This is a genomic window from Streptomyces sp. NPDC005402, assembly GCF_040606575.1.
Taxonomy (GTDB): domain Bacteria; phylum Actinomycetota; class Actinomycetes; order Streptomycetales; family Streptomycetaceae; genus Streptomyces.
The window spans coordinates 319659-376488 of record NZ_JBEXFB010000005.1; the positions used below are offsets into that span (position 1 = coordinate 319659).

General features: G+C 71.2%; 51 protein-coding genes (2 of these 51 only partly in view). 20 read left to right on the top strand and 31 right to left on the bottom strand.

Annotated features, from left to right (window positions below; translation table 11 throughout):
- Positions 1-885: the 3' portion of a RecQ family ATP-dependent DNA helicase gene (locus tag ABZT02_RS12190; RefSeq protein ID WP_356016828.1), read on the top strand. Its footprint begins 825 nt before the window's first position; only the last 885 of its 1710 coding nucleotides appear in the window; its start codon lies off the left edge, out of view; it ends in the stop codon at positions 883-885.
- On the opposite strand, the gene ABZT02_RS12195 is transcribed toward ABZT02_RS12190, so the two are convergent.
- The 10 genes from ABZT02_RS12195 to ABZT02_RS12240 all read right to left on the bottom strand — a co-directional run bounded on the left by ABZT02_RS12195 (position 854) and on the right by ABZT02_RS12240 (position 10014).
- Entirely contained in the window at positions 854-982 is a 129-nt protein-coding gene (locus ABZT02_RS12195) for a hypothetical protein (protein ID WP_356016830.1), read from the bottom strand. The two genes, ABZT02_RS12190 and ABZT02_RS12195, sit on opposite strands and share 32 nt — an antisense overlap.
- Before the next feature lie 8 nt (positions 983-990).
- Positions 991-3108 (bottom strand): prolyl oligopeptidase family serine peptidase, encoded by a 2118-nt coding sequence (locus ABZT02_RS12200; RefSeq protein WP_356016832.1) that lies wholly within the window; start codon positions 3106-3108, stop codon positions 991-993.
- Complete coding sequence (locus ABZT02_RS12205; protein WP_356016834.1) at positions 3081-4865, bottom strand: N-acetylglutaminylglutamine amidotransferase; 1785 nt, start codon at positions 4863-4865, stop codon at positions 3081-3083. Before ABZT02_RS12205 ends, ABZT02_RS12200 begins: the two co-directional genes overlap by 28 nt.
- A gap of 178 nt (positions 4866-5043) precedes the next feature.
- Positions 5044-6216, bottom strand: a complete 1173-nt coding sequence (locus ABZT02_RS12210) for a glutamate--cysteine ligase (protein ID WP_356016836.1) — start codon at positions 6214-6216, stop codon at positions 5044-5046.
- A 139-nt stretch (positions 6217-6355) separates the two neighbouring features.
- Positions 6356-6898, bottom strand: coding sequence for a DUF1360 domain-containing protein (locus tag ABZT02_RS12215; RefSeq protein WP_356016838.1), 543 nt, complete (start codon positions 6896-6898; stop codon positions 6356-6358).
- Positions 6882-7865 (bottom strand): Rieske 2Fe-2S domain-containing protein, encoded by a 984-nt coding sequence (locus tag ABZT02_RS12220; RefSeq protein WP_356016840.1) that lies wholly within the window; start codon positions 7863-7865, stop codon positions 6882-6884. The genes ABZT02_RS12215 and ABZT02_RS12220 overlap by 17 nt, the downstream gene beginning before the upstream one ends.
- Before the next feature lie 49 nt (positions 7866-7914).
- Entirely contained in the window at positions 7915-8103 is a 189-nt protein-coding gene (locus ABZT02_RS12225; protein WP_356016842.1) for a hypothetical protein, read from the bottom strand.
- A 79-nt stretch (positions 8104-8182) separates the two neighbouring features.
- Positions 8183-8476 (bottom strand): hypothetical protein, encoded by a 294-nt coding sequence (locus ABZT02_RS12230; protein ID WP_356016844.1) that lies wholly within the window; start codon positions 8474-8476, stop codon positions 8183-8185.
- 64 nt (positions 8477-8540) lie between these two features.
- Positions 8541-9077 carry an AAA family ATPase gene (locus tag ABZT02_RS12235; protein WP_356016846.1) on the bottom strand — a complete coding sequence of 179 codons (537 nt, stop codon included), beginning with the start codon at positions 9075-9077 and terminating at the stop codon, positions 8541-8543.
- Positions 9078-9123: 46 nt separating this feature from the next.
- Positions 9124-10014 (bottom strand): hypothetical protein, encoded by an 891-nt coding sequence (locus ABZT02_RS12240; RefSeq protein ID WP_356016847.1) that lies wholly within the window; start codon positions 10012-10014, stop codon positions 9124-9126.
- A gap of 256 nt (positions 10015-10270) precedes the next feature.
- Between ABZT02_RS12240 and ABZT02_RS12245 the strand changes: the two genes are divergently transcribed.
- Positions 10271-10885, top strand: a complete 615-nt coding sequence (locus tag ABZT02_RS12245; protein WP_356016849.1) for a hypothetical protein — start codon at positions 10271-10273, stop codon at positions 10883-10885.
- 23 nt (positions 10886-10908) lie between these two features.
- On the opposite strand, the gene ABZT02_RS12250 is transcribed toward ABZT02_RS12245, so the two are convergent.
- The 7 genes from ABZT02_RS12250 to ABZT02_RS12280 all read right to left on the bottom strand — a co-directional run bounded on the left by ABZT02_RS12250 (position 10909) and on the right by ABZT02_RS12280 (position 19007).
- On the bottom strand, positions 10909-11514 hold the full coding sequence (locus tag ABZT02_RS12250; RefSeq protein WP_356016851.1) for a phosphatase PAP2 family protein: 606 nt from the start codon (positions 11512-11514) through the stop codon (positions 10909-10911).
- Entirely contained in the window at positions 11507-12856 is a 1350-nt protein-coding gene (locus ABZT02_RS12255) for a diacylglycerol kinase family protein (RefSeq protein WP_356016853.1), read from the bottom strand. Before ABZT02_RS12255 ends, ABZT02_RS12250 begins: the two co-directional genes overlap by 8 nt.
- Positions 12857-12940: 84 nt before the next feature.
- Complete coding sequence (locus tag ABZT02_RS12260) at positions 12941-14599, bottom strand: catalase (RefSeq protein WP_356016855.1); 1659 nt, start codon at positions 14597-14599, stop codon at positions 12941-12943.
- Positions 14600-14718: 119 nt separating this feature from the next.
- Entirely contained in the window at positions 14719-14949 is a 231-nt protein-coding gene (locus ABZT02_RS12265) for a DUF5133 domain-containing protein (protein ID WP_356016857.1), read from the bottom strand.
- A gap of 231 nt (positions 14950-15180) precedes the next feature.
- The gene (locus tag ABZT02_RS12270; RefSeq protein WP_356017127.1) at positions 15181-15945 is read right to left on the bottom strand and encodes a DUF4097 family beta strand repeat-containing protein; all 765 of its coding nucleotides are present in this window, start codon (positions 15943-15945) and stop codon (positions 15181-15183) included.
- Positions 15946-16012: 67 nt separating this feature from the next.
- Positions 16013-17134 (bottom strand): DUF475 domain-containing protein, encoded by a 1122-nt coding sequence (locus ABZT02_RS12275; protein WP_356016859.1) that lies wholly within the window; start codon positions 17132-17134, stop codon positions 16013-16015.
- Between the two features lie 154 nt (positions 17135-17288).
- Positions 17289-19007 carry a SpoIIE family protein phosphatase gene (locus ABZT02_RS12280; RefSeq protein WP_356016860.1) on the bottom strand — a complete coding sequence of 573 codons (1719 nt, stop codon included), beginning with the start codon at positions 19005-19007 and terminating at the stop codon, positions 17289-17291.
- Between the two features lie 332 nt (positions 19008-19339).
- On the opposite strand from ABZT02_RS12280, the gene ABZT02_RS12285 reads away from it, so the two are divergent.
- A complete protein-coding gene (locus ABZT02_RS12285) occupies positions 19340-20014 on the top strand; it encodes a hypothetical protein (RefSeq protein ID WP_356016862.1) in 675 nt (224 codons plus the stop codon).
- A gap of 57 nt (positions 20015-20071) precedes the next feature.
- Here ABZT02_RS12285 and ABZT02_RS12290 read toward each other — a convergent pair whose 3' ends face one another.
- The 3 genes from ABZT02_RS12290 to ABZT02_RS12300 all read right to left on the bottom strand — a co-directional run bounded on the left by ABZT02_RS12290 (position 20072) and on the right by ABZT02_RS12300 (position 22843).
- On the bottom strand, positions 20072-20506 hold the full coding sequence (locus tag ABZT02_RS12290; RefSeq protein ID WP_356016864.1) for a hypothetical protein: 435 nt from the start codon (positions 20504-20506) through the stop codon (positions 20072-20074).
- A 130-nt stretch (positions 20507-20636) separates the two neighbouring features.
- Positions 20637-21410, bottom strand: coding sequence for a chitosanase (locus ABZT02_RS12295; RefSeq protein WP_356017129.1), 774 nt, complete (start codon positions 21408-21410; stop codon positions 20637-20639).
- 230 nt (positions 21411-21640) lie between these two features.
- Complete coding sequence (locus tag ABZT02_RS12300) at positions 21641-22843, bottom strand: erythromycin esterase family protein (RefSeq protein ID WP_356016866.1); 1203 nt, start codon at positions 22841-22843, stop codon at positions 21641-21643.
- A 58-nt stretch (positions 22844-22901) separates the two neighbouring features.
- Between ABZT02_RS12300 and ABZT02_RS12305 the strand changes: the two genes are divergently transcribed.
- Positions 22902-23651 (top strand): TioE family transcriptional regulator, encoded by a 750-nt coding sequence (locus tag ABZT02_RS12305; protein WP_356016868.1) that lies wholly within the window; start codon positions 22902-22904, stop codon positions 23649-23651.
- Positions 23652-23928: 277 nt separating this feature from the next.
- Here the strand turns inward: ABZT02_RS12305 and ABZT02_RS12310 are convergent, their stop codons facing one another.
- The 3 genes from ABZT02_RS12310 to ABZT02_RS12320 are packed head-to-tail and all read right to left on the bottom strand — an operon-like array spanning position 23929 to position 27218.
- Positions 23929-24375, bottom strand: a complete 447-nt coding sequence (locus tag ABZT02_RS12310; RefSeq protein ID WP_037708963.1) for a response regulator — start codon at positions 24373-24375, stop codon at positions 23929-23931.
- Positions 24372-25982, bottom strand: a complete 1611-nt coding sequence (locus ABZT02_RS12315) for an ATP-binding protein (RefSeq protein WP_356017131.1) — start codon at positions 25980-25982, stop codon at positions 24372-24374. Before ABZT02_RS12315 ends, ABZT02_RS12310 begins: the two co-directional genes overlap by 4 nt.
- Positions 25983-26024: 42 nt before the next feature.
- Positions 26025-27218: a fused response regulator/phosphatase gene (locus tag ABZT02_RS12320; RefSeq protein WP_356017133.1), complete on the bottom strand. Its 1194-nt coding sequence runs from the start codon at positions 27216-27218 to the stop codon at positions 26025-26027.
- 559 nt (positions 27219-27777) lie between these two features.
- Here ABZT02_RS12320 and ABZT02_RS12325 point away from each other — a divergent pair.
- Both ABZT02_RS12325 and ABZT02_RS12330 read left to right on the top strand, forming a co-directional pair.
- A complete protein-coding gene (locus ABZT02_RS12325; RefSeq protein ID WP_356016870.1) occupies positions 27778-28095 on the top strand; it encodes a hypothetical protein in 318 nt (105 codons plus the stop codon).
- Between the two features lie 176 nt (positions 28096-28271).
- The gene (locus ABZT02_RS12330; RefSeq protein WP_356016872.1) at positions 28272-29180 is read left to right on the top strand and encodes a glycoside hydrolase family 16 protein; all 909 of its coding nucleotides are present in this window, start codon (positions 28272-28274) and stop codon (positions 29178-29180) included.
- Here ABZT02_RS12330 and ABZT02_RS12335 read toward each other — a convergent pair.
- From ABZT02_RS12335 to ABZT02_RS12345, 3 genes are all read right to left on the bottom strand, one after another.
- Positions 29143-30060: an LLM class flavin-dependent oxidoreductase gene (locus ABZT02_RS12335; RefSeq protein ID WP_356016873.1), complete on the bottom strand. Its 918-nt coding sequence runs from the start codon at positions 30058-30060 to the stop codon at positions 29143-29145. The genes ABZT02_RS12330 and ABZT02_RS12335 overlap by 38 nt on opposite strands.
- 39 nt (positions 30061-30099) lie before the next feature.
- The gene (locus ABZT02_RS12340) at positions 30100-31119 is read right to left on the bottom strand and encodes an aldo/keto reductase (protein WP_356016874.1); all 1020 of its coding nucleotides are present in this window, start codon (positions 31117-31119) and stop codon (positions 30100-30102) included.
- Positions 31120-31392: 273 nt separating this feature from the next.
- Positions 31393-33873: a tetratricopeptide repeat protein gene (locus tag ABZT02_RS12345; protein ID WP_356016876.1), complete on the bottom strand. Its 2481-nt coding sequence runs from the start codon at positions 33871-33873 to the stop codon at positions 31393-31395.
- 181 nt (positions 33874-34054) lie between these two features.
- On the opposite strand from ABZT02_RS12345, the gene ABZT02_RS12350 reads away from it, so the two are divergent.
- From ABZT02_RS12350 to ABZT02_RS12365, 4 genes are all read left to right on the top strand, one after another.
- Complete coding sequence (locus ABZT02_RS12350; protein WP_356016878.1) at positions 34055-34510, top strand: carboxymuconolactone decarboxylase family protein; 456 nt, start codon at positions 34055-34057, stop codon at positions 34508-34510.
- 121 nt (positions 34511-34631) lie between these two features.
- Positions 34632-35090, top strand: a complete 459-nt coding sequence (locus ABZT02_RS12355; RefSeq protein WP_356016880.1) for a DUF1801 domain-containing protein — start codon at positions 34632-34634, stop codon at positions 35088-35090.
- 36 nt (positions 35091-35126) lie between these two features.
- Entirely contained in the window at positions 35127-36023 is an 897-nt protein-coding gene (locus ABZT02_RS12360) for a PfkB family carbohydrate kinase (RefSeq protein ID WP_356016882.1), read from the top strand.
- A gap of 112 nt (positions 36024-36135) precedes the next feature.
- Positions 36136-38466 carry a glycoside hydrolase family 95-like protein gene (locus tag ABZT02_RS12365; RefSeq protein WP_356016884.1) on the top strand — a complete coding sequence of 777 codons (2331 nt, stop codon included), beginning with the start codon at positions 36136-36138 and terminating at the stop codon, positions 38464-38466.
- A gap of 6 nt (positions 38467-38472) precedes the next feature.
- Here the strand turns inward: ABZT02_RS12365 and ABZT02_RS12370 are convergent, their stop codons facing one another.
- Positions 38473-38649: a hypothetical protein gene (locus tag ABZT02_RS12370; protein WP_086723861.1), complete on the bottom strand. Its 177-nt coding sequence runs from the start codon at positions 38647-38649 to the stop codon at positions 38473-38475.
- A 244-nt stretch (positions 38650-38893) separates the two neighbouring features.
- Here ABZT02_RS12370 and ABZT02_RS12375 point away from each other — a divergent pair, with 244 nt between their 5' ends.
- The 3 genes from ABZT02_RS12375 to ABZT02_RS12385 all read left to right on the top strand — a co-directional run bounded on the left by ABZT02_RS12375 (position 38894) and on the right by ABZT02_RS12385 (position 47201).
- Positions 38894-44095: a family 43 glycosylhydrolase gene (locus ABZT02_RS12375; RefSeq protein WP_356016886.1), complete on the top strand. Its 5202-nt coding sequence runs from the start codon at positions 38894-38896 to the stop codon at positions 44093-44095.
- Positions 44096-44301: 206 nt separating this feature from the next.
- On the top strand, positions 44302-45945 hold the full coding sequence (locus ABZT02_RS12380) for a glycosyl hydrolase family 28-related protein (protein ID WP_356016888.1): 1644 nt from the start codon (positions 44302-44304) through the stop codon (positions 45943-45945).
- Positions 45942-47201, top strand: a complete 1260-nt coding sequence (locus ABZT02_RS12385; RefSeq protein ID WP_356016890.1) for an alginate lyase family protein — start codon at positions 45942-45944, stop codon at positions 47199-47201. Before ABZT02_RS12380 ends, ABZT02_RS12385 begins: the two co-directional genes overlap by 4 nt.
- Before the next feature lie 152 nt (positions 47202-47353).
- Here ABZT02_RS12385 and ABZT02_RS12390 read toward each other — a convergent pair whose 3' ends face one another.
- Complete coding sequence (locus tag ABZT02_RS12390) at positions 47354-48166, bottom strand: SAM-dependent methyltransferase (protein WP_356016892.1); 813 nt, start codon at positions 48164-48166, stop codon at positions 47354-47356.
- Positions 48167-48331: 165 nt separating this feature from the next.
- Here ABZT02_RS12390 and ABZT02_RS12395 point away from each other — a divergent pair, with 165 nt between their 5' ends.
- Positions 48332-49639 (top strand): GAF domain-containing SpoIIE family protein phosphatase, encoded by a 1308-nt coding sequence (locus ABZT02_RS12395; RefSeq protein WP_356016894.1) that lies wholly within the window; start codon positions 48332-48334, stop codon positions 49637-49639.
- A gap of 1 nt (position 49640) precedes the next feature.
- Here the strand turns inward: ABZT02_RS12395 and ABZT02_RS12400 are convergent, their stop codons facing one another.
- Positions 49641-50069, bottom strand: a complete 429-nt coding sequence (locus ABZT02_RS12400; RefSeq protein ID WP_356016896.1) for an ATP-binding protein — start codon at positions 50067-50069, stop codon at positions 49641-49643.
- A gap of 276 nt (positions 50070-50345) precedes the next feature.
- On the opposite strand from ABZT02_RS12400, the gene ABZT02_RS12405 reads away from it, so the two are divergent.
- The 3 genes from ABZT02_RS12405 (at position 50346) to ABZT02_RS12415 (ending at position 52364) form a co-directional block, all read left to right on the top strand.
- Positions 50346-51221 carry a helix-turn-helix transcriptional regulator gene (locus ABZT02_RS12405; RefSeq protein ID WP_356016898.1) on the top strand — a complete coding sequence of 292 codons (876 nt, stop codon included), beginning with the start codon at positions 50346-50348 and terminating at the stop codon, positions 51219-51221.
- Positions 51218-51469, top strand: coding sequence for a DUF397 domain-containing protein (locus tag ABZT02_RS12410; RefSeq protein WP_356016900.1), 252 nt, complete (start codon positions 51218-51220; stop codon positions 51467-51469). Before ABZT02_RS12405 ends, ABZT02_RS12410 begins: the two co-directional genes overlap by 4 nt.
- A gap of 76 nt (positions 51470-51545) precedes the next feature.
- Complete coding sequence (locus tag ABZT02_RS12415; RefSeq protein WP_356016902.1) at positions 51546-52364, top strand: SAM-dependent methyltransferase; 819 nt, start codon at positions 51546-51548, stop codon at positions 52362-52364.
- Between the two features lie 65 nt (positions 52365-52429).
- On the opposite strand, the gene ABZT02_RS12420 is transcribed toward ABZT02_RS12415, so the two are convergent.
- Positions 52430-53311, bottom strand: a complete 882-nt coding sequence (locus ABZT02_RS12420; protein ID WP_356016903.1) for an NAD(P)-binding domain-containing protein — start codon at positions 53309-53311, stop codon at positions 52430-52432.
- Between the two features lie 96 nt (positions 53312-53407).
- Between ABZT02_RS12420 and ABZT02_RS12425 the strand changes: the two genes are divergently transcribed.
- Positions 53408-53770, top strand: coding sequence for a helix-turn-helix domain-containing protein (locus tag ABZT02_RS12425; RefSeq protein ID WP_356016905.1), 363 nt, complete (start codon positions 53408-53410; stop codon positions 53768-53770).
- Between the two features lie 49 nt (positions 53771-53819).
- Positions 53820-54560 carry an SDR family oxidoreductase gene (locus ABZT02_RS12430; protein WP_356016907.1) on the top strand — a complete coding sequence of 247 codons (741 nt, stop codon included), beginning with the start codon at positions 53820-53822 and terminating at the stop codon, positions 54558-54560.
- Positions 54561-54638: 78 nt separating this feature from the next.
- Here the strand turns inward: ABZT02_RS12430 and ABZT02_RS12435 are convergent, their stop codons facing one another.
- Positions 54639-55877: an ROK family transcriptional regulator gene (locus tag ABZT02_RS12435; RefSeq protein WP_356017135.1), complete on the bottom strand. Its 1239-nt coding sequence runs from the start codon at positions 55875-55877 to the stop codon at positions 54639-54641.
- Between the two features lie 238 nt (positions 55878-56115).
- Here ABZT02_RS12435 and ABZT02_RS12440 point away from each other — a divergent pair, with 238 nt between their 5' ends.
- On the top strand, positions 56116-56830 hold the 5' portion of the coding sequence (locus tag ABZT02_RS12440; RefSeq protein WP_356016909.1) for an extracellular solute-binding protein. The gene runs 665 nt beyond the window's last position; only the first 715 of its 1380 coding nucleotides appear in the window; it begins with the start codon at positions 56116-56118; its stop codon lies off the right edge, out of view.

The following is a 56830-nucleotide window of genomic DNA, read 5'->3' on the forward strand; positions in this document are numbered from 1 at the left end:
GCCGCTGAGCGCTCCCGGGCGCACGATGCCTTCCTGGCCGGCGAGACCGACGTCGTGGTCGCCACCTCCGCCTTCGGCATGGGCATCGACAAGGAGGACGTACGGTTCGTGCTGCACGCGTCGGTACCCGGCTCGCTCGACGCCTACTACCAGGAGATCGGCCGTGCGGGCCGCGACGGCGGTCCCGCGGTCGCCGTCCTGCACTACCGGACCGAGGACAGCGGCCTCCAGCGCCTCTTCGCCACGCGCGCGCCGGACGAGGACACCCTCGGCGCGGTCGCGGAACGCATCCACGAACGCGACGCTCCCGCCGAGCCGGACGACATCGTCAAGGACACGGGACTCACGCGCCGACGCGTGACGGCGGCTGTCAACCTCCTGGAGCAGGCAGGAGCCGTGCGCACCGAGGACGACGGGCGGGTGCGGGCCGTCGCCGGGACGACGGCCGACGAAGCGGCCGCGCGTGCGGCCGAGGAGGCCCGCTCACGCAGACGGCTGGAGCAGTCGAGGCTGGCGATGATGCTGGGGTACGCCGAGACCACGGGCTGCCGACGCCGCTTCCTGCTCGGTTACTTCGGTGAGCCGTACGACGCCCCGTGCGGGGCCTGCGACGTGTGCGCGACCCCCGAGTCCGAGCCCGAGTCCGGGAACAGCGTCGTCGACGGGGTGGGGGGCACGGGCGAGGAACCCCCTTCGCCTGCGGCGGCCTCCTATGCGGCAGGCACGCGCGTGCGGCACACGGAGTGGGGGGAGGGCACAGTGATGAGCGAGGAGGGCGACCGTGTCACCGTGCTGTTCGAATCCATGGGATACCGGACGCTGTCCCTGGCCGCGATCGCCGGCAAGGGCCTCCTCAGTGCCGCGCCACCACCCGCAACGTCCTGACCGAGGGGTCGGCGGCGTCCGGGATCAGGACGCCGTGCTCGACTCCGCTGCGCAGGTAGTCGAGGACCTCGTCGGTGAAAATGCGCGGGACGGCCACCCGGGGGCTCAGGAGGGGTGCAGGTGCCGCTCCATCCAGTCCGCGGCGGCCCGGCGGAACAGGCGCCGGTTGTCGGCGCGCAGGAAGTCGTGCCCCTCGTCGCGCAGGACGAGGAGTTCGGCGGGGACACCGCGCTCCCGTGCGGCCCGCACGAACTGTTCCGACTCCCCCGGCGGCACGTTGGTGTCGTGCTCGCCGTGGACGGCGAGCAGCGGGGCACGCAGCGCGTCGATGCGGCTCATCGGTGACAGGGCGTGCAGCAGTTCGCGGTCGCGCTCCGGGTGGCCGTACTTGTGCGCCGCCGATTCCGCGATCCAGGGCTCGGTGCCGGCGAAGAAGGTCAGCAGGTCGGACATGCCGCAGACGGCGACGCCGGTGCGGAAGAGGTCCGGGTGCCACACGAGGGAGGCGAAGGTCAGGTAGCCGCCGTACGAGCGTCCCATCACCGCCAGCCGGGTCGGGTCCGCGGGGCCCGCCGTGACCGCGTGCGCCGCGCAGTCCGCGACGTCGTCGAGTGCGGCGAAGCGGCCGGTGCCCAGGTCGGCGTCGACGAAGCTCCGACCGTGTCCGCCGGAACCGCGGACGTCGGGGGCGAAGACGTCCAGTCCGCGCCCCAGCAGCTCGTGGTACAGCGGGTCGAACACCGGGCGCTCCTGGTCCTCGGGGCCGCCGTGGAGGTGGATCACGCAGGGCGCCGGCTCGTACGGGGCGCGTCCCGGGGCCCGGTAGTACCAACCGCTGAGGGACAGGCCGTCCCGGGCGGTGAGGCGGGTGAGGACAGGGCGTACCGGGGGGCGGCCCGGCGGGACGGCGTCCTCGTCCCGGGAGGACCACGGGGTGCGCAGCAGGGACACGCCTTCGTGGGCCCACCACACGCCGGGGCGGCGCTGCGAACCGGACAGCGCCAGCAGCAGTCGCCCCGTCCCGGCCGCCGCGACCCGGGTGACGACCTCGTGGGGCAGCGGTACCGGATGCGCCGGTCCGGTGGTGTCCGCGGTGCCGTGCCCCGGGGAGGTTTCGACGACGTCGAGTTCGCTGGCGCCGCGCACGTTCCACGCGAGCACGGCCGTGCGGCCGTCGTGGGCCATCGTCAGCAGTTCGAGGTCGCAGTCCTCGCGCTCCGCGACGACGGTTCTGCCGTCCGGCGTGCCGTCGGGGCCGAGAGCGACGGCGAACAGCGCCGCGTACTCCCGGTCGGCGTCGCTGCGCAGCCACAGCGTCCGCCCGTCGGGTGAGAACCGGCCGATCCACTGGTCGCCGTCGGCGACGGGCAGGGTGAAGGTCGTCACCGCGTCGGAGACGCGCCGGACGACCGCCTCCCGCCGTCCGCGCGGCCCCCGGCGCAGCAGCGCGAGCCGGCCGTCGGGGCTGAGGTCGCACACGCGGAGGGTGGGGGCGTCCGGTTCCGTGGCGAGGAGGACGGGAGAGGCCAGACCGTCGGGGTCGATCAGGTAGGCGGACAGGCCTCCACCCGGCCGGGTCGCCGCCGTCCCGTCCGGCCCCACGGCGTACGCGGTGGTGCCCAGGAGGGTCGCCCGGCCGTCCCGAGCCGTCCAGTGGGCGGGGGCGGTGTCCGCCGGCTGCCACAGACCGTCCGCCTGGGAGGGGGTGGTGGCCGGTGCGGCAAGGGTGACGGCGACGGCCGAGCCGTCGTGGGCCCAGCAGCCCAGGTAGGCGGAGGTGTCCGGGTCGGCACCGGCCAGCAGGCGGCGACCGGTGCCGTCGGGCCGCACGCACAGCACGCGTGAGTGCTCACCGCCGCCCGGTGCGGTGGTATAGGCGATCCAGCGGCCGTCGGGTGACCAGGACACCTCCTTCACGGGATCCGGGGAGGCGTCGAGCAGCCGGATGCCCTCCCCGTCCACGGGCCCGGCCCACAGCTGCGGGACACCGCCCCGGTCGCAGATGAAGGCCACCTGGGTGCCCTCGGGATCGGCGGAGGGGTACCAGCAGCCATGCGCGTGCAGCCGGGTCACGGCATCCCGCGGGCCCTCCGCCTCGGGCAGCGGCATCGGGGCGGGGGCCGCGGCACGGACAGGCCCCTGCGCCGGCACGGGTGCCGCGGCGTGCGGGAGCCGGGTGGTGCCGAGCTCGCCGGTCACGTGACTCCGTGTGTCTGCAGCCATATCTCCAGCAGTGCCACCTGCCACAGGGCGTTGGCGCCGCGTTTGGTCCGGTGCTCGTCGGGGGCCGCCAGGAGTTCGGCGACGTACGACTCCTGGAAGATTCCCCGCTTCTTCGCCTCGGGTGCCGCGAGGGCCTCGCGCACCCGGTCCAGGACGGGACCGGCCATGTGCCGGATGGCCGGCACCGGGAAGTAGCCCTTGGGCCGGTCGACGATCTCCCGAGGCAGCAGCTTGCGGCCGACTTCCTTCAGCACGCCCTTGCCGCCGTCGGCGAGCTTGAGTTCCGGCGGACAGGCCGCGGCCAGCTCCACCAGCTCGTGGTCGAGGAAGGGCACGCGGGCCTCCAGTCCCCAGGCCATGGTCATGTTGTCGACCCGCTTCACCGGGTCGTCGACGAGCATGACGTGCGTGTCCAGTCGCAGCGCCGCGTCCAGGGCGGTCTGGGCGCCGGGAAGGGCCATGTGCTCCCTGACGAAGCGGCCCGAGACGTCGTCCTGGGGCAGCATGTGCGGCTGGAGGATCCCCGTGAGGTCGGCGTGGGGGCGGTCGAAGTACGTCTCGGCGTACCTCTGCGGCTCCTCCTCGCGCGCGACCGCTGCCAGCTCCGGGTACCAGTGGTACCCGGCGAACACCTCGTCGGCGCCCTGCCCGCTCTGGACGACCTTCACCTCCTTGGAGACCTGCTCGGACAGCAGGTGGAAGGCGACCACGTCGTGGCTGATCATCGGCTCGCTCATGGCGGCGACGGCGTCGTCCAGGGCGGTCGAGACCCGGTCCGAGGGCACCATCATCCGGCGGTGGTCGGTGTCGAACTCCCGGGCGACCAGGTCCGAGTAGCGGAACTCGTCGCCCTCCTCACCGCCCTCGGCCTCGAAGCCCACGCTGAACGTCTTCAGGTCCCGCTGGCCCTCGTCGGCGAGCAGCGCGACGATCAGGCTGGAGTCCAGGCCGCCGGAGAGCAGGACGCCGACCGGCACGTCGGAGACCATCCGGCGCCGTACGGCGGTGCGCAGCGCCTCCAGCACCGCGTCACGCCACTCGTCGGGCTCCATGTCCGCGTACTCGGCCCGCCGCGTGTAGGACGGCTGCCAGTAGCGGTGGTCGCGGTGGCTGCCGTCCGGTTCGACCACCCGGACGGTGGCCGGCGGCAGTTTGCGCACGCCGTTGAGGACGGTGCGCGGCGGGGCGACCGTGGCGTGCCAGCTCAGGTACTGGTGGACGGCGACGGGATCGACGGAGGTGTCCACGTCCCCGGCGGCGAGCAGTGCGGGCAGGGAGGAGGCGAACCGCAGGCGGCCCGGCGCGGGCGCCAGATACAGGGGCTTGATCCCCAGCCGGTCGCGAGCCAGCACGACACGGCCGGTGCGGTGCTCGACGAGCGCGAAGGCGAACATGCCGTAGAAGCGCTCCACGCAGGCGGTTCCCCACTGCCGGTAGGCGTGGAGGACGACCTCCGTGTCGGACGTCGACTCGAAGCGGTGCCCGAGGCGCCCGAGCTCCTCGCGCAGCTCCTGGTAGTTGTAGACACAGCCGTTGAAGACGCCGGTGATCTCGCCGTCGGCGTCGGTCATCGGCTGGGCGCCGAGGTCGGACAGGTCGATGATCTTCAGTCGCCGGTGCCCCAGCGCCACCGCGCCCCGTGTCCAGATGCCCCGGCCGTCGGGTCCGCGGGCGGCCATTCGGTCGGTCATGCGCTCGACGGCCGCGAGGTCGGGTCGCCTGCCGTCGAAGCGGATCTCACCGCTCAGACCGCACATGACACGCCGCCCCCTTCCCAGGAGCAGGCGGTCACGAGCCGGAGCGGAAGCCCCGGATCGCGCCTGCCGGTCGCGACCCGGGCGGAATTGCTGGACATGAACAAAACCTTTCCTCGGAGCTTGTCAAGTGAAACGGCGGACGGGCGGGGCCGCCGGATGCGCGTCGCGCGGAGCCGGATCAGCTGCCCAGGACCTCCGGTGCGCCGGAACCCGCCCGGCCCGCGACGGAGCGCGGGACCTGCCTGCGGGTGACGGGAGCGGGCCTGCGGCGTCGCCGTTCGCCGCGGGTCTGCGCGATCAGCAGGTCGGTGCAGGCCAGCAGATCCTCTTCCCGTGCCGTGCGGCGCATGCGCTCGGCGGCACTGCCGTCCGCCAGGGCCGCCTCGGCCAGGTCGCTGACGGTCTGCCAGTCGCCGTGGGCCTCGAGCGCGGGACGCAACCGGGCGACCAGCCCGCGTACGACGTCGGCGGCGGGCGCCTCCCGGTGGGTCCGGGGATCCACCAGGGCGCCCTCCAGGCCGGACCGGGCAGCCCGCCAGGAGGCGCCGCGCAGCCATTCGTGGCGGCCGTCGCACACCGCCGCACCCGCCGCGCGCACCTCCAAGGCCTCGGTCACCAGGGCACGGAACAGGCCGGCCACGAGCACGACGGTCTCCGCCCGCGGGCAGGCGTCGCAGATGCGCAGTTCCAGTGTCCGCAGGTGCGCGGAGGGGCGGACGTCGTAGTAGATCATCCCCGGGTCGCTGATGACCCCGGCCCGGACGAGGTCGCCGACCGCGGCGTCGTAGTCGGCCGCGCTCGGGAAGCAGCCGACGGGTCCCGCGGTGGGCCAGCGCTGCCAGAGCAGCGTGCGCCAGCTGGCGTAGCCGGTGTCGGCCCCCTGCCAGAACGGCGAGCTGGCGGACAGCGCCAGCAGCACGGGCAGCCAGGGAGAGATCGTGCACATCACCCCTACGGCGGTGTCGCGGTCGGGTATGTCCACGTGGACCTGGGCGCCGCAGATGAGCTGCTCGTCGGCCACCTGGCGGTACTCCTCGACCATGTGGCGATAGCGTGCGCCGGCGGTGGGGTGCCCGGAGGCGGCGGGGGCGAGTGGTGCCGTGCCCGCGGCCACCACCGCGAGCCCCAGCGAGGAGGCGGCCGCGTCGAGCCGCCGTCTGGTTCTGGAGAGGTCGGCGTACAGGCCGCCCAGGGATGCGTGCACCCCGCTGTTCGACTCCACGGTGGACTGATGCAGTTCCGTGGTGAAGGTGCCCCGGGGAAGCCTGCGCAGAACCGCGTCGGCACGTGGCACGAGCAGTCCGCTTTCCACTTCCAGGATGTGGAACTCCTCCTCTACACCGATGCGCATGGCCACAGTCGCTCCTTGATGTGTTGCCGACGGTCCCGCCTGTCTCAGGCGTGACCCCCAAGTGCCCAGGAGATCGACAAATAAGCGCGGCCATGCGCACGTCTGAAGCAGGTACTCCACAGATGAGCGGTATCCCTGGTCAGCTGTCGGTGGTCCTGTCGACCAGCGCCCCGTACGCCAGTTGCAGCGCGTCCGCCCCGGCCAGCGCCGACAGCGCGCCCATCGCGGTGCGGGTGGCACGAGGCCACAGGAGCTGCCCCGCGGTCAGGGTCGACGCCACCCAGACGCTCATGCAGAACGGGCAGGTCATCAGCTCGCCCACGGTGTCCTTGCCGGTCTCGGGCTGCGCCTCCTCGTGCAGTTCGGCGGGCCCCTGCGGGCCCACGTACTTGGTGAAGGGGGCGCGCAGCGGGCTGGTCACCGATGCCTTGCTGATCAGCCGGCTGAGCCGGAACGTGGCCACCGAGGTCAGGAGCACGTCCCAGGGATCCGGCCGGTCGGGCAGGGGGCGCCCGCGAAGCCGTACCGCCGTGGCCCAGCTCGCCGTGTACGCGCTGAACGCCGCCATGGCGGCGAGGTAGCCGCGCAGGGGCCGGTCGTGCGTGCCCGCGTAGTCGCGGCCGGTGCGGCGGAGGAACGCCTGGGCCCGTCGTCCGATGCGGTGGTCAGTGGGTGTGGCCATGGGCGGATCCCCGTCCTGCGTCGTTCCGATTCCGATCCGGTTCCAAGCTGTCCCCGTCTCGCTGGTCTCGTCCGTCTTCCCCCTCGTGGCGAACCAGTCGCACCTCGACCTGGTCCTCGGTGACACGGGTGTCGAAGGCCGGCTGGGGGGCTGTGGCCGGGCCGCGGACGTTCAGGCCGTCCGAGAGCCGGAAGACGCTGCCGTGCCAGGGGCACCGTACGCATCCGTCGGACACCGTGCCCTCGGACAGCGGCCCCGCCAGGTGGCTGCACCGGTCGGCCAGCGCGTGGATGGTCCCGTCGGTCTGGCGCAGCACCATCACCGGCACGTCGTCCACGCTGCGCCGCACCGGCAGGCCGGGCGGGAAGTCGTCCACCGCGCCGATCCGATGCCAGCCTTCGGTGACGATGTGGGGTACGGCCTCGGCGTGGTTGGCGCCGGCTGCCTGCCGGTAGGCCAGGTGGCCGCCCAGCATGCCGCCGGTTCCCACGGCCATGAGTCCCAGGAAGCCGAGGGCACGGCCCGCACGCGTGCGCCCGGTGACGCGGCAGGCGAGCGACGCCGTGTACAGGCCGACGGCCGCCGTGTTGGACACCGCGTGCACCAGGCCGACACGCATCTGCGGGCGCTGCAGTTCCGCCCAGTCCACGGCGCCCGTCAGCGCGGCGGGGACGGCGGCGGCCAGGCCGACGCCCACCAGCAGGCCCGCCTCACGAGGGCGGCCCTTGCGCAGGTCCAGGACGGCGGCGGACAGCCAGCTGCCGATCGGCACCTGCACCAGCAGCGGATGGACGGGATGCCCCAGCCACTTGCCGTGCAGCACGTCCCGGCCGCGCCCCAGCGGCAGGGACTGGATCCCCGTCCGCAGTGCGTCGATCACGGGGTCCTGCCGCGGATTCCGCTCCAGCCGGACGAGCAGCCGCAGGACCCGGTTCTCTCGTGTACGTGGATGTCGTCGCGCGCTCATGGGCAGCCGGGTCTCCCTCTGCACGTGCGGCAAACGAACAACGAGGGACTCAGCCTCCCGGCCGGATGACCGCGCGGACGCAGCCGTCCGCCTCCTGCTTGACCATGTCGTACGCGCGGGGCGCCTCGTCCAGGGACACGGTGGGGGTCGCCAGGTGCCCGGTGCTCGGTTCCCCGGCGGCCAGTCGTTCCAGCAGCACGGGAATGTCCCGCTGGCCGCGCTGCTGGGCACCCCGCACGGTCAGCCCCTTGTTGATGACGGCGCCGAGCGGGAACGTGTCGACGGTTCCGGTGCGGCCCCCAGGACGAACACCGTGATCAGGGCTTGGACACCGCGTGGCGCCCGGCCCTTGTGGAGAACGCGGCGTGGTGAGAGGGCCGGGCCGCACCGGTGGGCTCGAGGTGCCGCAGCCAGCGGGAGGCCATTGCCAGCAGGCCGGTGAAGACGACCAGGAGCAGCAAGGAGGTCCACATGGGCCGGCTGCCGGGGGCATCCCACATCGTCCAGGCCGACGACGCCGTCCACAGGACGACGCCGGCCGCGTAGAAGGCCCGTATACGGCGCAGTTGCCTCGCGGCCCGGGCCGCCGTGGGGTCGTCAGTGTGTGTCATGCCGACCCGTGTACCCCGATCGAGGCGGTCCACCGGATGCGAGGCAGGTGAGAGGGCAGAGCGTTCAGCGATCGAGCGGAGGGAGTTCGGCCAGGCCGGTTTCGAGCATGACGCGGTCGACCGTGTCGGCCAGGGAGCTGTCGGCACCGATGACCGTCTCGGTGCCGCCGGGCAGCAGATCGAACTCCCGGTACCAGTCCCGCAGTTGTGGTTCGCCCACCTCGTGGGCGATCGGCTTGGTGGCGTGGCGGGCGAGGGTCTGATCGAACGGCACGTGCAGGTAGTAGCCGTGGGTCCGGCCACGATGGTCGGCCCGTAGCCGGGCGAGCATCTCGCCGTAGTGGTCGGCGTACAGGATGCCCTCCACCACCACGTGGAACCCCGCGTCCAGCGCATGGCGTGCGGTCAGTTCGATCAGACCGATGTTCGCCGCGCCGGGCCGGTCGCGCTCGCGGAGCACGATCCGGCGCAGGTTGTCCTGGCCCACCAGGGCCAGGCCACGGCCGAAGCGGTCACGCAGCCCCTCGGCGACGCTTGACTTCCCCGAGGCGGAGCTGCCGCGCAGGACGATCAGCCGGGTCTCTTCCGTGCCCACCACCATGACGGCCAACCTACCGGTACTCCTCGGCGCCACCCGGCTCGGACGGTCAGCCGGTCCGGGAGCTCGTTCCGCTCTGCCGGGACACCTTGTCGGTCACGTCGACGGTGTCGGAGCGTGGAGGCGCGGCCACGTCGACGTCGGTGCCGAAGCCGCTGAAGTCCATGACGACCTTCGCCTGGGCCTGCCGGGCGGACGCGCCGGCCCCGCCGCTCTGCGCCGTGTCCTTGACGGTCATCCGTATCTGCTGACGGCGGGTGAGTCCGTCCTCGTCGATCCAGAGATCGACGGGCACGCTGTCGCCCAACTGCGCGCGGAGCTTCCGCTCTTGGGCCGAGTCGCCCCCGGCCAGCTTCGACAGGTCGAGATCGACCCGGTAGTGCGTGGTGGACACGCCGTTCACGGACTCGTCGCCCACCTTGCGCACGTCCTTCTCGGACAGGGACTTGGTGTAGGCGAAGGAGCTCGCCGGGTCGCTCATCGCGGGGCCACCGGTGCCCTGCGAGGCGTTCAGCCGCTGGAGGTCGATCTTCATCCAGGTCTTGCCCGCGGGCAGTTGGCCGCTTGCCTCCGGGGGCTTCTGGTACAGCACCTGGTTCACGATCCGCTGTTCGAGCTGCCGGCCGCCCTGGCCCATCCGCATACGGCTCGTGCCGTCCTGCAGGTCCAGCACGCCGGAACCGGTGATCGTCTCGCTGTCGCCACCCGCGGCGACGGTGGTCGCCAGCTTGATGCGGGCCGTCCTGGCCTGCGTGGTCTTCTTGTTGGTCGCCTGCACGACCTGGGCCGGGGAGCGCTGCTGCTGTCCCGGTGAGGCCGACGCATCCGCGTTGCCGGTCCCTCCTGTCCCGTCGTCGCCGCATCCCGTCAGCAGGGCGACGGACACGACGCCGCCGGCGCCCAGCGCGGCGAAGCGAGAGGTACGTAAGGACGGTTTCATCACGCCTGACATCCCTTCATCACTGTCTGGTGCCAAAAGTGCTGTGCACCACCGGATGCCCCACTGCCTGCCCTGTACACGCGCCGCGCGATGGTCACGAGCGGCACCGGCAGACCGACCGCTGTGGCACAAGCACAGAACAAGACACGTGTCCTGCGTAGTATCACTACGACATAGGCGTGCGGCAGAAGCTGCCATCGCACATCCCGAAGCAGGCGGCACAGCACGCCCGGGCCCCAGGAAGAGGTGTGAGCCCATGTCCGAATCCGCCCCCAGCACCACCGAGTTGACCTCGCAGTACAGCAGCCAGGTGGCCGGCGACCTAGAGCGCAACCTCAAGGAACAACAGCGTCTCAGCGGGGAGATCGAAGCGCTCCAAGGTCAGTTGGCCGCCCTGCAGCACGACCACAGCGTCCTGCTGAACATCCAGCAGGTGCTGGGCATCTCACCGAGCGCCGTTGCGTCCGTCACCCCTCCCACCGTGGCGGTGCCCGCTCCCCGCAAGAGGGCCGCCGCCCCGGACGAGCGGCCGGCCACCCGGAAATCCGCCGCACCGGCCGGAAAGAAGACCACGGGGAAGCCGGCCGCCAAAGCGTCGGCCGCTGGGTCGGGGCCCACCCTCGTGGAGCTTGTCCGAAAGCATCTGGCGGAGCAGAAGGAGCCCCGTTCAGCGGCCGAGGTCTCCACAGCGCTCGGTCGGCAGCACCCCGAGCGCACGATCAAGACGACCGTCGTACGCACCACGCTCGAGGGACTCGTGGCGAGGAACCAGGCCCAGCGCACCAAGCAGGGGAGCTCGGTCTTCTACACGTCGCCCGACGCGAGCGAACCTGCCGCGGACCCCGAGGACGGCGCTCGGCCGTCGGACTGACCGAGGCGTCCCCTGAAGCCGGCTCAGCCGGCCCGCCGTGAGGGCCGCAGACCGCCTCCGTGCCATCCGGCGGCCGCGAGGACCGCGGCCGCCGCACCGGTGCCCAGGACGGCGCCGGCGACGACGTCGCCCGGGTAGTGCACGCCGGTGTGGATCCGTGAGTAGCCGACCGCGCAGGCCAGCAGGCCCAGCGGCACCGTGGCGACGGGTAGCGCGGGTCCGACCGCCGCCGCGAAGGCGACCGCGGACGCGGTGTGCCCCGAGGGGAAGGACGCGGACTCGGGCATCGGCACATGCCGCCCTGGGAACGGCGAGTTCTCGGCCCGGTGCGGGCGCGGCCGGCGCACCAGGCGCTTGCCGAGCATGTTCGCGCTCGCCGAGGCGACACCGATGGCCGCGACTCCGAGGGCGGCGGCCCGCCGTGGCCGGCCGGGGCACAGGGCGAGCAGTCCGGCGATCGCGAACGAGATCTTGGAGTGGTCCGCCGCGGCCGACAGCCGCCGCAGGGCATGGTCCAGGGCCGGCGTCTGGGTGACCGTGACGGCCTCGTACAGCGCCTGGTCGAGGGCGGCGAGATCCCGCAACAGCTCTCGGGAGGTTCGCTGTTCGCGCTGCGGTCGGTCAAGCATCGCTCTGCTCCTGGTTCTTGACGGCCGGAAGGGGAGTGCGGTCGAGGGCGAGGCGCACGACTCGGCGCCAGTCGACGGAGGGGGCAGTGTACGGCGCGCCGGGACGGTTTCTCGGTACCCGTACCCGCAGGGCCTTGGGGCGTACGGTGCACACGACCGGCTGGGGCAGCAGCAGCGCTTCGCCGTCCACGGCCACCGGGATCGTCTCCGCGTCGGCCGCGACGGTCACCCGGCGCGAGGTCGACGAGGTGATCCCGCTGGCCCGCTCCCCCAGCAGCGCGAGTTCGGCGGCCTGCACCGCGCTGTCGATCCGAAGACTGATCACGCCGAGTCGGCCTCCGTCGAGGCGTGATCTGCGGCCGACCCCCATCGGGCCGGCCTGTGCGTAGGGGTTGTTGCTCACCAGCAGCGCGTGCGGGGCCTCGAGTTGCCGGCCGTCCGCCGTGGCGGTCAGCTGTGCCCCGGCGTCGCCGACCAGCAGGTCCGGCAGTAGGTCGAGGGTGGTGGACGCCTTGGCGTCGCGGTATTCGGGGCTCTGCACGATCTCCGCGTACGTCCCGAACGAGACGGTGTTCACGAAGGGCCGGCCCGCCACGTCGCCCAGATCGACACGGATCTCCACGCCGTGCGTGAGGGCATCGAGACCGCCGGCCGGGTCGTCGCGGTCCAGGCCCAGGTCCATCGCGAAGTGGTTGCGGGTCCCGGCGGCGAGGACCATGAACGGCACGTCGTGTTCCGCGGCCACCCCCGCCACCAGAGCCTGGGTACCGTCCCCGCCCGCCACGCCGAGCAGATCCGCGCCCTCCGCGAGAGCCTGGCGGGCCAGCGTCGCCGGGTCGGGGCTGCTGTCCACGTCGAGCAGGATCACCCGGGCGCCCAACGCCTCGGCCCGCTCCACCAGCGCGTGCTCGACGACCTTGCCGCCACCCGAGCGCGGATTCATGATGAGCACCGGTCTGCGGGGCGGCCGGACCGGACGCGTGTGCACGCCTCGGGGCGCCCGCAGCCGGCGCAGCGCGCTTCTGGCGCAGGCCAGTGCCGCCACCCACAGGCCCAGCGCCGACGCCGCGAACGGCCACAGGCCGGACACGGCGTACAGGACCAGGACGGCGAGGGGCGAGGCCACCGCCAGCAGGGCGCCGCCCAGACGCGTCACGCCCCGGTGGGCCAGCGCCCACCAGAGGCCGGCACCGGCCAGGGCGAGGCCCACGAGGCCCAGCAGCAGGAGCAGCCACTGGCCCGCGGCGACCACCGCCGTGACCACTCCTGCCAGGCAGAGCAATGCCAGCCGGGCCAGTGTCCGCGCCGCGGTGCCGGAGCCGCCCGGCTCCACCTCGTTCATCGTCGGGTCGCCTCTCACGGATCGGTGGCCCAACGATCTCATGCCGTCGCTCTCGCCGCCGGTGCCGCCCTGGTCCACCGTGGCTCAGCGGGTCACGACGTGGCGCTCGTCCGGCACACAGTGGGTCATGGTCAGACCCTCGACGTCACGCGGCGGGTTCTTGCCGAGGTTCGCCAACCGCTTGCGGTCCTCGTCGGTGAGGTCCTGACCGGCCAGCGGCTCCAGACCGGCGACGTCCTCGGGGCTGATGCCGAGGCCGTCGCCGACCCTCAGTCCGAGGTCGTTCTCCACCAGCAGGAAGTGCCACACCATGCGTTCCTGTACGGGCCGATCACACTGCGCGAGCATGCCGGTGAGGTTCTTCACCAGGTCGTCGCGCTCCCACTCCTCCAGGAGCAGGTACCGCTGGCCCGCCTGCAGGTAGTCGTTGGTGCGGGGGATGCGCTTGCGCGTGAGCCGGCCGTGGATCTCCGGGCCCTGTTCGTCGTGCGTCGGGTGCTGCGCCTCGCGCAGGCCGCCGGTGATGGACGGCTCGTAGTTGACGTGCGGGTTCTCGCCCCCGCCGTCCACGTGGTAGGCCATCTGCCCGTCACGCTGGTTGGTGCGCACCTCGGCGTTCTTGGCCTGGTTGACGGGGAGCTGAAGGTAGTTCGGGCCGACCCGGTAGCGCTGGGTGTCGCTGTAGGAGAAGGTCCGGCCGACCAGCATCTTGTCGTCGGAGAAGTCCAGTCCGTCGACGAGGACACCGGTGCCGAAGGAGATCTGCTCGTTCTCGGCGAAGAAGTCGTCCGGCATCCGGTCCAGCACCATCCGGCCCACCGGCTGCGGCGGGAACTCCTGCTCGGGCCAGGTCTTGGTGTCGTCCAGCGGATCGAAGTCCAGCTCGGGGTGGTCGTGGTCGTCCATCATCTGGACCAGGAGCTCCCACTCCGGGTGGTCCCCGCGGGCGACCGCCTCGTACAGGTCCTTGGTGGCGTGGCCAAGCGAGTCGGCCTGCACGTTGGCGGCGTCCTCCTCGGTCATCGAGCGGACGCCCACCTTGGGCATCCAGTGGTACTTGACCAGCTTCGTCTCACCGTCGGCGTTGACCCACTTGTAGGTGTTGACGCCGAAGCCCTGCATGTGGCGGTAGTCCGCGGGGATGCCGCGCGGGCTGAACAGGTTGACCAGCATGTGCATCGACTCCGGCGTCTGCGACATGAAGTCGAAGATGCGACGCGGCTGCTGCTCGAAGGTGACCGGGTCGGGTTTGAGGGCGTGGATGACGTCCGGGAACTTGATCGCGTCCCGGATGAAGAAGACGCCCAGGTTGTTGCCGACCAGGTCCCAGTTGCCGTCCTCGGTGTAGAACTTGACGGCGAAGCCGCGAGGGTCACGGGCGGCCTCGGAGGAGTCGCGCCCGCCGATGACGGTGGAGAAGCGGACGGCCAGGTCGGTGCGCTTGCCGCGCTCCTGGAACAGCTTGGCCCGGGTGTACCGGCTGATCGGCTCGTCGCCCCAGGCGCCGTAGGACTCGAAGTAGCCGTAGGCGGTCACACCGCGCGCGTGCACGACGCGCTCGGGGATGCGCTCCCGGTCGAAGTGGCTGATCTTCTCCAGGAACTGGTAGTTCTCCAGGGTGGCGGGCCCGCGGGCGCCGACCGTGCGCTGGTTCTGGTTGTCGTGGACCGGGTGGCCCTGGCGGTTGGTGAGCACCTTGCGGTCGTCCGCCGGAGCGGGACCGGTGCCGGACACGTCCGTCATGTTCAGGGGCTCCTTAGGTTCTCGGGTTCTCGGCAGGTGACTGCCCCTGGCGCAGCGGGCGGCCTCCGGCCGGTGTTCGGCGGATCACCCGAGTACCCGGTCGGCTCGTGCCACTCACGTCACGCGCCCGCTACCAGTGAGTCGTCCTTGGAGCGGGCGCCGGACAGCTGACGACGGGCCGCTGCCAGGGCGGACTCGATGTCGCGGGTGCCCGTGGCGATGCACAGGGTGTAGGACACGTCCTCGAGACGCTGACGTGCTCCGACGCTGCCGTCCTCGGCGTGCAGGACATGCAGCGCCTCGTAACGCTCGAGCAGGTCGGTCAGAAGGGCGGGGTGGGCCATGAGCATGATTCGCTCCTCCAAAATGCGCAGTGGGAGTGGGGGCGGTCGCGTGCGCCGCGTCACTCGGACTGTCGCGGGAGAGGCCTCGGCGGCACGCACCAAGGAGAGCCGCATTCGGCCGCTTCCGCGGTGGGCCTGTGATCCCAAGCACCTGACCCGCCGTCTGCCCTGGCGAAACAAGCTCAAACCACTGACGGCATTTTCCACAGTTCGCCCGCCGCCGCGGCCCACAGAACGTCATTCCCGGCGGGCGTCGACGTCGCCGTTGACCGTGGTCAGCGTCATGGTGTGGTTCCGGTCGGCGTCGCGTACGGGGACGGCCACTGTGGCGTGCCCGTTGTCGGTGGACGCGGTGACCCGGTAGGGCGGGCTGTCGTGGGGCACGGTGACGTCGACCGAGCCGTTGACGGTCGCGGCGCTGACACCGGACGGGACCGCGGCACATCCGACGACCACGTCGCCGTTCGTGGTCGCCGCGTGCAGTCGCCCCGCTTCCACGCCCGTCGCGCGCACCGAGCCGTTGCGCGTGGACAGGCGTACGTCGGCGTCGTCGCGTCCTGAACGGGTCACCGTCACATCACCGTTGACGGTTGTGATGTCCAGCGCGGCGGCGACGCCCGCCACGTCGACGCCGGCGTTGCGGGCGGTGGCCGTGACACTCACGCCGTCGGGGATCTCCACGTACGGCATCCGGGGGCACGACCCGTCACCCGTGGTCCGGTCGGCGCACGACAGGTCGAGCGTCCACACCTTCCCGTGATGGGCCCAGTGCTCGTCGACGCGGTCGTCGACGGTGACGCCGCGGCCGTCGGCCGGGCGCAGCCGCAGGCCGTTGTCGGTGGCGATCACCACGTGTTCACCGGAGCCCGCGACGCGCGGTGTCCCCGCCGCCGGAGGGCCGCCGGATTCCCCGTCGTGATCGTCGCTGCACGCCCCGGCGAGGGGCAGCAGCGCCAGCACCACCATCAGGCGCGCCAGGCGCCGGGTCGGCATCACCTTCATACCCCGTCGGATGCCCCGGTTCGCCGTGGGCATGGCAGAGGTGGTCAGCGGGGCGGAAGGCTCGGGCCTACGACACCGGAACCGAGTCCGTCTCCGGCGCACCCTCGGCGGCCGCGAGCGCCTTGTTGCGGCGCACGGAGGACCAGAAGGACCAGCCGATCAGGATCACGCCGACGAGGCCGGTGATGATCTCGTTGATCTGGTACTGGATGGTGACCATGAGGATCACCGCGAGGGCGCCGATCGCGTAGTGCGCGCCGTGCTCCAGGTAGACGTAGTCGTCGAGGGTGCCCTGGCGGACCAGGTACACGGTCAGCGACCGGACGTACATCGCGCCGATGCCCAGACCCAGCGCCATCAGGACGATGTCGTTGGTGATGGCGAACGCGCCGATCACGCCGTCGAAGGAGAAGGAGGCGTCCAGGACCTCCAGGTACAGGAACATGAAGAACGCGGCCTGGCCGGCCAGCTTGACCGGCGAACCAGAGCCGCCGGAGCGTTCGGCTTCTTCCTCGCGTTCCTCCTCGTCCTCGAGTCGGCTCTCGAAGTAGCCGGAGAGGCCGCCGACGACCAGGTAGGTGATCAGGCCCGCGATGCCGGAGATCAGGACGGTCTGCGCCTTGTCGGCGTGCGCGCCGCCGTGCTGGTGGGCGTGGGTCGCGAAGGTGAAGGCGGTGACCAGCAGGACGACCAGCGCGATGCAGACCGACAGCATGTCGACCTTGCCGAGCTTGGCCAGCGGCCGCTCCAGCCAGGCCAGCCACTTGATGTCCCGGTCCTCGAAGATGAAGTCCAGGAAGATCATCAGCAGGAACATGCCACCGAACGCGGCGATCGCCGGGTGCGCGTCGGTGACCAGCTGCTGGTAACGGTCCTTGTCGGTCAGAGCCAGCTGGACCGCGTCGTACGGATTGAGCTTCGCGGTGATCGCGACGATCACGACCGGGAAGACCAGCCGCATGCCGAACACGGCGATCAGGACGCCGACCGTGAGGAAGATCTTCTGCCAGAAGGTGTTCATCTTCTTCAGGATTCCGGCGTTGACCACCGCGTTGTCGAACGACAGGGAGATCTCCAGCACGGCCAGGATCGCCACGATCCCGAACGCGGCCCAGCCGTCGTACAGCACTCCTGCGGCCAGGCCGAGCGCGGTGACCGCGAACGCCCAGCGGAAGGTCTTCAGAATCACTTGCATCAAGTCCTGTTGTCGGGCGGTCACCGGAGTGCCGGGCGCAAACGGCCCGTGGGTTCACGGGCGTTGTCTATCACGGTCGGGAGTCGCCGAGGTGGCGCGGGGTGCTGGTACGGGCGCCCCTGTGCGGGTGCCCGGCCGGCTGTCCGCATCACGTTCTGCCGGGTGCCCGTATGGCGAGCAGGGCGACGTCGTCGTCGTTGCGGACGTGTCTGACCCGGCGCAGCACCTGGTCGGTGAAGGAGGCCAGGGGACGGTGGGCGAGGGCGGCGGCGTGCCGGCGCAGGTGCTGCAGCCCCTCGTCGAGGGAACGGCCTGCTGCCTCGATCAGGCCGTCCGTGTACAGCAGCAGGGTGGAGCCGGGCGGGAGCACGGCGGTCGCGTCGGTGCGGGGTGCCTGAAGCCCGGTGCCCAGGAGGATGCCGTGGCCGTCGGTGAGGTAGGTGGCCAGGCCGTCGTGGCTGATCAGGAGGGGTGGCGGGTGGCCGGCATTGGTCCAGGTCAGTTCCCAGTGGCCGTCGTCCCGCTCCTCGATCCGGGCGAAGACCATGGTGGCCATGGTGACATCGGTGATGTGCATGACCGCCGCGTCGAGCCGGGCGACGATCCGGCTCGGCGGGTCCTGGTGGGACCAGGCGTAGGCGCGGAGCATGTTGCGCAGTTGTGCCATGCCGGCCGCGGCCTCCAGGTCGTGGCCGACGACGTCTCCCACCGCCAGCGCGGTGGCGCCGTCGGAGAGGGTGAAGGCGTCGTACCAGTCGCCGCCGACCTGTGAGGCGTCCGGAGCGGGCAGATAGCGGGCCGTCATCTGCAGGCCGGGCACGGGAGGCATCTGGGGCAGCAGGTGGTTCTGCATGGTCTCGGCGACCTTGCGCTGACGCTGGTAGAGACGCGCGTTGTCCAGGGCCAGGCCGGCACGGCGGGCGATGTCCTCGATCAGCGGGAGATCGACCGGGGTGAAGTCCACCGGATCCTTGGCCCGGCCCAGGGTCAGGGCGCCCAGGACGGCGCGGGTGCTGCGGATGGGGGCGATGGCGGCGGACCTGATGCCGGTGGCCTCGAACAGGCGGCGCTGTTCCACCGCGATACCGGAATCCGGCTCCCGCTGGTAGGTCTGCGGGCCGGCCAGGGTGGAGGCGACTCCGCGCAGGGCTCTGGACAGGGGCATCGGCGACTCCTCCGGGACCGGGGGCATCGGTCCCTGAAGGTCCTCGTGGCGCACCAGGGCGTCGCCCTCCGCGTGGACGACCGCACTGCGCCACACCTCGTCGCGCTCGGTGATCAGGTCGACGACGGCCCAGTCCGCGAGCCGGGGCACCACCAGGGTCACCAGCCGCCGCAGCGTCTCCTCGACGTCGAGCGTGGACGTCAGGCGGGTGGTGGTCTCGGCCAGCAGGGCGAGCCGTTCGAGTTCCGGCATCGGCTGGGCCGCCGCCTCCGGTGGGCTGTCGGCCTCCGGAGGGCGCTGGGCGTGGACGAGCACGAGCGTGCCGGCTTCCCGGCCGTCCACGTCGTACGGCGTGATCAGCCACGAGACGGTCAGCAGAGATCCGTCGCCGCACTCGAAGTGGTCCCCGTCGGCCTGGGCGGTGCGCCCGGCGTGGAACGCCTGCCGCATGCTGCACCGGCTTCGCGGCAGGAGGTGGCCGTGGGCGTCCCGGTGCAGCAGGTCGTGTGCGTCGCGGCCGAGAAACGCCTCGGCGGGGCGGACCAGCATCTGTTCGGCGTGGGTGTTCACGGCGATGACGTGGCCTTCTTCGTCCACGACGTACGCCGCGGTCCCGATGGCTTCCAGGGCCCTGGTGAGCCCCGCAGCGGGTGCTGCCGCGGGTGGTCTCCCGAGAGCCCCGGTGTCGTCCGCCCCTGCCATGTCTTCCTCTCCTCGCTGGTCGGCCGCCCGCTCCGTGCCGGTCTGGGGCGTGTTCACTCGGCCGTCCTGTCCTTCCCGTGTGCCCCGGTGCCCATGTATCCAGCCTCGCCTGTGAGCGAGCACTCGCAACCGGGTCGGCGGAAGCGACCTGCGCCGACGTGGAGGTCCACCCTCGGGGACGAGGTGTCACAGCGCCGTCCAGCGCGCCCCCCGACGCTTCCGTGCGCTCGGCGTGGGTGGCCGAATCTCCCCTGTATTCACGGCACTTGGCCGCGCGCTGGGTATCCGTGAAGAGACGGGTGCGGACCGGCGGCACGGGGAGGGCTGGGGCTGTGGCACGCCTATCGTGGACGTCCGGCCTCTACCCGTCGCGCCGAGCGCAGAAACGGCACGTCGTGCGCGCGCTCCGGGCCCGGGGACTGTACGGGCCCAGGTTCCGTGAGGTGCTGCCCGCCTTCGCCGCTGTCGTGGCGGCCGTGTGCGCGGTGGCGGCCGCGCTCGCCGCAGGGTACCGCGCCGCCGGGATCGTCGTCCCTGTCGCCGGTGTCGTCTTCCTGGGCCTGACCGTCACGGCCGCGATACGGCACGGGCGACCTGGCGCTCGCCGTCGTCTGGGTTACTACACCGCGGACGAGCTGCTCGAGCTGGACACCCAGCAACTCGCGTTGGCGGTGGCGCGGATGCTGCGCCGGGACGGGTGGCGGGTGCGGCTGCTGCCCGCTCCGGACCGGCCGCGTCTGTGCGCCCGGGACGCGGCCGGCCGTCGCATCGACGTGGCCTTCCGGCCGGTGGCGGAGCCGCTCCCCGACGAGGACGAGCCGCACCCTCACCCGCACCGCGGGGACGAGGTGTCAGCTCTGCGTCTGGTGGTACATCGCGGTGTCTTCACCGCCCGCGACATCCGGTGGGCGCGCAGGGAGCAGACGATCCGCCTGCTCGACGGTTCCGCTCTGCGGCGGTGGGCGGCGGGCGCCCGTCTCACCGATCTGCTGTCGCGAGAACGGTGACAGCAAGTCGGTACGCCCCCGCCTTGGAGGAACGCCTGCGGGCCCGCCCGTCCGCCGTCAGATCCGCCCGCCGGTCAGGCGGGTGATCGGACCGTGCGTATGACGTCCCGAGCGTCGGCCGACCGCGTACGACGTGGCGGTCAGCGCGGTCAGGCCCGCACCCACGCCTGCGGCGATGAGCTTTCGCTGGGCGATCACCGTCCAGGCCGTCTTGGCGACGGCCGCGGCCTGCCCCGAGGCGGCGATGACGGTCTGACGGCCGGCCTCGACGCTCTTGGCCGCGGTCTGCGCGGCCCCGCTCGCCGTCTTGGCCGTCCGCTCCGTCGCCTCCTTGCCCGCTGACGCAGCGTCATCCGCCTTCGCGGCCGCCTTGTCCGCCGCCTTGGTCGCCGGGGCGGTGGCCTTCGCGGTGGTACGCCGGGCCTTCGCCGCAGCGGTCCGGGTGCTTGCGGAATCTTGGTTCGTCTGCTCGTTCGATTCACTCATGGACATCGCGTTACCGCTCGCTTCGACGCCAAACACGCTCCGCCGGGAGCGATTTCACAGCATGGCGTTCCCGACGCGCTCCGCACGAATCGACGACGGCCCGGTGCATGGCGCACCGGGCCGTCGCCCTTGCCGGTCAGCCGATGTGGTAACTGTCGCCGTAGACCTTCCAGTCCAGCGGCGGGTTCAGGTCGAGGTTGCCCTGGCGCAGGAAGACGCGTTGGGCGGTGTCGACCCGGCTGGTGTCGCTGTGCGCCTCCTCCTGTTTCATCGCCCACACGCGCGCGTCGAGGAAGGCGTTGAGATACGTCGTCTCGTTGCCGCCCTGGGCCGGGGGTTTGGCATGGCCGAGGGCCCGGCGGCGGATGCTGCTGAAGCTGGTCGCGTCGCCGCCGTCGCCGTGCATGACGATCGCGTCGTAGTAGGCGAACTGGCCCAGCGCGCGCAGCCCGTCCGCCTTGCCCTGCCTGACGGCGGGGTTGAAGTAGACGCGGTCACGTTCGTCGTTCTGCGCCTGCTGGAACGCCGTGTCCCGGGCGGCCTTGCGCCAGTCGTCGGGGAAGTTCGGGTCCAGGCCGTCGTGCGAGTCGGTGCCGTCGACACGGCGCAGTGCCGGCAGATACCTGGCGAGGACGTTGCCGGGCTTGCGGTCGGCGTACAGCTGGACGAGGTCGAGCATGTCTCCGGTGCCGGAGCAGAAGCCGATGATGCCGGCGGTGTAGCCGCGACCGTCGCCTATGTCCTCGATGTACTTGTACTGCGCCTTCCAGTCGAGCGAGGAGTTCTCCGCGCTCGACACCAGCTTCATGGCGATCTCCTTCTTCGCGGGGTCGTCGAGGCCCGGCGCGGCCGAGGGTGCCGCTGTGGCGGGCGCCGAGCCGAACACGCCCACGCAGGTCGCCGCACCCATCAGGGCGAGGAGGGTGCGGCGGGACGGGTGGGCTGCCGGGTGCACTGTGTCAGGTTCCACGGGGGCTCCAAGTGGAGGTGGGGGGTGGAGAGTTGGTCCAGACCTGATTGTTAGGAATGTTTCCTACCAGTGCGAGAGGCGATCAGTAACCCACTGCGCGGGAACTTCGTAGGTTCGAACGAAGGTTGGTCAGCCAAACGGGAGTTCGGCCGGCCGGGAGACGGTGGCGACTAGCTCCGCGAGACGTCCTTGACGAACACGAGCCCGTCGATGCCTGCCAGTTGGGCCGGGTCGAAGGGGGCGTAGCCGAACCACGGGGACGTGCGTGGCGCAGGCGGTGTGTCGGCGAGCGTGGTGGCAAGGCGCCGGGGGTCGATGAGGCTGTGCTCCTCCGGGAGGGCGTACAGGAGGCCTTCGATGGTGTCCTGCGGCGGTGCGTCCACTCCTTGGTGGCGGATCGCGCCGAGGGCCGTGGCCACGAAGGCGTACTCCTCCCCCAGCCGGGCGTGCACCAGCGCGCCGGCGCTCCACCACTCCACCGGCCCCTCCCATGTCCGCATCGAGCTCTTCTCCCGCTGGAGACGGGAGTTGTGGGCATGGACGAGTACCGGGCCGCGAGCGGCGGCGGCGAGGAGGTTGTGGGCCATCATCGAATCCCGCAGCGCGCACAGGGTTGCCATGCGGGCCGGTGAGGTGTCCGCCATCCCGTGGTGGTAGCGCAGCAGACCGGTCGCCGTGCGCCCGTACAGGCACGCCCGTTCCCAGTCGTCCCGCGAGGTCGCCGTGATCAGGTGCGGTGTCCGGACGTCGAGCAGGGTCACCAACTCGTCCGCGAGCAGCCGCAGTCGGCCCGCCGCCTCGGACCGCCCCACCGACCGGGCCGGGTCCGTCATCGCGGCCGGGTCGGTCCACCGGTCGTCGGCGCCGAGCAGGCGGTCGAGCGTCCGCGCGCCGCAGGGGAGCAGGTCCGCGTCCACATGGGCCGTGAGGTAGCCGTGGAGTGCGGTGAGGGCCTGCCGGGGGCTCGCGGCGCCGGTGATCTCCAGCGGGCCGTCGAAGCCGGCGAAGCGGACCCGCTCGGACGCGGGCCGGCCGTCGTTGTGGGCGCGCATCCAGCGCACGAGTGCGCGGTTGGCCGCGGAGGCACCCCATCCGTGGCTGAATCCGCGCGCCATGACCTCGTCGAGGGTGCCGGTGCCCGAGGTGACGTAGTCGTCCACCGCCAGGCCCCTCATGCAGTCGCTCTCGATCGCGATCGTCCGGTAACCCTCCTGCTGGACGAGCTGCCGGAAGAGGTCGTTGCGCAGTTCGAGCAGCGTGTCCTCGCCGTGGGTGGGCTCACCCAGGGCGAGCAGTCGGGGCCGGGACGGGAGCAGCCCCATGACGGCGACAGCGTCGACGGCGTGGGCGGTGTGCTTGATGTCAGTCGCCATGCCTTCAACGCTATCGTTGAACCTTCGGTTGAAACTTTTTCGCGATACCGTCCCTGACATGGGAAGAAAGCTTCAAAGTGAGGGGCGGCTCAGGCCGGTCGACCTGGCGCGCGGACACGGTCTGTCGACCCAGGCGGTCCGCAACTACGAGGAGGCCGGCATCCTTCCGGCCGCCGGCCGCACGCCTCACGGCTACCGCACCTACACCGCGCTGCATGCGAGCGCCCTGAGCGCCTTCCTCGCCCTGCTGCCCGGCCACGGCCACCGGACGGCGTCGTCGATCATGCGAGCCGTGAACGAGGGCGTCGTCGAGGACGCGTTCCGTCTCATCGACGAGAGCCACGCCGAGCTCCTCGACGACCGGCGGACCCTCCAGGCCGTGGAGCGGGCCCTGCGCGACCTGGACCTCGCCACGGCGCCCGAGCCGACCCCGCGGACCGGGTCGGCGTCCGGGTCCGGGCCCGGGGGCGTGTTCATCGGGCCGCTGGCCGGCAAGCTCGGAATCCGGCCCGCGACGCTGCGCAAATGGGAGCGCGCCGGGCTGGTGCGGCCGCGCCGTGACGCGCTGACCGGATATCGCGTCTATGACGAGGCCGCCGTACGGGACGCCCGGCTGACCCATCAGCTCAGGCGGGGCGGCTATCTGCTGGAGCAGATCGCGCCACTGATCGCCCAGGTCCGGGAGGCCGGCGGTCTGGAGCCGTTGCAGGACGCGCTGGGAGACTGGCACGGTCGGCTGTCCGCCCGCGGCCGGGCGATGCTGGCCGGGGCCGCCGAGCTGGAGGCGTATCTTCGCGAGCGCGGATGAGATCACGGCCGCCGGCTGGACTGTCAGGAAAGCTTCCCTTTCAGCCCGTCCGCGCCCATGTAGGCGCGGTTCGGGGCCGGGTGCCCTTGTCGGCAGGTCTCGCCTTCCTGCAACAGCCCCGCGCTGCTCTTCCGCGTCCGCCCGCGGCGCGACCTGACGGGTATGCCCTCGCCGAGCCGTTCCGAGCTCCTGGCCGGCGGCTGACGCCCGAACCGCCCGGCGAGCATCGACAGCCGGGGGCAGCGGCGGGCGCCGGGACGCTGGTTGCGCGGCGGCTTCAGAAGTGGCGTGGCAGTCGGACGACCTGGACGAAGAAGTCGTCGATCTGACGGACCGCGGCGATGAACTGGTCCAGATCGACCGGCTTGGTCACATAGGCGTTGGCGTGGAGCTTGTAACTGCGCAGGATGTCCTCCTCAGCCGCGGAGGTGGTGAGGACGACGACGGGGATGTGGGCCAGTTCCGGGTCTGACTTGATCTTCTCCAGGACCTGACGGCCGTCGTACTTGGGGAGGTTGAGGTCGAGCAGGATGAGGTCGGGCTGCGGCGCTTCCGTGTGGTCGCCGCGTCGGTAGAGGAAGTCCAGTGCCTCCTCGCCGTCCCGGACCACATGAAGCGTGTTGCCGATCTTGTTGTCCTCGAACGCCTCACGGGTCATCAGCTCGTCGCCGGGATCGTCCTCGACGAGGAGCACGTCTATGGGGTTGGCGGCTGGGGTGGTCATGCCAGAACCTTATCCTCGCTGCCGATACCGGACTCCTCCGGGCTCTCGGCGATGGACGGAAGGGTGAAGCAGAAACGCGTGCCGTCCGTGTGAGCGGTGTCGATCCAGATCCTGCCACCGTGTTGTTCCACGATCTTCTTGCACAGTGCCAGACCGATGCCGGTACCACCGTAGGCGTCCCGGCCGTGCAGCCGCTGGAAGATGATGAACACCTTCTCCGTGAACTGCTCGGGAATGCCGATGCCGTTGTCCGTGACGGACATCAGCAGGCTGTCGGGATCGTCGGGATCCGTTCCGCAGGTGATGGACACGTGCGGGGTGCGGTCGGGGTGGCGGAACTTGAGGGCGTTGCCGACCAGGTTCTGCCAGAGCATGGCCAGCAGGGTCGGGTCCCCGACGACCTCGGGCAGGTGTTCCGGGCGGTCGACGCGGGCGTCGGACTCCTCGACGGCCGTCCCGAGGTTGGCCAGCGCCTTGTCCAGCGCCAGGTCGAGACCGACCGGCACCCGGGCGTCGTTGACCCGTCCGACCCGGGAGAAGGTCAGCAGGTCGTTGATGAGGACCTGCATGCGCCGGGCCCCGTCGACGGCGAAGTCGATGTACTGCCGACCCCGGTCGTCGAGCTTGTCGCCGTAGCGCTTCTCCAGCAGCTGGCAGAAGGAGGCGATCTTGCGCAGCGGCTCCTGCAGATCGTGGGAGGCGACGTAGGCGAACTGCTCCAGTTCCGCGTTGGAGCGGCGCAATTCCACGGCCTGCTCGTCGAGGTCGGCGGCCTGCCGGGTCAGTTCCTGTTGCTGTTCGCGGGAGGCTTCGAGTTCGGCCACGATGTGCCAGCGCATGCCTTCGACGGCATTGGCCACCGCGGTCAGGTCGGCCGGACCATCGCTGGTGATGACGTGGGCGAAGTCACCTCCCGACACCCGCCTCGACGCCTTGCCCAGCGCCTCCAGAGGGCGTGTCACCAGGATGCGGACCAGGACGGCGCAGGCGACGCCGGCCAGCAGGAAGACCGCGACCATGCCCGCCAGGACCCAGTCGCGCACCTTCCGTACATGGACGAGATGGGAACGGCCCTCCTCCACCGCCTTCGCCAGGTCGGTGTTCTGCTTGGCATACAGGGCGCGCAGCCGGTCGAACTCCTTCTTGCCCTCATCGGCCTTCCGCTGGTCCAGCGGCTTGGGACGGCCGGGCGTGACCGAGGCCGCGAGAGGCTCGGCGTAGCCGCGGCGCCAGTCGGCCGCCTGGGTCTCGATCGCCCTCAGGTCCGCCAGCAGTTCGGGCCGGTCGCCGATGAACTCGCGCAGCCGGGCCGCCGAGCCCGCCTCGTCCCGTTTGCCCTGGATGTAGGGGGTGAGGAACTGCCGGTCGGCGGCGATCGCGTAACCGCGGATGCCCGACTCCTGGTTGGCCAGCGCCGCCTGCAGCCGGTACGCCTCGGTCTGGGCGGGCTGGACGCGGCGCAGCAACCGATCACTCACCTCCGCCGTCCGGCCGAGGAGGCCCGCGCCGACCACGCTGCCGATCACCACCAGCAGCGTCATGACGGCCAGCAGCAGGTAGAACCACCCCTGCACCGTCAGTCGGCGCCCCCTCCACACCGCGCCCATCCCTCGCCTCACCATGTGGTCCGACACCGTGCTCCCACTCACTCAGTTCCAGTTCAGATGGACGACGGCCACATCGTCTGCCAGGCCGCCCCGCGCTTCGGCGAGGCTCTCGGCCTTCTCTATCAGCCGGTCCACGAAGGGCTCCGGATCCAGGCCGGCTCCCTCCCGGGCTAGGGCCAACAGCCCTTCCTCGCCCAGGCGTTCCGTGCCACGGCTCACATGCCCCTCGAAGAGGCCGTCGGTGAAGAGCACCACCGACGTTCCCGCCGGTACCGGCAGTTCCGCGGTCGGCCAGCTCGCGCCGCCGGGCACCATGCCCAGCGCCGGTCCGCCGGGCACCTCCACCCACTCCACGTCCGTTCCGGTGCGCCGGAGCAGGCCGTGATGACCGGCTCGTACGATGCGGGCCTGTTGCTCTCCCGGGACGGCGGCCAGGGTCACGAGGGTCGCGAAGACCTCGTCACGGGCCCGTTCTGCCATCAGCAGTTCCTCGAGCCGGGCCATCTGCTGGGCGCCGGTGATGCCGCTGAGGACGAGGGTGCGCCAGGCGATCCGCAGGGCGACTCCCAGGGCCGCCTCGTCCGGGCCGTGCCCGGAGACGTCCCCGATGAGGGCGTGGAGGGTGCCGTCGGCGCTCTGGACGATGTCGTAGAAGTCACCGCCCAGCAGGGTCTGCGCGCGTCCGGGCCGGTAGCGGGCCACGACCTGGACGCCCTCGGCGCGCAGCAGAGGGCGGGGCAGCAGTCCGCGCTCCAGGCGGGCGTTCTCCTGCGCCTGGAGCGCGCCGGCCTGGAGGGCCACGGCTGCCTGCTCGGTCTGCTTGCGCTGGATCGCGTAGCGCACCGCCCGCCCGAACAGTTCGGGCTCCACCCGGCCCTTGACCAGGTAGTCCTGTGCGCCGGCCGCGACCGCGGCGAGGCCGGTCTGCTCCTCGGCGAGCCCGGTGAGGACGACGATCGCGACCCGCTCGGCCAGCCCCTGGACCAGGGAGACCGCCTCCAGACCATGAGCGTCCGGCAGGTGCAGGTCGAGCAGGACGCAGTCGGGCGTCTCGGTGGCCAGCACCTCGGCCGCCTCGGTCATCGACCGCACCCAGCGCAGCCGCATCTTCACGGCGCCGTCGACGACCAGTTCCTCCACGAGCATCGCGTCGCCGGGGTCGTCCTCCACGAGGAGCACCGACGGCTCCCAGTGCTCCCACGCCGTCTCGGCGGCGGCTGCCGCCGTCGACACCAGCTCGGCGGCCTCAGTCCCCGGGATCACTCTCGTCCCGGCCTCCCCACTCCATACAGGTCGTCTGCCGCCGGCGGTTGCCCAGGGCAACGCCGGGAACACGGTCAGAGCGACGATCCGATGTTCACCCGTCGCCCACGGCCGTGGGACAGCACGTCCACCCGGGGGCCGGTCGTCAGGCGGGCTCTGTGGCCGCCTCGGCAGTCCTGATCCTCGTAAACGATCTTCACTCCCTGGTCAGTTCCCCGCGAGGTCGAGGGGGATGAGCAGGTGGCCGTCGGCGCCACGGAGAGCATGGCCGAGCTCATGGCCGCTCCCACCGAAGGTCTCCCCCTCCGGCCCTGCCGTACCTGTGCCAGCCGTCACCGACGTCGTCATCTTCCGCCCATCCCGAGATTCAGGTGTTCTGGCCGCGTTTACCCGCGAACGGCGTGACCATGCGGGGTCGGTTTCAGAAAACCACCCCGGGCGGCACGCCTCCTCCACATCCGGAGACCTCCCTGTGCCTTCGGTTCCGATCGGCCTGAGGGGGAACCGGGTAGGACGTCTGAAAGGAGTCCCCGTGACCACCTATGTCATCACCGTCCCCGGCACGTTCCTGCGCGGAGTGCCCGACAGCGTCTGCTCCGACATCGGACGAAGGCTTCGGCCTCAGGATCCCCGGAACACCGATCTCGGGGAGAGCGAGGAGCTGAGTGTGCTGACCATGGAGGAGGACGGCATGTTCGCCGCCCGGGTGGAGGTCGAGGCCCCCGACCGGTCGCAGGCCGAGGCCGAAGCGGTACGGCTGGTCTCCCGGGCTCTGCGTGACAGCGGCCTGGCGGAGGAGGACGCCCCGTTGGGCCCCGCGGTCGTGACCGGCATCGACAGCGAGTTCTGAGGCGGCAGGCGGAGCGGGCCTTCCGGTTCGCGGCTTGTCCGGGGGATGGCGCCGCGCAGTGCGGCGGGCGAGGATGTTCCTTCGCGAAGTGCGGTCCGCTCCGCCGCGGTTCATGGCCTTTCAGGTGCCCGGCGCGGCAGGGGCGGACGGCGTCGGCCGCCTGAAGGAGCCTCGGGATGGGTTCACACGCAGCGCCGCACCACCGCAAGCGAATCCTGGTGACGGCCGCGAGCCTCCTGCTCGTGGGCGGCGGACTCCTCGGCCTCCCCCGGGCCGACGGGGCCCCCGCACCGGCCGACGCCTGCCGCACCACCGCCACACACCTGCCCCGCGGTGACTGCGGGCCCTTCTGGCAGGTTCTCGCCGAGGACTTCAACGGCGACCGGGTGCCGCTGGGGTCGTTCAGCGACTGCGAGCACGACGTCGACACCTCCGCGGCCCACTGCGGGGGCCTGACGGGGAAGTACCGCGACAACTGGTGGGCGTATCCGACGGGTTGGCCGGACACGGCCGCCGACCGGGGGCGGGACGTGGTCGGTGTCCACCACCCGGAGGACACCGTGAGCGTCGGTCCCGCGGCGAACGGCGACGGGCGGATGTCGATCCGGATGTGGCGGCCCGCGGACGGCGGTCCCGTGCATGCCGCGGCCCTGGTGCCGCGTGCGGTGATGCAGATGACATACGGCAAGTACAGCGCGCGCATCAGGGTCACGAAACTCGCTCCCGGCTACAAGTCCGCGTGGCTGCACTACGGCGGGGGCTGCGAGATGGACCACCCCGAGGGCGAGTGGACCGGGCCCCTCAGCTCCTTCCACCATCCCTGCGGCGGCGGTGAACAGGGGTACTTCCCGGGGAGCGACGACTGGACGCGGTGGCACACGGTGTCCACCGAGTGGACGCCGGGCCACGTGCGGTTCTTCGTAGACGGCCGGCAGACGGGGCATGACACCCGTGAGGTGCCGGACCGTCCCCTGTCCTGGGTGCTCCAGAACGAGAGCGCTCTGGAGGGCCCGGGGGCGGCGCCGGGAAGCAGCGCGCAGCTCGACATCACGTGGGTGGCGGCGTACGCGTACGGCTGGAAGTGACCGGCCGGGCCGAGGGGCCGATGAGTTCCTCGGCGACCCATCGGGCGACGTGGGCGAGGTAGGGCGCCGGCAGGCCGAGGACGATGTGGGTGAAGCCCGCGTCGGTCGCCTCGGTGATCGCGTCACGGGTGGCGCCGGGGCGGTCGTAGGAGACCGGCAGGTGGATCGAGCGGGTGATGTCGGCGGGGTCGCGGCCGATCTCCTCGCAGTAGCGGTCCAGCAGGGCACTGCGACGGGTCACGTCGTCGATGTCACCACCGGGGATGTTCCACAGGTCGGCGTGGCGGGCGGCGATGCGCAGGGTCGCGGACGAGCGGCCGCCGATGAGGACCGGGGGGTGGGGGCGCTGGACCGGTTTGGGGTTGGCGAAGGCGCCGGTGAGGTGGTGGTGGGTGCCGTGGTGGTCGAAGGTTTCCTCCTCGGTCCACAGGCGCTTGATCAGCGTGCAGGATTCGGCGAGGCTCTCCACGGCGTGCGCGGAGTCGTGGAAGGGCAGTCCGTGGGCCTCGTACTCGCGTCTGGCCAGGGGGTGGTCGGGGCGGGAGCCGACGCCGATGCCGAAGTCGAGCCGGCCGCCGGAGACGATGTCGACGGTCGTGGCGATCTTGGCCAGCATCGCGGGTGGCCGGAAGCGGTTGCTGGTCACCATGACGCCGAGCCGTAGGCGGCGGGTCTGGGCGGCCAGCGCCGCGAGGAGGGTCCAGCCCTCGTGGGCCGGTCCGCCGGGGTCTCCGCCGATCGGCATGAGGTGGTCGAAGAGCCAGGCGTGCTCGATGGCGGGGAGGGTGTCCGCCTCGCGCCAGACCCGCAGGATGTCGTGGTAGTCGACCTGCATGGGGGCGGTCATGATCCCGAAGCTGGGCGGGGAGTGATGCGGCATGGACGGTCGGTCCCTTTCGTGCGGGGTCTCCCCCGGCGGTCAGCGGCGGCGCAGTGACGGGTCGAGGAGCGCGGGCGGGGTGTCGTGCTTCTCGTGCGGGGCCAGGTCGGTGCCGGGGGCGACGATCTCGTCGACCGCGTCGAGGACGTCGGCGGTCAGGACGGTGTCCGCGGCGGCGAGTTGGGCATGCAGGTGGTCGACCGTGCGGGGGCCGATGAGCGCGCTGGTCACCCCGGGATGGGCGGTCACGAAACCGAGTGCGAGCTGGATGAGCGTGAGCCCCGCCTCTTCGGCCACCTTGATCAGTCGCTCCACGGCGTCGAGCCTGGCCCGGTTGGCGGGGATCGTGGTGTCGAAGCGCTCGGGGAGGATCGCCGAGCGGTGGGTGGTGATGTCCCGGCCCGCGCGGATGGCGCCCGACAGCCAGCCCGACGCCAGCGGGCTCCACACCAGCACGCCGAGGCCGTACTCCTGCGTGACGGGCAGGACGTGGGCCTCGATGCCGCGCTGGAGGATGGAGTAGCTGGGCTGCTCGGTGACGTAGCGGCCCAGGTGGTGCTCGCGGGCGGTCCACTGGGCCTGCACGATGCGGTGGGCGGGGAAGGTGGAGGAGCCGAAGTAGCGGATTTTTCCGGCGCGTTGCAGGTCGGTCAGGGCCGACAGCGTCTCCTCGTCGCCGGTGTTCGGGTCCCAGCGGTGGATCTGGTACAGGTCGACGTGGTCGACGCCGAGGCGGCTCAGGCTGGCGTCCAGTTCGGTGACCAGCCAGCGGCGCGAACTGCCCTGGTGGTTGCGTTCGGTGCCGATGGGCATGCCGGCCTTGGTGGCCAGCACGATGTCGTCGCGGCGGCCGGCGATGGCCTTGCCGACCATCTCCTCCGACTCGCCGTCGCCGTACATGTCGGCGGTGTCGATGACGTTGACGCCGGCCTCGAGAGCGGCGTCGACGATCGCGGTGGCCTCGTCCTGGGTGGTGCGGCCGATCCTGCCGAAGTTCATCGCGCCGAGCGCGAGAGAGCTGACCAGGACACCGGTGCGGCCCAAGGTGCGGTACTGCATGAGCGTGTTCCTCCATGGCGGGTGGGGCCGTGCGGCATGGCACGGCTCGGCTGCGGGGGTTCCGCTCCGCCGACACGGAGAAACGGAACCTTGTTCCGTCGACGATACGGAACATCGTTCCGCTTTTGCAAGCGTGCGGGTCGGCAGGGTGGAGGAAGCCGTGGGTCGCTCAGTGCGGCGCACGTGCTGGCGCGCCGCCGCAGATCAGGACGTCGGCGTCGCCGATCGGGGTGCTGACCTGGGCAGACGCGATCGAAGTGACAAGTCGCCGCCTCAGACGCCCGGCGCGGGCTCCGGCAGAACGGCCCGACCCGCTGCCCGGTGTTCGGCCGCCGCCCTCGGGTCCGTCTCGTCGAGGACCGCCGCGATGCCCTCGTGGGCCAGGGCCTCCGCGTGGCGGTAGCCGAGCTTCGGGGCCAGGTCCAGGGCCTGGTGATGGAGGCGCAGGGCCTGCTCCGGCAGGCCTGCCAGACGGCACGTCTCGCCGTAGGCGCTGAGGAAGTGGATCTTCCAGTGGTCCTCGAACAGCTCGTCCAGCAGCGCGAACGCCTGCTCGTGGCTTGCCAGGGCCTCCTCGTGGCGGCCCATCCGGCGCAGGGCGACGCCGAGGCAGTTCAGGCACCAGGCCTCGTTGTGCTTGTGGCCGTCCTCGCGAGCCAGCGCGAGCGCCCGGTGCAGGTGTTCGGCAGCCTCGTCGGGGTCCTCGTGGGCGATGGCGACGCCCAGCGTGATCAGGGCCGTCAGCGTGGGAGGCCAGGCCCCGTCGGCGTGCGGGATCTCCAGCGTCGTACGGGCGAGTTGGGCCGCTTCCTCACGGTGTCCCAGTTGCAGCAGCGCCCAGGCCTCGTACGCGGTGGCGTGGGCCGTGCCCATGGGGCAGTCGGCGTCGGCGTAGAGCTTCCCCGCCAGCCGGAACAGGTCCAGCGGCTCCTCGACGTATCCCTCGTCCCATCTCAAGTAGCCGCGCCGCATGGTCAGTTCGGCCTCCGCGCGGATGTCCCCCGCCTGGAGCACCAGTCGCGCCGCCTCCTCGTACGCGGCGCCCGCCTCCGCCATCCGGCCGGCGTTGTAGCGGGCGAAGCCCAAGTCGCTGTGTGCCTCGGCCAGTTGCAAGGGGTCGGCGAGGCGCTGCGCGGCGGCCAGGGACCGTTCGAAGAGGCCGTTGAGCATCGTGGTGCCGCAGCGCCGGGCGAAGTACGCCCGCATGAAGCGGGGTAGTTCGCACAGGTGCCGGTCGGCCCCGGCGTCCTCCGCCGCCTCGAACGCGGCCAGCAGGTTCAGGTACTCGGTGCCGAACCAGACGAGAGCCGCGATCTTGTCGCTGAACTGCGGCAGTTCGGCCGGAGGGCGGTGCACGGAGGCCTCGCGGCTCAGCGACAGGAAGGGCATCGCCGCGTCGGCGGCGGCCGCCGCGTGCACGTAGTAGTCGAGCACCCGGGTCAGGGCCCGGTCCCGTTCCGCCGGGGAGTCCTGCTCCTCGGTGGCGCGGCGGGCGTGCTGGTGGACCAGGTCGTGGAGGCGGTAGCGGCCTGCCGTCGGCTGCTGGACCAGGTGCGCGTCCAGCAGATCCTCCAGCATCGCGCGGGCGCTGCGCAGCGGCACGTCCGCGAGTGCCGCCGCCACGTGCTCGTCGAACGACGACCCCGGCAGCAGGCCGAGCAGCCGGAACAACCGGGCCTTGGCGCGGTCCAACTGCCGTACGGACATGGCGAACGCGGTGTCGAACTCGCTCGCCCCCTCCGCCATCCGCTCGACGAGGATGCCCACCGTCCAGCCCGGCCGGTGCCGCAGCCGGGCCGCGGCCAGCCGGAGCGCCAGTGGCAGCCGGCCGCACAGGCGCAGTACCTCGGCCGTGGACCCGGGGTCACGGGCCAGGCGTCCCTCGCGGCCGTCGGTCTCGCCGCTGGCGCGGGCCAGCAGCTCGGCGCTCTCCTGCTCGGTCAGCACGTCCAGCGACACCGGCGGGACCTCGTCGAGTCCGAGCAGCCGGTTGCGGCTGGTGATGAGGGCGACGGAGGGGCCGGCACCGGGCAGCAGCGGGCGGACCTGCTCGGCGTCGGCGGCGTTGTCGAGGACCACGACGGCCCGCCGGTGGGCGAGTTCGGATCTCCAGCAGGCGGCCAGTTCCTCGACCCCGCCGTCCTGCGGGACCTTCTCGGACGGCACGTCGAGGGCGGCGAGGAGCGTGCGCAGGGCGCGGTCCGGGTCGAGCGGCCTGCGGCCCTCGGTGAAGCCGTGCAGATCGAGGTAGAGCTGGGCGTCCGGGTAGTCGGCGGCGAGCCGATGGGCGGCGTGCACGGCCAGGCAGGTCTTGCCGACGCCCGCCATGCCGTCGACGGCGATCACCCGGCCGGCGGCGACCCCGTCGAGTACGGCCGCGAGCTGGGCCTCGCGGCCGGTGAAGTCGGGCACGTCGCGCGGAAGGTCGTTGCGGGGCGGACGCGGGGCCCCGGCGGGCGGCGACGGCGGGGGGACCTGGCGGCTGGTCTTCGGCGGGGCCGGAAGAGGGTTGGAGGCCCGCTCCCACAGGGGGCGCAGCGGGCGGGGATCGCGCTGGACGAGGCGGCACAGGGCGATGACCGCGGGCCAGGGCGGGACCGTCCGGCCACTGAGATACCGGGACAGCGACGACGAGCTGAGGCCGGCGTCCCGTGCGAGGGCCCGTACGCCCCGTTTCGACAGCTCCTGGAGCAGCCGCAGCCGGGCAGCCAGTTCCTCCTGCGGGTCGTCGCCCACTGTCCTGACGTGCTCCACCACTGTTCCCCGCCCCCCTGTCCCGCCCCGGCAGAACTCGTCCGGGCCGGATCGTGCCTGTTCAAGGCCGCTTCGGCTGTCCCACGGTGTCCCACGACCGTCGCCCTGACAAGCCCTCTCGGCTGAGATGGAATCACACCCCGCCGCTGCGGGGCACAGCCCGACAGAGGAGCGATTACTGATGCAGTCCCGTATGCAGAACCCCGCCGCCGTCCTGCCCGACACGATGCAGCCCATCCAGCATCTCATCAAGGCGGTGCACTCCGGTGGGGTGGACGGACAGACGCTGGAGCTGGTGCATCTGCGGGTCAGTCAGATCAACGGATGCAGCGCGTGTGTCGACGGCGGCGCCAAGACCGCTCGTAAGGCAGGCGTGAGCGACGAGCGGCTGGCCACGGTCGCCGCGTGGCGAGAGGCCCCCTACTTCACCGAGGAGGAGCGGGCGGCACTCGCGCTGGCCGAGGCGGCGACGCGCCTCGCCGACCGTCCCGACGCGGTGAGCGACGAGGTCTGGGACACGGCCGCCACCTACTTCGACGAGAAGCAGCTCGCCGCGATCGTCCTGATGATCGGTGTCACGAACCTGTTCAACCGGCTCAACGCCACGACCCGGCAGATCGCCGGCGCGTGGGGGTGAACGGCCTCGCGCCGGTTCGGCGCGAGGATGTCCCTGACCGTCCGTAGATCAGTCCGTGGGCCAGACCGTAGACCAGGCCGTATACCAGTCCGTAGATCGCTGTAGACCAGGAGGAAACGTCATGACGAGCACGCGGAAGACGACCAGGAGCACCGAGACGTTCACCGCCGAGGAGCGCGCCGCGATGAAGGAGCGCGCCCAGGAGCTCAAGACATCGGCGCGCCGCAGCTCCCGTGCCGACAAGGCGGCGGAGGACGAGGCCGCCGTGGTCGCGAAGATCGCGGAGATGCAGGACGCGGACCGGGTCATGGCCGAACGGATCCACGCCGTCGTCAAGGCGAGCGCGCCCGGACTGGCACCGAAGCTCTGGTACGGGATGCCCGCGTACGCAAAGGACGGCAAGGTCGTCTGTTTCTTCCAGAGCGCGCAGAAGTTCAACGCGCGGTACGCCACCTTCGGCTTCAACGACAAGGCGAACCTCGACGAGGGCACGATGTGGCCGACCGCCTTCGCGCTCACGAAGCTGACCGCCGCCGACGAGGCGCGGATCGGCGAGCTGGTGAAGAGGGCGGCGGGCTGAGGCCCGAGGACCGCGAGCAGGAAGAGGTGTCAGAAAGTGGAGCCGACGAACAGCCGACGTCCTGAAGGGCTGTTCGTCGGCCTGTGCACGCTCGACGTCATTCAGCTCGTGGACCATGTGCCGGGGTCCGACGAGAAACTGACGGCGCGTGAGCAGGTCGTGGCGGCGGGCGGTCCGGCGGCGAACGCGGCCGTGACCTTCAGCCACCTGGGCGGCACGGCCAGGCTGCTGACCGGCATCGGCTCCCATCCGCTGGGAGTCGCGGTCGCGGCGGATCTGCGCGAACTGGGCGTGCACATCCGGGACCTTGCGGCCGACTCGACCAAGCCGCCCGCCGTGTCCTCCGTTCTGGTCACCCGGTCGAGCGGGGACCGGGCCGTCGCGTCGACCAACGCGGCCGGGTACCGGCTCATGCCACCCGCCGATCTGGACGCGCTGGTGGCGGCATGCGACATCGTCGAGTTCGACGGCCACCACATGGAACTGGCGACGATGACGGCCCGCGCCGCGCGTGCCGCCGGGCGACGCACCGTCTTCGACGGGGGCAGTTGGAAGGCCGGTACGGAGACGCTGCTGCCGTCGATCGACGTGGCCGTGTGCTCGGAGGACTTCCGGCCGCCCGGCACGAACACCCCCGCGGACGTCCTGCGGTTCCTCAAGGAACACGGGGTGGTCTGGTCGGCGGTGAGTCGTGGAGGCCGGCCCATCGAGTGGGCGGGCCCCGAGGACGGTGGCAGCGTGGATGTGCCTGCCGTCCGGGTCGCGGACACCCTCGGCGCGGGTGACGTCCTCCACGGGGCGCTCACCCATCACCTCGCCACCGAGGCGCACTTGACCCCGTACGGCTTCACCGAGGCCCTGCGCGCCGCGGCCGGAGTGGCCTCGCGGGCGTGCGTCTCGTTCGGCACTCGGGCCTGGATGCGGACCCCGTGAGATACATCGGATCTATCCCGCCCCATTGACGAGCAGTAACCCTAACTCTAAGTTGCATCGCGGGATAGCTCCGATGATTGCTGGACCAGAGCCAAGTCTGTCTGGAGGCACCATGTCCTCTCCCGTCGCTCCCGATCCGTCCAGACGTACCGTCCTCGCCACCGGTACCGCCCTCAGCGGCGCGCTGCTGGCCCCGGGCCCGACCCCACAGGCGGCAGCGGCCGACCGCACCGAAGCGGCGTCGGTCCGCGATCCCTGGCGCACCGTTCTCGACGACGCCGACCTCGTCTGGCAGCGGATGCCGACGGCCTGGTACGAAGGCCCCTTCCTCGGCAACGGCTTTCTCGGCTCCGGGATCTACGCCGAGCCGGGAGCGACCTCCACGGCCGTACGGTTCAACATCCAGCACTCCGAAGTGCAGGACCACCGACCCGAGTTCGGCTCCCTCTTCGGTCTGGCCCGGCTGCCGATCGGCTACTTCACGCTGGAGCCGGTGGGCGCGATCACCGGCCTCGACTGGCGGCTGTCCCTGCGCCATGCCGAGTTGACCGGCACACTCACCACCGACCAGGGCACCCTGACCCTGCGCGCCCTGGTCCACAATGACCGCGCCGTCCTCGCCGTGGAAGTGACCGCGAGCGAGGGCGAGCGCGGCTTCCGATGGGTGTTCCATCCGGCGGACGCGATCAGCCCGCGGGCCGCTTTCAAGCCCCTGCCGGACGGCTACCGGGGCAATCCGCCCGCCCACGTCGCGGACCACGACGGGATCGCCGCGGCCGTGCAGCCGCTGCTGGCGGGCGGGCAGCACGTCACCGCGTGGCGGGAGCGGGCCAGGGGCCGGACGCGGACGCTGTACGCGCACGTCGCGCACTCCCACCCCGGGACCGCCGCCCTGGGCCGGGCCCTTGAAGCGGTCCGCCGGGCGGCTCAACTTGCCTACCCCGCCTTGGCCGTCGACCACCGCGCCTGGTGGCACGCCTACTACCGCAAGAGCTTCCTGTCGCTCCCCGACGCCCGTATCCAGCGCTTCTACTGGATCCAGCTGTACAAGGCCGCCTCCGCCGCCCGCCGTGACGCGCCGGTGATGGCGACGAGCGGCCCCTGGCTGGAGCCCACGCCGTGGCCCAACACCTGGTGGAACCTCAACGCCCAACTGGAGTACTGGCTCATCCACGGCTCCAACCATCTCGAACTCGACGCCATCACACGGGCGTTGAGCGAGTTCCGGGAGAACCTCGCCCAGGAGACGCCGGCGCCGTACCGCAACGACTCCCTCGGCATCCCGCGCACCACCGACCCCCAGCTGGTCAACGGCGCGGCCAGCGCCCTCATGGGCTACGGCGTCGGCATCCCCGGCCAGGACCCGCCCACCCCCGAAGTCGGCAATCTGACCTGGGCGTTGCACAACGTGTGGCTCAGCTATCGCCACACGATGGACAGGTCGGTCCTCCGGGACGTTCTGTTCCCCCTGCTGCGCAAGGCGGTCAGCTACTACCTGCACTTCCTCGAACCCGGCCCGGACGGCAAGCTGCACCTGCCCGCCACCTTCTCCCCGGAGTACGGCGGCGACTCACGCGACTGCAACTACGACCTGATGCTCCTGACCTGGGGCTGCCGGACCCTTCTGGACTCCGCCGAACTGCTCGGCGTCAACGATCCGTCGGCGCCCCGCTGGCGCGAGGTGCTGGCAAAGCGGGTGCCGTATCCGACGGACGCGAACGGCTTCATGATCGGCGCGGACATCCCCTTCGCGAAGTCGCACCGCCACTACTCGCATCTGCTCGCGGTCTACCCGCTGTACGAGGTCACCGGCCGCACGCCCGACGAACGCGCCCTGATCGAGCGGTCGTTGGCGCACTGGGTGGGCTTCGAGGGGGCCCTGCAGGGCTACACCTTCACCGGCGCCGCCTCCATGTCGGCACTGCTCGGCAAGGGCGAGGACGCGCTTCGGTATCTCGGCGAGCTGATGACCCGATACATCCAGCCCAACACCATGTACCAGGAGTCCGGGCCGGTCATCGAGACACCTCTGTCGGCGGCGCAGTCCTTGCACGACATGGTGTGCCAGTCGTGGGGCGGGGTCATCAGGGTGTTCCCCGCACTGCCCGCCGCCTGGAAGGACGTTGCCGTGCACGACTTCCGCACCCAGGGCGCCTTCCTGCTCAGCGCGGTCCGCCAGGGCGGCGCCACCCGCTGGGTGCGGCTGGCCAGCGAGGCCGGCGCCCCCTGCGTCGTACGCCATGGGATCCCGGGGCCGACCGAGGTGCGGGACGGGCGGGGCCGCCCCCTGCGTCATGAGGACGCCGGGGACGGCTCCGTCCGCATAGCCCTGTGCGAGGGCGAGTCGGCGTTCGTCACCGCCAGGGGTGACCGCCCGGACCTGACCGTCGCGCCGGTCCGCCCGAACGGGGCAGCCCCTCGCTGGGGGCTGCCCCGTTCGTGACGAGACCTACGACCTGCGGCCGCGCACGTTCCAGCCGCTGCCGATGCCGGCCAGGTGAAGTGCGAGCACCATGAGGCCGAGCAGCATGATGTTCGTCGAGGTGAACGTGTCGTTCGTCGAGATGTCCGCCGCGTTGATCAGAAAGGAAATGAAGAACAGGACCGCGGAGATGATGGCCAGCATGGGTGTCCATCCCTTCGGATGACTAGGTCATTGACGCCCCGTGCCACTCGAATTCCCCCAACTTGTCGGAGCATGCCGATGGTTGACGACCGAAGAGCAGTACGTTCGGCCTGTCGGACATCGTTCGAAACCTCTTGACGTTGCCGTACAACCCGATTGACACTCTCGCAACACGACGTCACACAGCCGAAACGGCAGGGTGCCCACGGCCGAGGCCCCGCCACGCCTCAGCAGGGAACCCCACATGACGTACCTCGCACGTCCGCGCACCCGCGCGAGACGCAGGGCGGGCCGCCTCGCCGGTCTGACCGCCGCGTCACTGCTCCTGGGCCTCGCCGCGCCCATGGTCCCCGCCCAGGCGGCGGACACCGCGGACGTCACCGACGGACTGGCCCTCTGGTACAGACTGGACGGCGCCTCGGGCAGTACCGTCACCGACGCCTCCGGAAACGGCCGCGACGGCACGGTGAACGGGACCGCCGACTGGTCCGACCCCGCGCAGGGGCTCGCCTTCAACGGCTCCGACACCTACATCAAGGTGCCGGACGACGTCATGAAGGGCATGACGTCGATCTCCGTCTCCACGGACGTGCTGATCGACTCCGCCCAGAGCACGCCGTACTTCCTCTACGGCTTCGGCAACTCCAGCGGCAGCAACGGCAACGGGTACCTGTTCGCCACCGGCAACGCGCTGCGCACCTCGATCGCGACCGGCAACTGGTCGACCGAGCAGACCACGAAGCCCTCCGACGGGCACAACCTCACCCGCGCGGTGTGGAAGCAGCTCACCTACACCCAGACCGGCACCACCGGTGTCCTGTACGAGGACGGTGTCGAGGTCGGCCGCAACACGGCGGTCACCATCACGCCCGGTGCCATCGGCTCCGGAACCACCACCGCCAACTACATCGGCAAGTCGGTCTACTCCGGCGACAAGCTCTTCAAGGGCCGGATCCGGGACTTCCGCGTCTACGACCGGGCCCTCGCGGCCTCCGAGGTCGAGCAGCTCTCCCTCCCCGTCGCCACCGAGGGCGTCGCCGCCGACAAGGCCGCGCTGAGCCTCGGCGACACCGGCCAGGTCACGGCGGACCTGGACCTGCCGAAGACCGGCACGGCCGGTGGGTCCACCATCACCTGGGCCAGCGACAACACCGCCGTCGTCTCGGGCACCGGCAAGGTGACCCGCCCCGCCGCCGGTGAACCGGACGGCCACGCCACACTCACGGCGACCCTCCAGAAGGGTCCCGTGACCGACACCAAGCGCTTCGACGTCACGGTCCTGCCCGACTTCGACGACGCGACGGCCACCGAGCAGGCCGCCCAGGCCCTCACCGTCCACAACCTCGACGACGTACGCGGCAACCTGACCCTCCCGGCGACCGGCTCGTACGACACGAAGGTCGCCTGGTCCTCCGCCCGGCCGACCGTCATCGACGCCGACGGCGTGGTCCACCGCCCCGCGCACGGCGACGGCGCCACCACCGTCGAGCTGACCGCCAGCGTCACCAAGGGCGGGGCGAAGGCGACCCGCACCTTCACCGCGAAGGTCCCCGAACTGCCCGCGCGACAAGCCCTCAAGGGCTACATGTTCAGCTACTTCACCGGCGAGGGCACCTCGGACGGCGAGCAGCTGTACGCCGCGCTCAGCAAGGGCGACGACCCGATGAAGTGGCGGGAGCTGAACGACGGCAAGCCGGTCCTGACCTCCACGCTCGGCGAGAAGGGCCTGCGCGACCCGTTCATCATCCGCTCCCCCGAGGGCGACAAGTTCTACCAGATCGCCACCGACCTGAGGATCTACGGCAACGGCGACTGGGACGCGTCCCAGCGCACCGGCAGCAAGTCCATCATGGTGTGGGAGTCCACCGACCTGGTCCACTGGACGAACCAGCGGCTGATCAAGGTCTCCCCCGACAGCGCGGGCAACACCTGGGCGCCGGAGGCGTTCTACGACGCGAAACTCGGCAAGTACGTCGTCTTCTGGGCGTCGAAGCTGTACGACAACGAGGCACACTCCGGCGACACGTACAACCGCATGATGTACGCGACCACCCGCGACTTCTACACCTTCAGCGAGCCCAAGGTCTGGATCGACCGCGGTTACTCGGTCATCGACTCCACGATGATCCAGAACAACGGCACCTACTACCGGCTGTCGAAGGACGAGCGGAACAACACCTCCTCCACGCCCAACAGCAAGTTCATCTTCGAGGAGAAGAGCGACTCGATCCTGAACCCGAACTGGACGGCGGTCGCGGAGGGCATCGGCAAGGGCGCGATGAACGCCGCCGAGGGGCCGCTGGTCTTCAAGTCGAACACCGAGGAGAAGTGGTACGCCTTCCTAGACGAGTTCGGCGGCCGCGGCTACCTCCCCTTCGAGACGACCGACCTCGACTCCGGCAACTGGACCCCGGTCGCCGACTACGACCTGCCGGCCAAGCCGCGCCACGGCACCGTCCTCCCGGTCACCCAGGCCGAGTACGACCGCCTCCTGCGCTCCTACCAGCCGGACCAGCTCGTCGAGAGCGTCGAGGGCATCAAGGTGAAGACGCGGACCGGTGAGGCCCCGGTCCTGCCGGCCACCGTGATCGCCACGTACGCCGACGGAGTCAAGCGTCCCGTCGCGGTCGACTGGGCGTACGTCCCGGCGTCGAAGTACGCCCAGGAGGGCACCTTCACGGTCACCGGCAGTCTGCCCGACGGCGCGGCGATCCCGGTCCAGGCCGAGGTCACCGTGTCGGAGGAGGGCGCCGACGTCCCGGCCGACCTGCTCCTGCACTACGGCTTCGACGAGACGAGCGGCAACATCGCGGTCGACTCCAGCGGCCACGGCTACCACGGCACCTATGCCGGTACGCCCGCCTTCGGCACGGGCGTGCAGGGCGGCTCCTTCAAGATGTCGGGAGACACGACGGGTTCGCCGTACGTCAAGATCCCGAACGGTGTGCTGAAGAACGCCGACAGCGTGACCGTGTCGACGTACGCCAGGTGGAAGGGCGGCAGCAGCTTCCAGTGGCTGTTCGGGCTCGGTCCGGACAGTGACAAGTACCTGTTCGCCACGCCCTCCAACGGCGGCAACAGCCTCTACTCGGCCATCACGAAGGCGAGCTGGTCGGCGGAGTCGAAGCTGACCGCCGGCTCGCAGCTCACGCCGGGCGAGTGGCGGCACGTCACGGTCACCCTCGACGGCTCGACCGGGACGATGGTCCTCTACGTCGACGGCGTCGAGGCGGCCCGTACGACCACCACCGTCAAGCCGTCCGAGCTGTACGACGCGAACAAGGACTACAGCGGCTACATCGGCAGGTCCCTGTACGCGGCCGACCCGTCCTTCGGCGGCGAGGTCGACGACTTCCGCATCTACGACCGTGCCCTGTCCGCCGCGGAGGTCATGGAGCTCAGCGGCAACACCGCGGGTGTCGCCAAGGCGACGCACCCGGCGCTGAAGGTCGACGCCATCGTCGACAACGCGGACAGCAAGGTCACCCTGCCGATGAAGGAGGGCACCGATCTCACGGCGCTGGCACCGGAGTTCACCCTCGCGCACGGGGCGGCGATCAGTCCCGCCTCCGGCAGCGTGCAGGACTTCAGCAAGCCGGTGACGTACGAGGTGACCGGCTCCGACGGCAAGAAGCGCACCTGGACCGTGTCGGCGCTCGTCATGAGGAGCCCGGTCCTGCCGGGTCTCAACGCCGACCCGAACATCGTGCGCTTCGGCGACACCTTCTACCTCTATCCGACGACCGACGGCTTCGAGGGCTGGAGCGGCACGCAGTTCAAGGCGTACTCCTCCACCGACCTGGTCCACTGGAAGGACCACGGCGTCATCCTCGACCTCGGTCCCGACATCTCGTGGGCGGACAGCAGGGCCTGGGCGCCGACGATCGCCGAGAAGGACGGGAAGTACTACTTCTACTTCTGCGCCGACGCCAACATCGGTGTCGCGGTGTCCGACTCGCCGACCGGGCCGTTCAAGGACGCGCTGGGTCAACCCCTGCTGAAGGCGGGCCAGTTCAGCGGCCAGATGATCGACCCGGCCGTCTTCACGGACGACGACGGTCAGTCGTACCTCTACTGGGGCAACGGGCATGCCTATGTGGCCCCGCTGAACGCCGACATGACGTCCGTCGACGTCGCGAAGATGAAGGACATCACGCCCAGCGGCTACAACGAGGGCTCCTTCGTCATCAAGCGGGGCGGCACTTACTACTTCATGTGGTCGGAGAACGACACCCGCGACGAGAACTACCGCGTCGCCTACGCCGCCGGTCCCTCCCCCACCGGCCCCTGGACCAAGCGGGGCGTGATCCTGGAGAAGGACCTCTCCCTCGGCATCAAGGGCCCCGGCCACCACTCGGTCGTGCAGGTGCCGGGCACCGACGACTGGTACATCGCCTACCACCGCTTCGCCATCCCCGGCGGTGACGGCATGCATCGCGAAACCACCGTCGACCGGCTGGAGTTCGACTCCGACGGCCTGATCAAGAAGGTCGTGCCCACCCTGACGGGCGTCGACCCGGTGACCGTGGTGCACGCCGGTGCGGACGGCAGCGGGAAGGAGGGTGACGCGATCGCGCTGCGCGGCACGATCTCCGGTGCCGGCGGCCCGAAGTGGACCGTCGAGGCGGGAGCGCCCTGCTCCTTCGCCGACCCGGACTCGGCCGCGACGACGATCACGTGCACCGACGACGGCACCTACACGGTCACCCTCACGGGCGGCCGCAGCAGGGACACCGCGACGGTGAAGGTGGCCAACGCGGCACCCGCCATCGCCGCCGCGGCGGGTCCGCAGGCCCCGCTGTCGGTCGGCAGGCGCACGGTCGTCACAGCCGATTTCACCGACCCTGGCAGGAGTGACACCCACACCTGCCTGGTCGACTGGAAGGACGGGGGCGCCCCGCAGTCCGGCACGGTCACCGCGTCCGGCTGCCGGGCCGAGCACGCGTACACCAAGGCCGGCATCCGACGTCCGGTGATCACCGTCACCGACGACGACGGCGCCTCGGACAGCAGGACGCTGCCCGAGCTGATCGTCTACGACCGCTCCGCCGGTCCCGCGCTCGGCGCCGGTGTCCTCACCTCCCCGGCCGGGGCCTACCCCGCCGAGCCGGGCCTGACGGGCAAGGCCGCCTTCTCCTTCGCCGCGGCCTACCTGCCAGGAGCCGTCGCACCCGTCGGTGAGGTCTCCTTCGACTTCGGCCGGGCCGGGCTGAAGTTCCGTTCGAGCGGCTCCGACTGGCTCGTGGTCACCGGCTCGCAGGCGGTCCACCAGGGGTCCGGCACGGTCAACGGCAAGAGCGGATACGGCTTCCGGGTCAGTGCCACCGACGACCCGGACACCTTCCACCTGAGGATCTGGAAGAAGTCCGGCGGTGAGGTCGTCTACGACAACCTGACCGGATCGAAGGTCACCGGCATCCTCGCCATCGGCAGCAGCCGACGGTAGTTCCAACCAGCCGAGCCCCGTCGACAGCCTCCCTGTCGACGGGGCTCCGCGTTTTCGCTGGTTCAGGGACATGACCCATCAATCCCTGCGCAACCTCTTTCGCCCGGCACGGCGTCATGGCATCCTCACCGGTCAACGTACTTATGAACGACGTTCACATCCATGAAGACGTGGAAGGGCGATCCGTCATGAGCCACCGTAATGTCATGGGCATGACCAGAAGGTCTCTGCTGGGAACTGCCGTCACCGTCGCTCTCGGCGCCGGGGCCGCATCGGCGGCCGAAGCAGCACCACTGTGGCGGGAGTTCAGCCGCACTCCCTACACCCACCCGCAGATCCCGTACATAGGACGGGCCGGCTGCCGCGGCGGGGCGACACACCGTCCGTGCCGCCGGGTCGTCGCCGACGTGCGCGACTTCGGCGCCAGGGCGGACGGGACGACCGACTCCGCCCCCGCGATCAACCGTGCCATCGCCGCCGCCGGAAGGGCCGGCGGTGGCACGGTCACCATCCCGCCGGGCACGTTCCGCATCGACGACGTGATTCGCGTGAACCGCTCGAACGTGGTCCTCAAGGGCGCCGGCAGCGGTCGTACGACGTTGTACGCGACCAAGAACCTCACCGAGCTCATCGGGACGTACGGCTCCCGCTACGGCGGGGACAAGTCGTCGTGGTCATGGGCGGGCGGCCTGATCTGGCTCGCGCCCCGGGCCCGTTGGGAATCGCTCGTCGCCGCGATCAGGGCCAAGGCGTGGCCCTTCGAGGGCTGGACGGGCAACCGGCGCGACGAGTGGCGGACGCTCACCGAGGTCGCCCCGGCGCGGCAGGGCTCCTGGACGGTGACGGTCGCCGACGCTTCCGCACTGCGTCCGGGGGCCCTGGTCCTCCTCCGGCTCGCGGACGACGCGGACCACACTCTCCTGGAGCACATGTGCGGTGGCGGGCCCGGTCCGGAGGCCTACTTCTGGGACGACAAGACGAAGCTGACGTCGTACGTGCCCTACGAGTGGCCCGTTCGCATCGTCCGCGTCCACGGCCGGAGGGTCACCCTGGAGCGGCCGCTCCCGCTCGACCTGCGGCCGGAGTGGGCCCCGCAACTGACCACGCATGTGCAGGAGTTGAGCGGCGCGGGGGTCGAGGGCCTGACCCTGGAGGCGCCCGAGACCCCACAGCAGCCGCACCTGCTCGACAAGGGCCACAACGGCGTGGTGCTCCAGTGCGCCTACGACTGCTGGGTGGACGACGTGACGGTTCGTCATGTCGACAACGGGTTCGGCCTGGTGGCCGCCTCCGCGTGCACCCTGCGCCGTACGCGCGTGGCGGGGCGCGGCTCCCACCATCCCTACTTCTGCCGCGAGGGGTCGCACGACAACCTCATCGAGGACTTCACGATCGAGGAGCGCACCCGCCCCGCGCCCGGTGGCACCCAGCTGCACGGCATCAACGTCGAGGGGTTGTCGTCGTACAACGTCTGGTCGCGCGGTGACATGCGGATGGGCACCTTCGACAGCCATCGCGGTCTGCCCTTCGCCAACGTCCGCACCGACATCACCGTGAACAACAACGGCCGCCACGGCGGGGACGCGAGCGCGGGGCCCCTGTTCGGCGCCCGGTTCACCCACTGGAACATCCGCGTCACCAACGGCCGCGCGGGGCTGGTGAAGATCGACGGTCTGGCGCCGTACTCCGCGACCGTCGGCATCGACGAGGTCAGGGAGTTCGACCAGATCGACGTCCCCGACTTCACGGGCGATCTGCACACCCGCCTTGAGCTGTACGGCGGTTCGGGCGCGGTCCGGCCACGGAACCTGTACGAGGCCCAGCGCCGGCTGAACGGAGTGGGCCGATGAGCGCGCGGTCCCGCTGGTGCGTCCTGTTGACCGCTCTGGCCGCGTTCACCACAGGGCTCGCCGCACCGGTGGCCGCACAGCCCGCGGCACCGCACACCGTGGTCCTGGACGGCGCCCGACTGCAACAAACGAAAGCCCGCCTCGATCACGGGGATCCGCAACTCCGGCACGCAGTGAAGGCGTTGACCGCCCGCGCCGACAAGTGGCTGGACCAGGGCCCCTGGACCGTCGTCGACAAGCCCAGGCCCGCTCCCGGTGGCGACGTCCACGACTACCTCAGCCAGGCCCCGTACTGGTGGCCCTCCCAGAGCCCCACCGCCGACAACCCATGGGGCTGCCCGTACGTCCAGCGTGACGGCGAACGCAATCCCGAGGTCGACTCCGGCACCGACCGGCAGGACGTCGAGAAGACCTTCGACTCCGCGTACGACCTCTCCCTCGCCTGGTACTACACCGGCGAGAAGCGGTACGCGCGCAAGGCCGGACAGGTGCTGCGCACCTGGTTCCTCGACCCGGCCACGAGGATGAACCCCAACCTGGACCACGCGCAGTTCATCCCCTGCAAGTACGACGGGCGCGCCATCGGCATCATCGACTTCTCGCAGTCGTACACCAGCGTCGTCGACGCGATCGCCCTGCTGGAAACCGGCGCTCCGGGCTGGAGCGGGAAGGACCGCACCGGCATGGCACGGTGGAACTCCGACTTCCTCGGCTGGCTCAAGGACAGCGACTTCGGGAAGCAGGAGGGTGCCGCCGCCAACAACCACGGCACCTTCTACGACCTGCTGCTCGCCGGCCTCGCCTGTGCGACCGGGGACAAGGCCCTGGCCCGCCGCACGGTCCTGGACGCCCGCAGCAGGCGCATCGCGCCGCAGATCGCGGCCGACGGAAGCCAGCCCCAGGAACTGATCCGCACCCGGAGCTGGCACTACTCGACCTTCGACCTGGTCGCCTACACCCGGCTCGCGGCCATCGGCCGGCATGTCGGGGTCGACCTGTGGGCGTACCGGGGCCCGGACGGGCAGAGCCTGTTCAAGGCGGTCGACTATCTGCTGCCCGCCGCGACCGGGACCGCCGCCTGGCCCCATCCGGAGCTGGAGTTCCTGCGGTACGCGGCGACCGACGTCGTCCACGCGGCCGCCGACGCCGGCGACACACGGGCGCGCAGGGCTGTTCCGTTGCTGGAGGCGCCGCCGGGCGGCGACCTGTGGGCGCTGCGTCCGGCGGCGGAACAGCTGGACTCCATCGCGGGGTGAGGCCCTCGTCGGGACGTCGTGGACAGGTCGATCGCCCGGTCGACGTCCGGTGGCGCAGCACCCGCACAATGCTCGGGCCCCCTACGGCACGCTCAACTCCGAGCGATGAGCGTGCCGTAGGAGGCCCAGCGCCGTCGACGTCCGAACGGGGCTCAACCGGTCTTGCGGCCGACTCCCGCGTACACCCAGTACTCCGACGGGTTCTCCGGGACGTCCTCGCCCTCGTCCGGGCGCCACAGCGGGACATGGACCAGGCCGGGTTCCGTCAGGTCGAACCCGGTGAAGAGGCCCTGGATCTCGTCGTGGGAACGGACGGTGACCGGTGAGGTGGCCCGGGAGCGGTACAGCTGGGTGACCGCGGCGGCCGTGTCCGGGCGGTCCTGGTTGGTGGCGTGGGACAGGGCGAGCCAGCTGCCCTCGGGCAGGGCGTCCCGGAAGGCGGCGACGATGCCGGCCGGGTTCTCCTCGGGTGCGACGAAATGCAGGATCGCGACCATGAGCACGGCGACCGGCTGGTCGAAGTCGATCAGCTCGCGCACCTGCGGCGAGCCCAGGACGTCGGCCGGCCGCCGGATGTCGGCGTCGACGATGTCGGCGTGCGGGTTGTCGGCGAGCAGGGTGGTGCTGTGCGCGACGGCCACCGGGTCCTTGTCGACGTAGATCACCCGGGCTCTCGGGCTCGCCGCCTGAGCCACCTCGTGGACGTTGCCCTGCGTCGGGATCCCCGAGCCGAGGTCGATGAACTGCCGGACACCGGCCCCGGCCAGGAAGCGCACGGCCCGGCCGAGGAAGGCGCGGTTGGCCCGGGCCAGCGCGCGCACCTGGGGGTCGATGGCGGTGACGGCCGCGACCGCCTCCCGGTCGATGGCGAAGTTGTGCTCCCCACCCAGCAACGCGTCGTACATCCGGGCTACGCTCGCCTTGTCCGGATCGGTCCCTGGCGGCAGAGCATCCGTGTCGGTCACCAGAACGTCCTTTCCCAACAAGGTACTTGACGATCCATCATATAGTTGCCCTGCGACGTCCGGCGATCAATTGTGTTGCCGGGCACCCGGACCCCCACCCGGAAAGGCACTACGACCCTGCGGAACGAACCGCACAGCCGCTCCGTCGACGACACCCCCACCGTCGTGCCCCCACCGCGCCGTTCGGCCTTCTCCCCCGCGGCCGACGTCATCGGCTCGGAACTCGACCTGGGGCTGACCGGCAGCCATGTCGTGCACGCGCTGACGCCCGGCTTCTGCGACGCGGCGTCCCTGTATCTGCTGGAGCGGTGGCGGCGCGAGGAGACCACGTACGCCGGCGCGGACCCCGCCCAGATCGAGGCCCGCAGGCTGGCCCTGCGGGTGGGCACGGACGCGCCCGAGTCCTGGGAACGCACGCTGCCGGTCGGCGAGGTGCTCGTCTTCCCCCGCGAGACCCCGTACGCCCGCGCACTGGTCGACGGCCACGCGCAGTTGCTCGACTCGGTCGACGACCACACGGCCGAGCGGCTCGCCGCCTCCGCCGGTGAGGACGCGCGCATCGGCGAACTCCTCAAGACGCGTTCCTTCCTCGTGGTGCCGCTGCGGCTGCGGGGCGGGGCGATCGGATTCGTCGCCTGCTCCCGCGGACCGGACCGCGGACCGTTCCTGACCGCGGACGTCGCCGCCGTGGAGTCGCTGGCCTCGCGGGCCGCGGTCGCCCTGGACAACGCACGCCGCTACGAGCACGAGCGCCGCACCGCCCTGGCCATCCGCGGCAGCCTGCTGCCCGGCACGATCCAGGAGGTCGAGGGCTGCCGTATCGCCCACGGCTCGCTGCCCGCCGGACAGGGTTCGATCATCGGCGGGGACTGGTTCGACGTGCTCAGACGGCCGGGCGACCGGGTCAGTCTGATCGTCGGGGACGCCATGGGGCACGGTCCGGAGTCCGCCGTGGCGATGATCCAACTGCGCACCGCCGTCCGCACGCTGGCCGGCCTCGACATCCCCCCGGCCGATCTCATACGACGGCTCGACGCACTCGCCAGCGACACCCCGGGCGCCTCCTTCGCGACCTGCATCTACGCCGAGTGGGATCCGCGGCAGCGCACCTGCACCCTCGTGGGCGCAGGTCACCCTCCCCCGCTCCTGCGCGGCCCGGACGGCCGGACCGCTCCGGTCACGCTGGTCGGCGCGGGCCTGCCGCTCGGGCTCGCCGCGGGCACCTACGAGCCGACCGTGCTGCACATCGACGACCCGGCGCTGCTCGTGCTCTACAGCGACGGTCTGGTCGAGTCCAGGGACGCCGACATAGACCACGAGATCGCCCGCCTCGCCCGGGCGCTCGACGCCGCGGCCGTCGACCACGACCCGCTGCCCTCCCTGTGCCGACGGCTGCTGCACGCCCCCTCCGATCCGGCCGGCGCGGACGACCGAACCCTGCTGCTCGCCGAACTCACCCCCACCAAGGGCTAGTTCAGGCCGTCAGATTGGCCCACACGGCATTGCCGCCGGTGAGCCTCGACCGGTCCACCCCCCAGGTGTCCGCGAGTTCCTCCACCAGGAACAGGCCGCGCCCGCCCTCGTCGTCGAGGCCCGCACGGCACCGGCGGAGTGTGGAGCCCGAGTGGTCGTGGTCGTGCACCTCCAGCCGGAGGATGTCGTCGGTGACCAGCCCGATGCCGCACAGGATGCGCGCGCTGAGGGTGTGGCACACGGCGTTGGTGGCCAGCTCGGACAGGAGCAGCACCGCGTCCGAGCGCAGCTCGCCCGGCAGGCTCCAGGCCTTGAGCCGGGTGCCGACGGAGCGGCGGGCGACCCCGATGCTGGAGCGGTGCGCGGGAAGTTCGATCCAGTGGGTTCGTTCCTGGTCCACGGCGTCTAACAGCTGACGGGACGAGGTCATGTGGGGGGACACGGTGTTGGCCTTCCGTGGGGGCGGCGGCGCGGCCGGGCGAGACGCATCGGGGGCAGGGAGAAATGCCAACGCGCCCGGGGGTAGGGGCCGTTGGTGCCACCGTGCGCGCGTTCAGCGGCACGGGTCACACACGTCACTATGCTCGCACCCAAGTTCAACCTGCAACCAGCTCCCTGATAATTTCAGAAAGCCGATATCCGCCTGGTGGCATCAGCAAGTCGCTGTCAGACTCGTGCCGGTGACAGCCCCTCAGGAGGTCAGGACGTGAGCGAAGGCCGTACGGGCACGGGTGGTACCAGTGCTCCCACCGTGCTGCGCATGATCCTGGGCCGGCGTCTTCAGGAGCGGCGGCAGGGCGCCGGGGCCTCGCTGGAGGACGCGGCCAGGGCGCTCAGGGTGACGTCCCTGACCATCCGCCGCCTGGAGAAGGCCGAGGTCGCCCTCAAGCCGCTCTATGTGGAGAAGCTGCTGGAGACCTACGGGGCCGACCGGCAGGAGATCGACGAGTTCGTCGCCCTCGCCGAGCGGGCCAACGAGCCCGGCTGGTGGCACACCTACCGGGACGTCCTGCCGAACTGGTTCAGCGCCTACGTCAGCCTGGAGGCCGGGGCCAGGATCCTGCGCACCTACGAGCCCCACTACGTCACGGGCCTGCTCCAGACCCACGCCTACGCACGCGCGGTCCTGCGCGGCGGCTTCCCGGGCGAGGCCGACGAGGACCTCGGGCGGCGGGTGGACCTGCGGCTGCGCCGCCAGAGCCTGTTGGAGAGACCCGACGCGCCCACGCTGTGGGTGGTGATGGAAGAGGCCGTGCTGCACCGGGTGGTCGGCGGCCCCGAGGTCATGCGGGAGCAGATCGAACGGCTCCTGGAGGTCTCGGAACTGGATCACGTCAGCGTCGACGTGGTGCCGTTCACCGCGGGCGCCCACGTGGGCGCGTGCGCCCCGTTCACCTACTTCCGCTTCGAGGAGCCGGAGCTGCCGGACATCGTCTACACCGAGGTCCTCTCCGGCGCGATGTACCTGGATCAGCGCTCCGACGTGTCGGCGCATCTGGAGGCGCACAACCGCATGTCCCTGATGACCTCGGACGCGGACAGCAAGGCGCTCCTGAACCGCATGCGCAAGGAGTACTCATGACCAGCACCGACTGTCACGTCTACAACGGGATGCCCGCCACCGATCTCGGCGACCAGGGCTGGGAGTCCCCGTGGAGCGGTCCCAACGGCGGCCAGTGCGTGCAGACGAAGCTCCTGGCGGACGGCCGGGTGGCGCTGCGGCAGTCGACCGATCCGGCCGGGCCCGCGCTGATCTACACCCCGCAGGAGATCGCCGCGTTCGTCGCGGGCGTCAAGCGGGGCCTCGCCGACCATCTCACGGCCGGCTGAACCACGACCCGAGCCGGACCTGCCCCCGGCAGCGACCTGCCCGACACCCCCACGCACACCACCTGAAAGGGACAGGATGACCCACTCCCACGCCGCGCGGGAGATCGACACCAGCCGGCCCCACTCCGCCCGGATGTACGACTACTACCTCGGCGGCAAGGACCACTTCGACGTCGACAAGCAGGCGGCCGAGACCGTCGCGGCCACCTACCCCGGCATCTTCACGTGCGCCCGCGAGATACGCGCCTTCATGCACCGCGCCACCCGCGTCCTCGCGCGGGAGTACGGCGTCCGCCAGTGGCTGGACATCGGCACCGGCATCCCCACCGAGCCGAACCTCCACCAGGTCGCGCAGTCCGTCGCGCCCGAGGCACGCGTGGTCTACGCCGACAACGACCCGCTGGTCCTCAAGTACGCCGAGCGCCTGATGCGCAACACGCCCGAGGGCCGCACGGCCTACGTCCAGGGCGACTTCACCGACCCCGAGGCGATCCTCAGCTCTCCCGAGCTGGCCAAGACCCTCGACCTGAACCGGCCCGTGGCCCTGTCCCTCAACGCCATCCTGCACTTCGTGCCGGACGACTGGGACCCGTACGGCATCGTCTCCCGCCTCCTGGACGCCCTGCCCTCGGGCAGCGCGCTGGCCGTGAGCCACTGCACGGGCGACTTCGCCCCGGAGCTGTGGGAGAAGCTCGTCGGCATCTACGCCGCCGCCGGCACCCGGGCCCAGGTCCGCAGCCAGGCGGAGGTCGCCCGCTTCTTCGAGGGGCTCAACCTGCTCGACCCGGGCATCTCCCTGACCCACCGCTGGCGCCCGGACGGCCCGCAGGGCCCGGACCCGGAGCTCACCGACGCCGAGGTCAGCGCGTGGGCCGGGGTGGGTATCAAGCCGTGACGCGGCGTCGGCCGTGCGGGAGCCGGATGCACCGCACGGCCGCGCCGCCCGGGCGGCGCACGCCGTCAGCGCACCAGCAGGTCGATCACGCCCGTCAGGTCCTCCTCCCCGCCGCCCTCGGCCAGGCGGCGGCGCATCAACGCGAAGTAGGGGCTGAGCAGTTCCGGGCTGACGCCCTGCTGTTCGGCGGTGCTCAGGAAGCCCGGCGCGCCGGCCACCTGCATGGTGAGGCTGGAGACCACACCTTGGGTGTAGTCGCCGCTCCGCAGCTGGTCGGCGGTCCGGTGCACGGCCGGGGCCATCGCGACGAGCCAGTCGGCGAGCAGCGGGGCGAGCGAGGTGGGGTCGATGTCCTCCTTCCGGATCAGGGCGAAGGCGTGTGCGGCTCCGGCGAACATCCCGTACATGGCGCTGAGCAGGGCCACGTCGTGCAGCGCCGCGAAGCCCGCGTCCTGGCCGACGTAGACGGTGCCGGCCGGGACGGCCAGCGTCTCGCGGTGCTCCTCCAACAGCTCCCGCGAGCCGCTGTAGAAGACATAGCCGCCGGCCTCCTCGACACCGATCATCGGAGGGACGGCCATGATCCCGCCGTCGAGGTAGCGGGCACCGCGCTCGCGGGCCCACGCGGCGCGGTCGCGTGCCTGGGCGGGGGTACCGGTGGTCAGGTTGACCAGGTCCCGGCCGGCCAGGTCGGTGCCGGCCAGCGCGTCCTGGACCGAGGAGTCGTCCAACAGGCAGACGACGACCAGGGCGTTCGCGGCGACCGCCTCGGCAGCACTGTCCGCGGCCTTCGCGCCCTCGGCGGCAAGCGGGGCGGCACGGGCGGGAGTTCGGTTCCAGACGGTGAGCGGATGGCCTGCGGCCAACCAGGTTCGGGCCAGCGCGGTACCCATCGCGCCGAGGCCCAGCAGGGTGACGGGGGTCTTCTCAACAACGTTCTGTGTCATGCCGACCAGGCTGGTCACAGCCCGGTGGATGATCAAGTACGCACTTCGGAGTGGGTGGTTACCCCGAGGTGAGCGAGCACGTCGAAGGGGTGGGGCATGACGACGCTGAACCGGCCGGGCACGCCGGACGGACACATCTGCGGGATCGACACCGCGATGGAGGTGATCGGCGGCAAGTGGAAGGTGCTGATCCTGTGGGCGCTCCACGAGCACCCCTGCCGCCGCTTCGGCGAGTTGCGCCGGCTGCTTCCGGGCATCACCGAGAAGGTGCTCGCCTCCCACCTGCGCGAGATGGAGACGGACGGCGTGGTGCGCCGCGTCTCGTACGACGAGGTACCGCCTCGCGTCGAGTACTCACTGACCGAGGACGGCGAGCGCCTCAACGTCGCACTCCAGCCGCTGGCCGCCTGGGGACGCGGGCGAGTGACCGTTACGCGGAACGCGGGGTCGATCGCCTGACGGCTCCCACGGGACCTCTCACAGGCGTGCCGTGACAAGATCCACTGTCATGAGCATCGAAGAAGGAGACCGGCGCGTCGCCCTGGTCACCGGGTCCACGTCGGGGATCGGTGAGGCCGTCGTACGGCGGCTCGCGGCGGACGGGACACGGGTCGTCGTGCACTCGCGGCGCAGCGCGGAGGCCGGGAAGGCGCTGGCGGCGGAGCTCGGCGGCGCCTACGTCCAGGCGGACCTCGGCGTCGAGGAGGAGGCCCGGGGGCTGATCGAGAAGGCGCTGGGCCACTTCGGGCGGCTGGACGTGCTGGTGAACAACGCGGGCATCAGTTGGCCGATCCCGCACGCGGACCTCGCTGCGGCCACTCCGGCGGACTGGCGGCGACTGCTGGAGGTCAACCTCATCGCCCCCTGGGTGCTGTGCACCGCGGCCCTTCCGGCGCTGCGGCGGTCCCCCGGGGGCGGCAGCATCGTCAACATCACCAGCCACGCCGGCGTACGGCCCAAGGGTTCCTCGGTGCCGTACGCGGCGAGCAAGGCCGCACTCAACCACGTGACCCGGCTGCTCGCGGCCGCACTCGGGCCCGACGTCCGGGTGAACGCGGTGGCGCCGGGCCTCGTGGACACGCCGATGACGAAGGACTGGGCACAGGCGCACGAGCTGTGGCGGGACCGCGCGCCGATGCACCGCCCGGCCCGGCCCGCCGACGTGGCCGACCTGGTGGCATCGGTGATCGGCAGCGGCTATCTGACCGGGGAGGTCATCGTGCTCGACGGCGGCCTGAACCTGACCTGAGCCCGCACGGCCGAACCGACCCGGACTTCAGGGACGTGACATCAGCACGCCCCGCAACTGGACGCGCACCGCCCCACTTCAGCCCGTCGCGTCCGTCAGCATCCGCCACCCCGGCGCGTAGTTCCCGTGCAGCACCAGCGACGCCGCCCCCACCGCGCCCACCGTCTCGCCGATCACGCTCTGCTCGACGGCGACCGCGCGGATCGTACGGGCGACGGACGTGCGGTTGACGGCGGCCTCGACCTCCTCGCGGATGATCGGCTCGATGCCGCGCAGCGCCTCACCGCCGAGGACGACGCGGCTGACATCGAGGAGGCTGGCAGCGCCGCGGGCGGCCTCGCCGATGCGGCGCGCGGCACGTCGTACGACGTCGCAGGCGTCGGCGTCGCCCGCGCGGGCGGCTCGGCGCAGGGCCTTCCAGTCGTGGTGCACGGAGTCGGGCGTACCCGTGAGGCCGATGCGGTCGGCGGCGGCCGAGCCGTGCAGGCGCAGCAGGTCGTCGATGATCGCGGCCGGGCTGACGTACGGGCCGAGGCAGTCCATGGCACCGCAGTGGCAGACGCGGTCGCCGGGTTCCACGGCCATGTGACCGAACTCGCCGGCGTTGCCCGAATCGCCGTGCAGGACCGTGTTGTTGAGGACGATTCCGGCGCCGACGCCGGTGCCGAGGTAGAGGAACAGGAAGCTGCCCGCCCGGTCCGCGCCGCCGATCCAGCGCTCGCCGATGGCGGCTGCGGTGGCGTCGTTGTCGAGGGCGACGGGCAGTCCGGTGGCCTCGGCGAACAGGTCCGTGAGGGGGACGCGTCCCCAGCCCGGGAAGTTCGGCGGGGAGACCACGGCGCCGGTGGTGCCGTCGAGGGGACCGGGCGCGGCGATGCCGAGGCCGAGCAGGCGGGTGCGGTCCACGGCGCTGCGGTCGAGGAGGCGCCCGGTGGTGCGCGCGATGCGGTCCACGACGTCGGCCGGGTCGCCCGGGTCGGTGAGCCGCAGCCGCCTGCTGCCGATCACCTCGCCGGCCAGGTCGACGACCACGATGACCGCGGCGTCGGGATCGAGGTGGACGCCGACCGCGCAGGCGCCTTCGGCCCGGATGGTCAGCAGGGTGCGGCGCTTGCCGCCGCTGGAGGGGGCCTGGCCGGACTCCGCCACGAGACCCGCGTCGAGGAGTTTGCGGACGACGTTGGAGACGGTCTGGTTGGTCAGTCCCGTGAGAGCCGCCAGCTCGACCCGGCTCACCTGTCCCGTGGTGCGGATGGCGTCCAGGACCACGGCCTGGTTGTAGCCGCCGACCCGCGGCAGGTTCGTCCCGCTGAGCATCGTCACCTGTCGGTCACCTGGTCCCCTCATCCGCCGCCCCCGGCCTTCGCACGGCGAAAGTTTACATACTGGAGGCATTGACTTCATCCATCAAATGGATTTAGCTGACGCCCATCAAAATCCGGCCGTTGGGGCCGATCAGCGCAGGGTGGCGCAGAGACTGGGGCGTCGTCAGGGCTGGCCTCCAGGCCGAGAACTCGCGGCTTTCCCTCAGGTTTCGCGTCCCGGAGGAACCACTGTGCGCTCGAGAATCGTCACCGCCGCGGCCGTCACCGCCGCCACCGCCCTGGCCGTCGCAGGATGCGGTTCGGGCTCGTCAGGCAGCTCGGCCAAGTCCATCAAGGTCGTCTACTGGCAGAACCTGGACAGCACCAACAAGCTCCAGGCCACCTTCCTCGCCTCGATGGTGAAGGAGTTCACCAAGGCCGACCCGGGCACCAAGGTGACCCTCGTGCCGGTCGTCGCCTCCGAGAACGACTACTACACCAAGCTCCAGCTCATGATGCGCTCCCCCGCGACCGCACCCGACCTGGTCTACGAGGACACCGCGCTCATCAACTCCGACATCGCGGGCGGCTATCTCAAGCCCCTCGACACCTACACCGCCAAGTGGGCCGACTGGTCGCAGTACGCCAAGGCCGCCAAGGGCGCGGTGACCGGAGCCTCCGACGGCAAGGTCTACGCCGTACCGGACGACACCGACACCCGTGGGATCTGGTACAACAAGCAGCTCCTCCAGAAGGCCGGGATCTCCGTGCCCTGGCAGCCGAAGACCTGGGCCGACGTGATCGCCGCCGCCAGGAAGATCAAGGCGAAGCTGCCCGATGTCACCCCGCTGAACCTCTACACCGGCCAGGCAGGCGGCGAGGCCTCCTCCATGCAGGGCTTCGAGATGCTGCTGTACGGCACCCCGGCCGGCGACAAGGCGCTCTACGACGCCTCGCAGAAGAAGT

Bases quoted from the DNA above. Each gene is read 5' to 3' on its own strand.
- ABZT02_RS12220 (WP_356016840.1), bottom strand. From the start codon at position 7,865: ATGAGCGCGCGACGACATCCACGTACACGAGAGAACCGGGTCCTGCGG.
- ABZT02_RS12295 (WP_356017129.1), bottom strand. From the start codon at position 21,410: ATGGGTGCGGCGACCTGCGTGGGCGTGTTCGGCTCGGCGCCCGCCACA.
- ABZT02_RS12235 (WP_356016846.1), bottom strand. From the start codon at position 9,077: ATGGTGGTGGGCACGGAAGAGACCCGGCTGATCGTCCTGCGCGGCAGC.
- ABZT02_RS12335 (WP_356016873.1), bottom strand. From the start codon at position 30,060: ATGCCGCATCACTCCCCGCCCAGCTTCGGGATCATGACCGCCCCCATG.
- ABZT02_RS12435 (WP_356017135.1), bottom strand. From the start codon at position 55,877: ATGCTCAGCGGGACGAACCTGCCGCGGGTCGGCGGCTACAACCAGGCC.
- ABZT02_RS12425 (WP_356016905.1), top strand. From the start codon at position 53,408: ATGACGACGCTGAACCGGCCGGGCACGCCGGACGGACACATCTGCGGG.
- ABZT02_RS12370 (WP_086723861.1), bottom strand. From the start codon at position 38,649: ATGCTGGCCATCATCTCCGCGGTCCTGTTCTTCATTTCCTTTCTGATC.
- ABZT02_RS12205 (WP_356016834.1), bottom strand. From the start codon at position 4,865: ATGTGCGGTCTGAGCGGTGAGATCCGCTTCGACGGCAGGCGACCCGAC.
- ABZT02_RS12350 (WP_356016878.1), top strand. From the start codon at position 34,055: ATGCAGTCCCGTATGCAGAACCCCGCCGCCGTCCTGCCCGACACGATG.
- ABZT02_RS12290 (WP_356016864.1), bottom strand. From the start codon at position 20,506: ATGTCCATGAGTGAATCGAACGAGCAGACGAACCAAGATTCCGCAAGC.
- ABZT02_RS12270 (WP_356017127.1), bottom strand. From the start codon at position 15,945: ATGAAGGTGATGCCGACCCGGCGCCTGGCGCGCCTGATGGTGGTGCTG.
- ABZT02_RS12215 (WP_356016838.1), bottom strand. From the start codon at position 6,898: ATGGCCACACCCACTGACCACCGCATCGGACGACGGGCCCAGGCGTTC.
- ABZT02_RS12415 (WP_356016902.1), top strand. From the start codon at position 51,546: ATGACCCACTCCCACGCCGCGCGGGAGATCGACACCAGCCGGCCCCAC.
- ABZT02_RS12410 (WP_356016900.1), top strand. From the start codon at position 51,218: ATGACCAGCACCGACTGTCACGTCTACAACGGGATGCCCGCCACCGAT.
- ABZT02_RS12255 (WP_356016853.1), bottom strand. From the start codon at position 12,856: ATGAACGAGGTGGAGCCGGGCGGCTCCGGCACCGCGGCGCGGACACTG.
- ABZT02_RS12280 (WP_356016860.1), bottom strand. From the start codon at position 19,007: ATGGCAGGGGCGGACGACACCGGGGCTCTCGGGAGACCACCCGCGGCA.
- ABZT02_RS12305 (WP_356016868.1), top strand. From the start codon at position 22,902: ATGGGAAGAAAGCTTCAAAGTGAGGGGCGGCTCAGGCCGGTCGACCTG.
- ABZT02_RS12355 (WP_356016880.1), top strand. From the start codon at position 34,632: ATGACGAGCACGCGGAAGACGACCAGGAGCACCGAGACGTTCACCGCC.
- ABZT02_RS12300 (WP_356016866.1), bottom strand. From the start codon at position 22,843: ATGGCGACTGACATCAAGCACACCGCCCACGCCGTCGACGCTGTCGCC.
- ABZT02_RS12240 (WP_356016847.1), bottom strand. From the start codon at position 10,014: ATGAAACCGTCCTTACGTACCTCTCGCTTCGCCGCGCTGGGCGCCGGC.
- ABZT02_RS12430 (WP_356016907.1), top strand. From the start codon at position 53,820: ATGAGCATCGAAGAAGGAGACCGGCGCGTCGCCCTGGTCACCGGGTCC.
- ABZT02_RS12315 (WP_356017131.1), bottom strand. From the start codon at position 25,982: ATGGGCGCGGTGTGGAGGGGGCGCCGACTGACGGTGCAGGGGTGGTTC.
- ABZT02_RS12260 (WP_356016855.1), bottom strand. From the start codon at position 14,599: ATGACGGACGTGTCCGGCACCGGTCCCGCTCCGGCGGACGACCGCAAG.
- ABZT02_RS12210 (WP_356016836.1), bottom strand. From the start codon at position 6,216: ATGCGCATCGGTGTAGAGGAGGAGTTCCACATCCTGGAAGTGGAAAGC.
- ABZT02_RS12385 (WP_356016890.1), top strand. From the start codon at position 45,942: ATGAGCGCGCGGTCCCGCTGGTGCGTCCTGTTGACCGCTCTGGCCGCG.
- ABZT02_RS12200 (WP_356016832.1), bottom strand. From the start codon at position 3,108: ATGGCTGCAGACACACGGAGTCACGTGACCGGCGAGCTCGGCACCACC.
- ABZT02_RS12380 (WP_356016888.1), top strand. From the start codon at position 44,302: ATGGGCATGACCAGAAGGTCTCTGCTGGGAACTGCCGTCACCGTCGCT.
- ABZT02_RS12340 (WP_356016874.1), bottom strand. From the start codon at position 31,119: ATGCAGTACCGCACCTTGGGCCGCACCGGTGTCCTGGTCAGCTCTCTC.
- ABZT02_RS12245 (WP_356016849.1), top strand. From the start codon at position 10,271: ATGTCCGAATCCGCCCCCAGCACCACCGAGTTGACCTCGCAGTACAGC.
- ABZT02_RS12310 (WP_037708963.1), bottom strand. From the start codon at position 24,375: ATGACCACCCCAGCCGCCAACCCCATAGACGTGCTCCTCGTCGAGGAC.
- ABZT02_RS12330 (WP_356016872.1), top strand. From the start codon at position 28,272: ATGGGTTCACACGCAGCGCCGCACCACCGCAAGCGAATCCTGGTGACG.
- ABZT02_RS12375 (WP_356016886.1), top strand. From the start codon at position 38,894: ATGACGTACCTCGCACGTCCGCGCACCCGCGCGAGACGCAGGGCGGGC.
- ABZT02_RS12230 (WP_356016844.1), bottom strand. From the start codon at position 8,476: ATGACACACACTGACGACCCCACGGCGGCCCGGGCCGCGAGGCAACTG.
- ABZT02_RS12265 (WP_356016857.1), bottom strand. From the start codon at position 14,949: ATGCTCATGGCCCACCCCGCCCTTCTGACCGACCTGCTCGAGCGTTAC.
- ABZT02_RS12250 (WP_356016851.1), bottom strand. From the start codon at position 11,514: ATGCTTGACCGACCGCAGCGCGAACAGCGAACCTCCCGAGAGCTGTTG.
- ABZT02_RS12365 (WP_356016884.1), top strand. From the start codon at position 36,136: ATGTCCTCTCCCGTCGCTCCCGATCCGTCCAGACGTACCGTCCTCGCC.
- ABZT02_RS12420 (WP_356016903.1), bottom strand. From the start codon at position 53,311: ATGACACAGAACGTTGTTGAGAAGACCCCCGTCACCCTGCTGGGCCTC.
- ABZT02_RS12400 (WP_356016896.1), bottom strand. From the start codon at position 50,069: ATGACCTCGTCCCGTCAGCTGTTAGACGCCGTGGACCAGGAACGAACC.